This window comes from Streptomyces sp. NPDC051109 (assembly GCF_044455885.1).
In the GTDB taxonomy this organism is placed as follows: Bacteria; Actinomycetota; Actinomycetes; order Streptomycetales; family Streptomycetaceae; genus Streptomyces.
The window spans coordinates 1-54,804 of the sequence record NZ_JBITFF010000012.1; the positions used below are offsets into that span (position 1 = coordinate 1).

A 54,804-nucleotide genomic window follows, 5' to 3' on the forward strand; every position below is an offset into this window, starting at 1 on the left:
ACTGCAGGGGGGACCCTGTGGGAGAGTAGGACGCCGCCGAACAATCATTGTAGAAAGCCCCGTACCGGGTATCCGGTACGGGGCTTTTCTGCGTTTACGGTCATGCCGGCCTGTGATTGGATCCGGGGCATGAGTGAATACGTGATGCGCGCGGTGCGGGCGGACGAGTGGGAGAAGGTCAAGGAGCTGCGGATCACCGCGCTCAAGGACCCGGCGGCGCCGGTGGCCTTCCTGGAGACCCTGGACCAGGCCGAGGCCAGGACGGACGAGTTCTGGCAGGACCGGGCGAGCGGGGCTTCGCACGGGCGCCGTGCACGGCAGTTCGTGGCCGAGGCACCGGACGGGCAGTGGGCCGGGTCCGTGACCGTCCTCGTCGAGGAGGGTGGGACCACCGACTTCTTCGAGCGCGCCGTCGAGCAGACCCAAGGGCACCTGGTGGGTGTGTTCGTACGTCCCGAGCAGAGGGGTACCGGGCTGACCGAGGCGCTCTTCGCGACCGCGCTGGACTGGGCCTGGTCGCTGGAGGGGCCGGCGCTGGAGCGGGTACGGCTCTTCGTTCACGAGGACAACCCGCGAGCCGCGGCCTTTTACCGGCGGTTCGGTTTCCGTCCGACGGGCGAGGTCCTCCCGGTGCCGGCTGATCCGGGGGCCAAGGAGTTCGAATACGTCCTGCCGCGCCCCTAGGGAGCGCTCCAGCCAGACGGGACTTCGAACGACAGCCCCTAGTGCTGGAGCGCGGCTGCCTCCGGCCAGCGGGCGCGGGCCTGTTCACGGCTGCGGCACAGGGCGAGCAGGGGGAGGGACCCCTCCTGGAGGAGCTCGGGGAGCTGGGGGATCGGCGCCACGGCCGCGACGTCCTCCAGGACCAGGGTGAGTGGTGGGTCGAGCCGGCCGTGGGATGACCGTGCGGCCATGCGGCGGCCGTGCTCGACCACGCTCGCGGCGAGTGCGGTGATCAGCGGCATCGCACCCGGGTGGGTACGGGGATCCTCCAGCGGTTCCCCCACCAAGTAGAGGGTGCCCCCTTCGGCCACGAACGATGCGAGGGTCAGTGCGTCTGTTCGGTTCGGGTTGCAGGCCTCGCGGATGTGGATCGACGTGAGGCAGGAGAGGGCACGGGCCGTCAGGTGCTGGGCCTGCTCACGGCGTTCGGGATGGGCGGTGAGCGCGCTCTCCAGCTCGCCGGCGGCGCCGGGGGCGGCCTGGGGGTGGGTACGGAGGATGCGGACCGGGTCCTGGGCGCTGTTGCCCTGGGCCCAGCGGTGCAGCTGCTTGAACGGGCGGCCGTCGAGGGCCGCCGCTTGCAGCCAGCTGCGCAGGAGCGTTTCCGCCGTGTCGGCGATGGCCGCGTCCATGCGGGCCTGGGGGCGTACGGGGGCCAGGAGCGCGATCGCGCGGGCGGCGGCGGTGTCGCGGTCGGCGCAGGCTTCGGCGGGGTTCCAGTGCATGCGGGCCGGGGTGTCGCAGAGGTGGGAGGGGTCGTAGAGGAGGACCGGGCCGAGTTTGGCGCGGGCGTCCTTGGTCTCCGCCCAGAGGGCGGGGGAGGAGGTGACGACGAGGGCGGAGCCCTCCGCTGCCGCCAGGGCCTCGAGGGCCAAGGGGTGGCGCTGGGCCGGCGAGCCGTAGGCCATGCCGCTCCCGCTCCCGCTGCTGTCGTTGCCGCCGCCGGCGGCGCCGCCCCCGGGTCCCCGCGCCTCGAACGCCGGCGGGACTGGATGTGCCGCCGGCGCCGGAATGGGCAGCGGGGGTGCGTGGTGCGGCGCGGTAGGGGTCGGGATCGTGAGGTCGGCGCCGCCGGCGGCTCTGCCCCCGGACCCCGGCGCCCCGAAGGACGGCGGGGCCGGCTTGGCCGCCGCCGCCGCCGCGGTCGGGACGGGCGGCGTGGAGGGGTGGTGCGGCCCGGCCACCGGGAGCGGATCGGCTGGGACGGGCGGCGGGGTCTGCTTGGTTCGGCGGGACTTCGTGCGGGCGATCACGCCCATCACGAAGATCGTCAGTACGAACAGGACCAGGAGTTGGCTGATGAAGAGGCCCCAGAAGAGGCCCCAGCCCGAGAGGGCCGAAGGGGCCGTGTCCGGCCAGGCCCCCGGGATGTCGTGCGGTTGAGCTATCAGGGCGCGTACCGCGCCGGGGGTGCGCGTGAACGTGACCGTGGACGGCCAGGCGCCCTTCGCGAAGAGCGCGGCAAGGCCCGTGGACGTCCAGACCAGGGCCGTCAGGCCCAGGAGGAACGCCAGGAGGGCGAGGAGGACGGCGTCCGGGATGCCGCCCGGTTCTTTTCCCGTGCGTTCGCGCATTTACGCCACCGTGGTCGCCGAGCCCGGGCCGCCGTTGCGGTGGCGTTCCATCAGGAGGGCTCTTTCCTCCGCCTCCAGTTCGGCTGCCAGCAGGTCGTCGGGGAGCTGGGGCCCGGACGAGGACTCCGTCATGGCGCGGTCCGTGTAGACGAGGGGGCGCTCCGCCTCCGTGATCAGGTGTTTGACCACCTGGACGTTGCCGTTGACGTCCCAGACCGCGATACCGGGGGTGAGGGTGGGGATGATCTCCACCGCCCAGCGGGGGAGGCCCAGGACTCGGCCCGTCGCCCGGGCCTCGTCCGCTTTCTGGGCGTAGATCGTGCGGGTCGAGGCCATCTTGAGGATGGCCGCGGCCTCGCGGGCGGCCGCGCCGTCGACGACGTCCGAGAGGTGGTGGACGACGGCGACGAAGGACAGGCCGAGGCGGCGGCCGAACTTGAGGAGGCGCTGGAACAGCTGGGCCACGAAGGGGCTGTTGATGATGTGCCAGGCCTCTTCGACCAGGAAGATGCGTTTCTTGCGGTCCGGGCGGATCCAGGTGTGTTCCAGCCAGACGCCCACGATCGCCATCAGGATCGGCATGGCGATCGAGTTGCGGTCGATGTGGGAGAGGTCGAAGACGATGAGGGGGGCGTCCAGGTCGATGCCCACCGTGGTGGGGCCGTCGAACATGCCGCGGAGGTCGCCGTCGACCAGGCGGTCGAGGACGAGCGCGACGTCGAGGCCCCAGGCGCGGACATCGTCTATGTCGACGTTCATGGCTTCCGCGGACTCGGCCTCCGGGTGGCGGAGCTGTTCCACGATGTCCGTGAGGACCGGCTGGCGGTCGCGGATCATGTCGACGACGTACGCGTGCGCGACCTTGAGCGCGAAGCCGGAGCGTTCGTCGAGGCCGTGGCCCATGGCGACTTCGATGATGGTCCGGAGCAGCGCGAGCTGGCCGGTCGTCGTGATCGCCGGGTCGAGGGGGTTGAGGCGGATCCCGTCGTCGTTGGCGGCGATGGGGTCCAGGCGGATGGGGGTTATCCCCAGCTGCTGCGCGATGAGGTTCCACTCGCCGACGCCGTCCTCGCCCTGGGCGTCCAGTACGACGACCTGGCGGTCCCGGAAGCGGAGCTGGCGCAGGACGTACGTCTTCTCCAGGGCGGACTTGCCGTTGCCGGACTCGCCGAGGACCAGCCAGTGCGGGGCCGGGAGCTGCTGGCCGTACAGCTGGAACGGGTCGTAGATGTAGCCCTTGCCGCTGTAGACCTCGCGGCCGATGATGACGCCGGAGTCGCCGAGTCCGGGGGCGGCGGTGGGCAGGTAGACGGCCTGCGCCTGCCCGGTGGAGGTGCGTACGGGCAGGCGCGTGGTCTCGACCTTGCCGAACAGGAAGCTGGTGAAGGCGTCCGTCAGAGCGGACATGGGATCTCGCATGGGCGGCACTTCCCTCCAGCTAGCGTCGGATGCCGGTGGCGAACGGCAAGGTGTTGACGAAGGCGCGGTGGTGCTCGCGGTCGCACCACTCCAGCTTCAGGTAGGACTTGCCCGCGGAGGCGCGGATGGTGCGCTTGTCGCGGGCGAGGGCCTCCGGGGATCGGGAGGACACCGTGATGTACCCGACCAGGTTGACTCCTGCCGCACCGCTGGCCAGATCTTCACCCCTCTGGTCCAGTCGGCCGTGGGCGGCGATGTCGCGGGGGTCGACGGTGCGGTTCATCTTGGCGGCGCGGCTGGCGTCGGCCTCGTCGTTGGTCTTCTCGGTGAGCATGCGCTCGATGGCCACCTCGGTGGGCTCCAGATCCATGGTGACGGCGACGGTGCGGATCACGTCCGGGGTGTGGACGAGGAGGGGGGCGAGGAAGTTGACGCCGACCGGGGTCATCGGCCACTCCTTCACCCAGGCCGTGGCGTGGCACCAGGGGGCGCGGGTGGAGGACTCGCGGGTCTTGGCCTGGAGGTAGGTGGGTTCCACCGCGTCGAGTTCGGCGGGCCAGGCGTTGCGCTTGGTCATGGCCTGGATGTGGTCGATGGGGTGGTCCGGGTCGTACATGGAGTGCACGAGGGAGGCGAGGCGGCCCTGGCCGAGGGGCTGGCGGACCCGGATGTCGGCCTCGGCGAGGCGGGCGCAGATGTCGGTGAGCTCGCGGGCCATGACGATGGCGAGGCCGGCGTCGCGGTCGAGTTTGCGGCCCTTGTGGGGGGTGCCGGCGCGGGCGATGGTGTGGGCCTCGGCGGCGAGTTCGCGCGTGTAGTGCATGCAGGCGACGAGGTACGCGCGGTGCTGCTCGGAGGAGGTGGAGACCATCGACTGGAGCTGGTCGTACGAGTCGCGCAGCCAGACGGGGGCGTTGATGTCGCCGCGCTGGGCGACGTCCTTGGCGTGGGCGTCCGGGTCGGCGGGGAGCGTACGGGCGAGCATCTGGAGGCGGGTGACGAAGCCGTCGCCGTTGGCCACGTGCTTGAGGAGGGTGCCGAAGCGGTCGACGAGGGCTTCCTGGTCCTCGCTGTCACGCAGGCCGACGCCGGGGCCTTCGATCTCGATGGCGGCGGTGACGGTTCTGCGGTCGGCGTGGAGGAGGACGGCGATCTCGTCGGGGCCGAAGGGGGCGGCGAGCCAGTTGATCCGGCCGATGCCGGGGGGCGGGCCGACCTCGACCTCGCGGCCGTCGGCGGCGCGGACGCCGGCCTCCATGGCGGAGGAGCGGTACGTGGTCCCGCGGCGCAGGGTGCGCTTGTAGCTGCGGTTGATCTCGAACCACTTGTAGAAGGTGCGGCCCTTGTACGGGACGTACACGGCGGCGAGCGCGAGCATGGGGAACCCGGCGAGGCTGACGATGCGCAGGGTGAGGTCGGGGACGAGCAGGCCGCTCATCATGCCGAGGAACGCGCCGACGATGATCAGGGCGATCTCGCCGCTCTCGCGGTTCTTGCCGACGATCGCGTTCGGCCGGGCCCGGCCGATGAGATACGTGCGGCGGGGCGCGATCGGGTGCAGCTGGTGTGACTGGGTCGTCAACGCCCGTCACCTCCTGTGTTCCTCGTACTCGAACTCGTGCGGGGCGGGGGTGTGGCGGAGGGGATGGATCCGCCGCCGGCCCCGCCGCCGGAGCTGGGGCGGCTGCTGTGGGCGGCCACGCCTCCGGAGAGGGGGTTGGCGGGGCGGGGGGCGCTGGAGCCGCCGCCGTCGCCACCGCCGCGGTGGGCGCCGCGGCTGCTGTGCGTCTTGATGCCCTGGGATACGAGGGAGGCAGGGGAGCTGATGACGGCGGCGGCCTGGGCGCCGTCGGTGGCCTTGCTGCGGTTGGAGCGGGCGGAGGCGATCTCGTCGCCGAAGCCGGGGACGAAGCGGTAGATCATCGCGGAGGCGAAGATCGCCAGGAGGATGATCGCGAGGCCGGAGACGACGGCGGAGAAGGCGTTGGGGCCCTTCTCGCCGGCGAGGGCTCCGGCGAGGCCGAGGACGATGACGATGACCGGCTTCACGAGGATGACGGCGATCATGATGCCGGCCCAGCGGCGGACGTGGCCCCAGAGGTTGCGGTCGACGAGTCCGGCGTAGACGACGACGCCGAGGAGGGCGCCGACGTAGAGGAGGGCGGCCCGGATGAAGAGTTCGAGGAAGAGGACGCCGGCGGCGAGGACGGTGACGAGGGAGACGACGATCAGCATGATCGGGCCGCCGCCGATGGAGTCGCCCTTCTTGAGGGCCTCGATGAAGGAGCCGAAGAAGACGTCGGTCTGGCCGCCGCTCGCCGAGGCGATGACTTCTGTGACGCCGTCGGTGGCGGAGACGACGGTGTAGAGGATCAGGGGGGTGAAGGCGGAGGCGAGGACGGTGAGCCAGAGGAAGCCGACGGCTTCGGAGATGGCGGTGGTGAGGGGGACGCCGCGGATGGCGCGCTTGGCGACGGCGAAGAGCCAGAGCACGAGCGTGAGGATGGTGGAGGCGGCGAAGACGACGGCGTACTGCTTGAGGAAGGCGCCGTTGGTGAAGTCGACGTTGGCCGTGCCGTTGATCGCTTTGCTGAGCTCGGTGACGATCCAGGCGGCGGCGTCGGCGCAGCCCTTGGCCAGGGAGGCGAGGGGGTTGAGGGCGTCGGCCGGGTCGCTGGGGGCCAGGCCGGTGCGGGGGGCGCCGCCGGCGCCGCTGCCGCGCTCGCAGTAGTCCTTGGCGGGGCCCCGGATCAGGTCGCAGGGGTCGTTGCTCGCCTGCGGGCCGGGGGTCGCGGTCGGATCGGGCGTGGGAGCTGCGACCGCGCGGGTGGCCAGGAGGACCGCAGTGGTCTGCAAGGCGGCTGCGACGGCTGCGAAGGACAAGCCCCGACGGCTAGCGTGCATAGGTGAGCCCCCCGAACTGCGACACGGCTGCGGCCATCTCCTCGGCGGAGGCAGCCCTCTGGTCACGGCCGACCGGGGCCGGGCCGTCCTTCTGCGTGAAGTCGGCGACGCGCCAGTCGCCGTTGACCCAGCGAAGCTCGAACGTGTTGGTGTACCAGCTCTCCGCGACCGGGTTCTTCGAGCCCTCGCCCGCGAGACCGAACAAGGTCGAGTGCCAGACGGAGACGGTCGCGGTGTCGGGGGAGAACTTCTCCACCTTGGTCCCGACGGGGCTCGTACGCGAGATGAACTGGAGGCCCTTCGGCGCCTTGCCGGTGGCATCGAGGCCGATGCGCGACAAGAACTGCCCGTCCGTGTAGACGCGGTCGAGGTCGCCCTGGCGTGCGGCGGCCACGTTCGGCACGTACACGGCTTGGACGATGGCCTTTCTACGGGCGCTGTCGAACATGCCGTCAGAGCCCAGCGCGACAGCGAAGTTGGCGGCGGCCGACTGGGCGCCCTGCTCGGTCTGCGCGAAGCCGGAGGGGATTCCGCCGTTCTTGCCGTCGACCGGGCGGGTGCCTGTTGCCGCGGTGGAGGCGGGGGTCGGGGGGGTGTTCGACGCGGGGGTGGTGGGGGTGTCTCCGGATTGGTTGGCGAAGGCGATCGCGGCGATCAGGAGGACCACCACGCCGACCACCGTGACCAGGCCGCGCGAGGCGCGCGGGGTGCGGCGGGGCGGGGCGCCGTCCGAGGCGGGCTCCGGGAGACGGGTGCGCGTCTGGCCCGTGCCGCCGATCTCGCCGTAGCCGCTGCCTCCGGCGCCGCCGCCGTACTGGTCGTCGTTGCTCATTCCGTGTCCGCCCCCTCCGCCTCGTACGACGGTAGCGCTGGTTTTCATCAGGTCCGGCAGCCGGTGGGCGGCCCGGCTAGACGGCCATTCCGTAGACGATCGTGAAGAGGGTGCCGAGGGAGCCGATGATGAACACGCCGGTGAGGCCGGCGACGATCAGGCCCTTGCCCTGCTCCGCGCTGAACGTGTCGCGCAGTGCGGTCGCGCCGATGCGCTGCTTGGCCGCGCCCCAGATGGCGATGCCGAGGCAGAGGAGGATCGCGACGGCCATGACCACCTCGATCATGACCTTCGCTTCATTGCCGAGACTGCCGAACGGCCCCCAGTTCGGGGCGATTCCGCCGATGATGGTGGTGATGTCGCCCTTTTCGGCTGCCAGGATCATGTAACTCACCGCCCCTGTATGGGTAGTTCCGGTAGCCCGTGCCCGACGGCAGGGGTCACGCACTATCTTCGCTGATGAAACCGCCGCCGTACGTCGACTTGACGGCTCTCTTTACCCGATCTCCCGCCCTTGGACCCGCCCGCGCGCTCTGACCTGGGCACGGGCGGCGGGTACGCGGGAGAACATATGGTCACTCTGTGTATCACGGAGGGTGACCCCGGGCAATGATTGCCCTCTCGCCGTGCGGGGGGCCGCTGGGGTGGCCGCCGTTCGGCGCAGTGTGCGGGCGTGTCGTTGGGCCGAGTCGCTGACGTTCGTCCGACATTCCGTCAGTCATTCCATACCGATGGCGGGTTGCGGGAGATGCTCCAGGCCGTTCGGTAGGACGACGCAAGGAGTAGACGGATGGGTTCCGCAGTAAAGGCAGGTCGGCGGGCGTGGTGTGTCGGTGCTCTCGCAGTTCCGCTGGCTCTCGCGTTCGCGGGCGCCTCGGTTCCGGCGATGGCGGCCACTGAGGGGACGGGCGCGACGATCGCACCCGGCTGGAGCAGCAGGTGTCCGGAGCCGGACGCGAGGACGCTGCCGGCCAAGGCCCCCGGCAAGGCCGCCAAGGCCGCCAAGGTCAGGAAGGCGGCCAAGCCTGCGAACCCGTGCGCCGGGCCGAAGGGCGACCGGGGTCCCCAGGGGCCCAAGGGCGACAAGGGACCGCAGGGGCCGAAGGGTGAGCGCGGGCCCCAGGGGCCGAAGGGGCCGAAGGGCGACCGGGGTCCCAACGGTCCGCACGGGCCGTGCGAGGACATCGACACGGCCCTGGGGGCGAGTGACACGGAGTTCAGCGCCGTGCTCCACCGGGGGAGGACCTCCCTGGGCGTACGGGAGACGGCGCCGATCGGCTCGTACACCTGGAGGGACCTCACGACGCAGCTCAATCCGGGGCACCCCCGGAACGCGTGCGGGGTGTCGGTCGCCACCGTGGGCTTCACGGTGTACGTGAAGGTGCTGACGACCACGGGGGACGTCTTCGAGAACCAGTGCACCTACACGCCGGCGGCCGTGCTCACCTGCCCGTCGGGCTGGACGGCCATCATCAGGCCGTGACGGCTGCCGTGCCGGTCTACGCGGACCAGTGGGCGGGACGGGCCAAGGTCGACGGGATCTTGGTCGCCGCGTCGCCCCGGGCAGCGCCCAGCTGGGGCTGGGTCAGGAAGAGGGCATCGCGCAGGTCCGCCCCGCGCAGGTCGGCGTCGCGGAAGTCGGCGCCGATGAGGTCCGCGAGGCGCAGGTCGGCTCCGCTGAGGTTCGCGGCGATCAGGTAGGCGCCGCGCAGGTTGGCGCCGCGCAGGTCCGCGCCGGCGAGGCGGGCGCCCATCAGGTCGGCTCCGCGGTGGTTCTTCTTGCGGGCCGGGGCCTTGGCGCGGGCCAGTTCGCTGGCGCGCAGGAGGAGCGTGTTGACGCGCTGCCTGAGGGCGCCGACGTCCAGGGTGGTGAGGGCGTCCGCGTCGGCCGCGGTCCACTGGGCGGTCTCGGCCTGCGCGCGGCGCAGGTCCGCGTGGACCGGGGCGGCCGCCGGGAGGGCGAGTGCCTCGGTGACGTAGAAGAGCAGCTCGTGCAGTTGCCGCAGCACCGGGAAGACCTCGTACATGGCGGCGGCCGTGCCGGGGTGCGTACGCCAGTCCCGGCCTCCGAAGGTCACCTGGGAGGCCTGCTGGCCCGCGCCGAAGCAGTCGAAGACGGTGCAGCCCTGGAAGCCCTTGTCGCGCAGCCGGGTGTGGATGCCGCAGCGGAAGTCCTCCTGGAGGTTCCTGCAGGGCGTTCCGGCGGCCTTGTTCACGGCGAAGTCGTTGGACTTGGCGAAGGGCAGGGCGACGCAGCAGAGCGCGAAGCATTTCGAGCAGTCTGCTTGCAGCACGGGGAGGGCGGGGACTGCGGGGGTGCCGGGTATGGCGGGTTTGGCGGACACCCCTCCATTGTGACGGGTCGGGCGCGCGGGGCCGGGTGAGGGGTTGATCGGGGGCGCGGGGGCGGCGAGCATCCCGTACATGACAGAAGTGATCGCAGTTGCCGTCATCACCCTCCTCGCCGTGATCAGTCCCGGCGCCGACTTCGCCATGGTCGTACGGAACAGCTATCTGTACGGGCGCCCCACCGGGCTGTTCGCGGCGGCCGGGGTCGCGGCCGGGGTACTGGTGCACGTCTCGTACACGATGCTCGGGGTCGGTCTGCTCATCGCCTCCTCCACGGCCCTGTTCACGGCGATCAAGCTGGCGGGCGCCGCGTACCTGGTGTGGATCGGGATACGGACCTTCCGGGCGCGGGCCGAGGTGAGCGTCGACCTGGAGTCCAAGCCGGAGCTGACGCGGCTGGGCGCGCTGCGCTCCGGGTTCCTGACCAACGTGCTCAATCCGAAGACCACGCTGTTCGTCGTGTCGACGTTCACGCAGGTCGTCGATCCGCAGACCCCGCTGTGGCAGCAGGCCGGGTACGGGCTGTTCATGTCGGCGGCGCACCTGGGCTGGTTCGGTGCGGTGGCGCTGTTCTTCTCGAACTCGCGGCTGCGTGACCGGATGCTGAAGGCCCAGAAGGCGTTGAACCGGGCGATCGGGTCGGTGCTGGTGGGGCTGGGCGTCGGGCTGGGCTTCGCCCGCTGAGCCCGCTGAGCCCGCGTAGGAGACCGCGGGGTCCGGATCCTCCCGCGAGGGTCCGACCCGCGAGGTTCGGACCCGCCGGGCTGCCGGGAGGGCCTGGCGGGACGGGTTACCTGTCGGTAGCGTGCCGGCCATGGCGATCTCCGAGGCGTTCTACGAGCGGGTCGATGCCGGCCGGTTCCTGGCCACCGAGTACACGCGCGGGCCGTGGGACCCGGGCTCGCAGCACGCCGGGCCGCCGGCCGCGCTGCTCGGGCGGGCCGTGGAGGAGCGGGAGGGCGCCCGCGCGGACATGCGGATAGCGAGGATCACGTACGAGATCCTGCGGCCGGTGCCGATCGGCGCGCTGGAGGTCACCACCTCCGTGCTCCGGGCCGGACGCAGCACCCAGGTGGTCGAGGCCTGCCTCGCGCCGGCCGGGGGTGCGCCGGTGATGCTCGCGCGGGCGCTGCGGATCCGGGTGGCCGGGGAGGCCGTACCGGGCGTGGCGCCGGGGCCGCAGCTGCCGCCGCCCGGGGAGGTGGGGCCGACTCCGTTCTTCCCGGTGCCGTGGGAGACCGGCTACCACTCGGCGATGGAGACCCGGTTCACCGAGGGCGCGTTCGTCGAGCCGGGGCCGGGTACCTGCTGGATGCGGATGAAGGTGCCGCTCGTCGCCGGGGAGGAGCCCAGGCCCCTGGACCGGGTGCTGGTGGCCGCCGACTCGGGCAACGGGATCAGCTCGGTGATGGACTTCGGCCGGTACGTGTTCCTCAACAGCGACCTGACCGTGCACCTGCACCGTCACCCGGTGGGGGAGTGGGCCTGCGTGGAGGCCCGTACGAGCGTGGACGCGGGCGGGATCGGGCTGGCCGACGCCCGGCTGCACGACGAGAAGGGGCCCATCGGCCGCAGCGCGCAGAGCCTGTTCGTCGCACCGCGTTCCTGACGCCGGGAGAGGGGCCAACCCGCCTGCCGGGGACGGGAGTCGGTGTGGCAGGCTCGTGCCGGTGGAGGCCCTGAGAGACGTCGACCCCGCCCGCATCGGGGCACACGCGCTGCTGGCCCGGCTCGGTGCCGGAGGGATGGGCCAGGTGTACCTCGGGCGCTCGCCCGGCGGCCGCCTGGTGGCGGTGAAGGTGATCCGGGACGAGATCACCGGGCACCCGGAGGCACTCGCCCGCTTCCGGCGCGAGGCCGAGACCGTACGGGCGGTGCGGTCGGCGTACACGGCGAACCTGATCGACGCCTCGCTGGCGGCGCCGCCGTTCTGGCTGGCGACGGAGTACGTGGCGGGGCCGACGCTCGGTCATGCCGTGGCGGAGCGCGGCGGTTTGCCCGCGGACACCTGCCGGCGGCTGTTCGCGGCCCTCGCGGAGGGGCTGGCGAGCGTCCACGCGTACGGGGTGACCCACCGGGACCTCAAGCCGCAGAACGTCATCCTGGGCGCGCAGGGTCCGCAGCTCATCGACTTCGGCATCGCGCGCGGGGTCGGCGAGACGGCCCTCACGCAGGACGGCCAGGCGCCCGGGACCCCGGGGTACACGGCGCCCGAGGTGCTGCTCGGCGCCGGGGCGGGGGCCGCCGCGGACGTCTTCGCGCTGGGCGCCACGCTCGCGTACGCGGCGACCGGGCGGCCGCCGTTCGGTACGGGCGTGGCGGCGACGGTGGGATACCGGGCGGTGCACGAGCCGATCGACGTGGCCGGGGTGGAGCCGGGGCTGGCGGCGCTGATCGAGGCGTGCGTGGCGAAGGACCCGGCGGCCCGGCCCGGGCCGGCGGAGGTGATCGCCCGGTGCGGCGTACGGGACGCGCTGATCGACGATCCGGTGTACGTGGGGCTGGGGGCGCTGGGCGAGGCCGTGCCGGTGCACGAGATGCGGACGCAGGGGCCGGGCCTCCCGCCGTCCCACCCCCCGACCCGGCGCGCGGCAACGGGAGCGGAGCGGCGCCGTGGGAGGGCGGGCGTGTGGGTGGCGGCCGGGGCCGCCCTGGCCCTGGTGGGGGCCGTGGCGGTGTGGAAGTTGCCGCTGGGCGGAGGGGGCGGCGGGGGCGACCGGGCCGGCGGACACGGCCCGAGTCCGAGCCGAAGCCAGAGCGAGAACGTGAGCCCGGGCCCGAGCCCCGCGGGCCGGCTCAGCGGCAGTCCCGCCGCGCAGGCCCCGGCCGGCCCGCCCGTGTACATCCGGCAGACCGTGCCCGACCTGGACGACTACGACCCCGTCCGGAGGGCCTGCACCCGGCCCGTGGAGGAAGGCGAGATCCTCGACTTCCAGAGCGCGCTGCCCAGGACCGCCGACGACCCTCAGCTGAAGTCGGGCAAGGTGCAGATCGGCTTCCGGGTCAAGAACGCGCTCCCGGACGCACCGCCGTACTACGTGGCCGTCGTCGTGAAGCCGCAGCACGAAGTCGACGAGAACGGCCGGTCCACGTCGGTGGCCGACAACCGCCAGCTCGGCTTCGTTGCCAAGGCCCAGGACCTGTACGAAGGTGACGAGTTGAAGTGGAAGTACGCCGTCTACCCGGACGACTTCTCCATGCAGCTCAACGGCAAGACCGTCAAGGCGCCTCCGCTCGCGCAGGATCCCGGTGGGTGGACGGTGGTGTTCCGGCATGCCACATCGGATACGGATCACAAGAGCTTCAGCTGCGACGGATTCGACAGTGGGCCGCAAAAGGGATGAATCCGACACGTCGCAGGGAATCCCGGTGAAAGACCGGGTGATGGGGGAGGGTTGACGGGTGCGCAGATTCTGGGTGATCGGCGGGATCGGCTTCGGGGCGTGTCTGTGCTTCGTGGCTCTCCTCGTGGTCGGCACGTACTCCGCCGCCGCGGGCATCGCGACCGGTGGCGGCCGCGCCGTCGGCCTCGCCAAGGGCGCCGTTCCCGGGAAGTACCAGGCATTGGTGCAGAAGTGGGGCCTCCTCTGTCCGACCCTGTCACCGGCCGTCCTCGCCGCCCAGCTGTACTCGGAGAGCGGCTGGGACCCGGACATCGTCAGTCCGGCGGACGCGCGCGGCATCGCCCAGTTCATCCCCGGTACGTGGGCCACTCACGGAATCGACGGGGACGGCGACGGCGACCGCGACATCTGGGACCCCAATGACGCGATCCCTTCGGCGGCTTCGTACGACTGCGAGCTCGCCGGATCGGTGCGCAACGTCCCGGGAGATGCCGTCAGCAACATGCTCGCGGCCTACAACGCCGGTCCGGGCGCGGTGATCAAGCACCAGGGCGTGCCGCCGTACAACGAGACCCAGGGGTACGTGAAGGCCATCACGACCCTCGCGAAGAGCTTCGAGCGGCCCATCGGGCGGGTCGCGCCCTCGCAGCAGGCGGCCGGGGCCATCTACTTCGCGCAGAAGCAGTTGGGGACCCCGTACCTGTGGGGCGGGAACGGGACGGCGGACCAGGACGGGCGGTTCGACTGCTCGGGGCTGACCAAGGCCGCGTACGAGTCCGTGGGGATCGAGCTGCCGCGCGTCGCCAACGACCAGTACAACGCCGGATCGCATCCGTCGCGCGATCAACTGCTCCCCGGCGACCTGGTGTTCTTCTCCGATGATCTGACGAACTCCCGGGCGATCCACCACGTCGGCCTCTACGTCGGCGGCGGATACATGATCAACGCCCCGTACACCGGCGCCGTGATCCGGTTCGACAAGATCGACACCCCGGACTACTTCGGGGCGACGCGCGTCACCAAGGACGGGGCCGCGGCCCTTCCCGGCCGGAGCGCCGACGCCAAGTCTTCCTAGTTGCGGCGCCCTTGCCCACGCTGCGTTAACCCAAGGCCCTGAGCTGCGACGACGAGTCTCTCTTCGATAACGTTGCCGTGATCATTCGGTGGAGAGTGGAACGCGGTGTTCAGAACGGGCGTTCCATGGACGCAGGCTTGATCAACGGGGGGGTTCAGGGGCGCACACCGGCGTGCGCCCGAGGGGAACCGAGCAAGGGCTAAGGGGCTGCATCGCCATGGCTGGACTCACAACCGGTGGGCCGAACGTGGACGTAAGCCTGCTGTACGACATCAACGGACTGGCGCGGCACGCCCCGGCCGCGGTCGACCGGGCCGTCGGCCTCGCCGGCTCGTACGGGATCCCGCTGGCGCTGGTGCTCCTCTTCCTGTGGTGCTGGCACGGTACGCGCCGCCAGGACGAGGCCACGGCCGCCGAGTCGTTCGCCGCCCTCGTGTGGGCTCCGCTCGCCGCCGCGCTCGTCCTCCTCGTGAACGTCCCGCTGCGCGCGCTCGTCGCCCGGCCGCGGCCGTTCGTCGCACACGGCGGACTGGACGTGCTCGCCCCCTACTCCGGCCCCGGCGACTTCTCCTTCGTCAGCGGCCACGCCGGGCTCGCGATGGCCCTGGGCGTCGGCTTGTTCATCGCCAACCGGAAGCTGGGACTCATCGGGATCGGGCTGGCCCTCGCCGAGGGCCTCTGCCGCGTGTACCTCGGCGTCCACTACCCCACCGACGTCATCGGCGGCTTCGCGCTCGGCACCGCCGTCGTCCTGCTGCTCGCCCCGCTCGCGATGGCGCTGCTGACCCCGGTGGTGCGGATGGTGGCCCGCTCGCCGCGGGCCGGCCGGCTGGTCCGCGCCAAGCGGTGCGCCCTGCCACGCCCGGTGGACCTCGCGCAGCCGCAGGCCGCGCACGAGAGCGACCTCGCCGCGTAGCAGGGGCGGTTCCGGCTCACGGCCGCCCGTACGCGTCCCCTACGAAGACCAGGACCGCCGCCGGCAGGCACAGGCCCGCGCCGCCGAAGCACAGGCGGACCACAGTCGGCCGGGGGCGCGGGCTCACGGGTCGCCGCTCTCCGCGCCGTGGCCCTCCGAGTCCCCCTCCTCGCGGCGGTACCGGGAGCGCAGCCACAAGCCGGTGGCCACGGCCGCCACGGTGGTCGCCCCGATGGCCAGGGCCACGTCGGCCGGGCCGTCCGCCGAACCCGTCGGGCGCGCCGAGGCCGCGGCGGCGGGCGTGAGCGTGATGAGCAGGGCCCAGAGGAGGGCGGCGACGCGGGGTGCGGGTCCTGGCATGCCTCCAGGGCATCCGCTCCCGGGGGCCCCGGCCAGCGGGGCCGTCCGAACGGGCGATCCGACAGCGGTCTAGGGAGAGGTGTGCCGGGCCGCGTCCTTGCGGGCCAGGTCTCTTGAGCGCCGGGCCGGGCCCTTCCAACCGCAGGTGCAGAGCGCCAGGCAGAAAGCCCCGCGTTCGGTGGTGCTCGTGATGTGCCCAGTGGGTTCGGTGGGTCCGGTGGGTCCGGTGGGTGGCCGCTCCGTGGGGCGGGGGTGCGGCACGACGTCAAGCGGAGGGACAAGCGACGCTTTGCTGTGCGAATCCACACCACCACGGTACCCGGAGCCGCCGCGCCCAGGGACCGCGGCGGCCCGTGACGGGAAACCCCGGACCTCGTTAACCGGAGCGGGTGGGGGCCTCGGGCAAGCAGCGGTCATGCGTTGGGGGTTGGCAGGCGATGGTGGTGCACCAGCACAGGCGGCGGCGCGGGCGTGCGGGTGGGGCGGTGCTCGCCCTCGGCATGGCCGCGGCCGTGGCCGCGATGAGCGGGTGCGCGGGCGCGGCCAAGGACGACGGCCGGCCCCCCGCCGACGCCGCCGCGACCGTACGGGGAGCCGCCGACCGGCTGGCGGAGACCGGCAGCGCGCAGGCCCGTACGGCCATGGAGATGGCCACGGGCGGGACCCGGGTCACGATCCGCGGCGAGGGCGGGGTCGACTTCAAGAACCGGATGGGCCAGCTCCTGGTGATGCTCCCGGCGGACGCGGCCGGGAAGGACGAGCACCGGCCCATCACCGAGCTGCTCGTCCCCGGGGCCCTCTACATGAAGAACCGGGGCGCGGGCGTCCCCGACGACAAGTGGGTGCGGGTCGACACGACGGCCCTGGCCGACGGGAACCTCGTCACGGGCGGGGCCACCGACCCGCTGGCCGCCGCCGAGCTGCTGCGCGGCGTACAGGAGGCCACGTACGTGGGGGAGACCGAGGTGGCGGGCACGAAGGTGCGGCACTACCGCGGGACCACCGACATCGGCCAGGCCGCGAAGAACGCCTCACCGGCGGTCAAGGGGGCCCTGGAGGCTGCGGCGAAAGGGTTCAGTGAGGACGCCGTCCCGTTCGACGTCTACCTCGACGAGGAGGGCCGGGTGCGGAAGGTGCGACACCGCTTCAGCTACGTCAACAATGGCGTGATCGATGTCTCCTCGACCACGCTGCTCTACGGGTTCGGGACGCCGGTGAAGGTCGTATTGCCCGCAAGCGAGGACATTTACGCCGGGAAGATCGCCGGATAGCCGGCCGGGCGGTGCGGGGGCGGCGCGATCGGGCCATGGCCCGGTATCCGGAAATGGTCCATCCGTGTCATGCGCACAGCGCCCCGCCCTCCCTACGCTGAGACGGCCCCTGACCGATGACGGCAGATCGAGGTGACACGCGTGACTCCCGCAGGCGGTACGACGGTGCAGGACCACGTGGCGCTCGCCGAGATCGAACTGTGCGGCGAACTGATCATCGCGGCCTCCGCGGCGGACGAGGAGCGGCTCAGCCAGGACCGGATCGACGAGGTCCTGATGGGGCTCGGGCTGTAGCCGCCGCCGTACCGGCCACCGCTGCTCCACCGGCCGCTGCCGTAGCGGCCGCCGCCGTACCGGTCAGGTGCGCAGCAGGCGGGCGATCGCCTTCGTCGCCTCCTCGACCTTGGCGTCGATCTCGTCCCCGCCCTTGACGGCCGCGTCGGCGACGCAGTGCCGAAGGTGCTCTTCGAGCAGCTGGAGCGCGAAGGATTGGAGGGCCTTCGTACTCGCCGAGACCTGGGTGAGTATGTCGATGCAGTAGACGTCCTCGTCGACGAGTCGCTGCAGGCCGCGGATCTGGCCCTCGATCCGGCGAAGCCGCTTGAGGTGCTCGTCCTTCTGGTGGTGGTAGCCGTGCACCGCGCCGGTGCCGGTCGCCGGTCCCGTACCGGTGGTGACGTCGGCTCCGGAGCCCTCCGCCTCGATGGCAGTCATGCGTCCTCCCGTGGTCCGGATCGAGGGGTGCATGGGGTGCATACCCCTCATGGGTATAGGTTACCGGGCACCGGACAGAGCGGCAGGGGCCCGTGGTCCTCACTCTGCCCGATGGAGGACACTGGGTAATCGCCCGGAACCGCCGGTTAGCCCTGGCCGGGGGTTGCGCCTAGCATCAGCCTGACCGAATCCAATGCACCCCGAGGACCTCACGTGCGATTTCGTCTGACCCCCAGGGAGACGAGCTTCTACGACATGTTCGCCGCATCCGCGGACAACATCGTCACGGGCTCCAAGCTCCTGATGGAACTGCTCGGAGCGGACTCCTCCGCCCGGGCCGAGATCGCGGAGCGGATGCGGGCAGCCGAGCACGCGGGGGACGACGCCACCCACGCGATCTTCCACCAGCTGAACTCCTCCTTCATCACGCCGTTCGACCGCGAGGACATCTACAACCTGGCCTCGTCGCTCGACGACATCATGGACTTCATGGAGGAGGCCGTCGACCTGGTCGTCCTGTACCAGGTGGAGGAGCTCCCCAAGGGTGTCGAGCAGCAGATCGAGGTGCTGGCGCGGGCGGCCGAGCTGACCGCCGAGGCCATGCCGCACCTGCGGACGATGGACAACCTGACCGAGTACTGGATCGAGGTCAACCGCCTTGAGAACCAGGCCGACCAGATCCACCGCAAGCTGCTGGCCCAGCTCTTCAACGGCAAGTACGACGCCATCGAGGTGCTGAAGCTCAAGCAGATCGTCGACGTGCTCGAAGAGGCGGCCGACGCGTTCGAGCACGTCGCGAACACGGTGGAGACCATCGCGGTCAAGGAGTCCTGAACCTCGTGGACACCTTCGCTCTGATCGTGACCATCGGTGTCGCGCTCGGTTTCACGTACACCAACGGTTTCCACGACTCGGCGAACGCGATCGCGACCTCGGTCTCGACCCGCGCGCTGACCCCGCGCGCCGCCCTCGCGATGGCCGCGGTGATGAACCTCGCCGGTGCCTTCCTGGGCAGCGGCGTCGCCAAGACGGTCAGCGACGGCCTGATCGAGACGCCCCAGGGCAACCGGGGCATGTGGATCCTCTTCGCGGCGCTGGTCGGCGCGATCGTCTGGAACCTGATCACCTGGTACTTCGGGCTGCCCTCGTCCTCCTCGCACGCGCTGTTCGGCGGCATGGTCGGCGCGGCGCTGGCCGGCGGCACCGAGGTCATCTGGTCGGGCGTGGTCGACAAGGTCGTCATCCCGATGTTCGTCTCGCCGGTCGTCGGTCTGCTCGTCGGCTACCTCGTGATGGTCGTCATCCTGTGGATGTTCCGCAGGTCCAACCCGCACAAGGCCAAGCGCGGCTTCCGCATCGCGCAGACGGTGTCCGCGGCCGGCATGGCCCTCGGCCACGGCCTCCAGGACGCGCAGAAGACGATGGGCATCGTGATGATGGCCCTGACCATCGCGGAGCTGCAGACCGAAGGCGCCGAGATCCCGGTCTGGGTCAAGATCGTGTGTGCCGTGATGCTCTCGCTCGGTACGTACGCGGGCGGCTGGCGCATCATGCGGACCCTCGGCCGCAAGATCATCGAGCTGGACCCGCCGCAGGGCTTCGCCGCCGAGACCACCGGCGCCTCGATCATGTTCGGCTCGGCGTTCCTGTTCCACGCCCCGATCTCCACCACCCACGTGATCACCTCGGCGATCATGGGCGTGGGCGCGACCAAGCGCGTGAACGCGGTCCGCTGGGGTGTCGCCAAGAACATCGTGATGGGCTGGTTCATCACCATGCCGGCCGCGGCCCTGGTCGCCGCGCTCAGCTTCTGGATCGTGGACCTGGCCTTCGTCGGCTAGCCGACGGCGATCGGACGACGAAAGCGGGCCGGCTCCCCCCACCCAGGGGGAGCCGGCCCTTTTCTTTCGCCTTGCGGTGGCACCGCCATGCAGCACCGCAGGACGTTGTTCACATCCGGGGCTGCGGCTTAGCCGAAGCGGCCCGAGATGTAGTCCTCGGTCGCCTGCACGGACGGGTTCGAGAAGATCCGGTCGGTGTCGTCGATCTCGATGAGCTTGCCGGGCTGGCCGACAGCCGAGAGGTTGAAGAACGCGGTGCGGTCGGAGACGCGGGCGGCCTGCTGCATGTTGTGCGTCACGATGACGATCGTGAAGCGCTCCTTGAGCTCGCCGATCAGGTCCTCGATCGCGAGGGTGGAGATCGGGTCCAGGGCCGAGCAGGGCTCGTCCATCAGCAGGACCTGCGGCTCGACCGCGATGGCGCGGGCGATGCACAGACGCTGCTGCTGGCCGCCGGAGAGGCCGGAGCCCGGCTTGTTCAGGCGGTCCTTGACCTCGTTCCAGAGGTTCGCGCCCTTCAGGGACCGCTCCACGATGTCCGTGAGCTCGGACTTCTTGAAGCTGCCGTTCAGGCGCAGGCCCGCCGCCACGTTGTCGAAGATCGACATGGTGGGGAAGGGGTTCGGACGCTGGAAGACCATGCCGACGGTGCGGCGGACCGCGACCGGGTCGACGCCGGCGCCGTACAGGTTCTCGTCGTCCAGGAGCACCTTGCCCTCGACGCGGCCACCGGGGGTGACCTCGTGCATGCGGTTCAAGGTGCGCAGGAAGGTGGACTTGCCACAGCCGGACGGGCCGATGAAGGCGGTTACGGAGCGCGGCTCCACGGTCATCGAGATGTCATCGATGGCCTTGTGGCTGCCGTAGAAGGCGGACAGTCCGCTGACGTCGATTCGCTTCGCCATGAGGGGTCACTTCGCTTTCATACAGTCGCGTCAGCGACCGGTCTTCGGGGCCTTCCAGCGGGCGATGCCGCGGGCCACCAGATTGAGGATCATGACGAAGGCGATCAGGACGAGCGCTGCGGCCCATGCCCGGTCGTAGGAGGCGTCACTGCCGACCTTGTACTGCTCCCAGATGTACAGCGGGAGCGAGGACTGAGCACCTTCGAAGGGGTTGCCGTTGATCAGCTGGGTACCGAAGACCAGCAGCATGATCGGCGCGGTCTCACCGGCGATGCGGGCGACGGCCAGCATGACGCCGGTCGCGATGCCGCCGATGGCGGTGGGGAGCACGACCTTGAGGATCATGCGCCACTTCGGCACGCCGAGGGCGAGGGCGGCCTCGCGCAGCTCGTTCGGGACGAGCTTCAGCATCTCCTCGGTGGAGCGGACCACGACGGGCATCATCAGGATCGACAGGGCCATCGAGCCGGCGAAGCCGGAGGGGCCGAAGCCGAGCGCCAGGTTCCAGGTCGTGAGGATGAACAGGCCCGCGACGATGGAGGGGATGCCGGTCATGACGTCGACGAAGAAGGTCACGGCCCTGGCGAGCGAGCCCTTGCCGTACTCGACCAGGTAGACGGCGGTCAGCAGGCCGATCGGCGCGGCGATCAGGGCGGCGAGGGCGACCTGCTCGATGGTGCCGAGCAGCGCGTGGTAGACGCCGCCGCCCTGCTCGAAGCTGGTGACGCCGTTCATCGAGTGGCTGAGGAAGTCGCCGTCCAGGGCCTTCATGCCGCGGCTGACGGTGGTCCAGATCAGCGAGAGCAGCGGGATGACCGCAAGGACGAAGCAGACCCACACGAGGGAGGTCGCGACGCGGTCCTTGGCCTGGCGGCGGTTCTCGACGATCGCGCTGGAGGTGTACGTGATCACCACGAACAGGATCGAGGCGATCAGGCCCCACTGGACCTTGCTGTGCAGGTCGGCGGCGATGCCGATGCCGCAGCCGAGGGCGATCGAGAGGACCGCGGTGGCGGCCGGGGCCCAGCGGGGGAGGCCGCCTCGGGTGAGGCCGGCGGGAGCGGGGGACTTGCGGGCCGGGGCGGGCCGCCGGTCCTGGATTGCGTTGCTCATCAGGCGTTCGCCCCCGAGAAGTCCTTGCGGCGAGCGATGATCAGGCGGGCTGCACCGTTGACCAGCAGGGTGAGCAGGAAGAGGACCAGACCGGAGGCGATCAGCGCGTCGCGGCCGAACTCGTTGGCCTCGTCGAACTTCGCGGCGATGTTCTGCGCGAACGTGCCGCCGCCCGGGTCCAGGATGTGCCCGTTGATCAGGAAGCTCGGGGAGAGGACCGTCGCGACGGCCATGGTCTCGCCGAGGGCGCGGCCGAGGCCGAGCATCGAGGCGGAGATGACGCCGGAGCGGCCGAAGGGCAGCACCGACATCCGGATGACCTCCCAGCGGGTCGCGCCGAGGGCCAGGGCGGCCTCCTCGTTCATGCGCGGGACCTGCAGGAAGACCTCGCGGCTGACGCTGGTCACGATCGGCAGGATCATGATCGCGAGGAGGATGCCGACGGTGAAGAGCGAGCGGGCGACGCCGACCTGGGTCTTGTCGAAGACGTAGGTCCAGCCCATGTACTCGTCGAGCCAGAGGTTGAGGCCTCCGAGCTGCGGGACGAGGAAGAGAGCGCCCCAGATGCCGTAGATGATCGACGGCACGGCGGCCAGCAGGTCGACCACGTACGCGAGGGGCGCGGCCAGCTTGCGCGGCGCGTAGTGCGAGATGAAGAGGGCGATGCCGACAGCGATCGGAACCGCGATGGCCATCGCGATGATCGAGCTGACGACGGTGCCGAAGAGCAGGACGGCGATGCCGAAGACGGGCGGGTTGGCCGACGCGTTCCAGTCGAAGGTGGTGAGGAAGTTCCCCTCGTTCTTCGACAGTGCGATCGAGGCGCGGTAGGTGAGGAAGATGGCGATCGACGCCATGATCACCAGGAGCAGGATGCCGGAGCCCTTGGAGAGCCCGGCGAAGATCTTGTCACCGGCTCGGCCGGTGGACCTCGCGCTCTTGGAGACAGGCGGAGCCTGGTCTATCTGGGTGGGTGTGGTGGAAGCCATGATCTTTCCGGTCTGGGTGGGGGGAAGGCCCCCTGGCGGCGGTGCACCGGATCCCCTGGGTGGAGGGGAGGGTCCCCGGGCGCCGGGCAGTTCGGACGGGAACTGCCCGGCACCCGGGGCTCTGTGATTAGGACAGCGAGTTGATGACTTCGCGGACCTTGGTGTTGATCTCGGCCGGGATCGGCGCGTAACCGTTCTCGGAGAGGACCTTCTGGCCCGCGTCCGAGGCGGTGTAGTTCAGGAAGGACTTGACGGTCGGGAGCGTCTCGGCCTTGTTGCCCTTGTCGCAGACGACCTCGTACGTCACCAGGACGATCGGGTACGCACCCTCGGCCTTGGTGGTGTAGTCGAGCTTCAGCGCCAGGTCGGAGCCGGTGCCGGCGATCTTGGCGGCGGCGATGGCCTTGGAGGCGCTCTCGGAGGAGGCCTTGACCGGGGCGGAGGCGCCGGTGTTCACGTCGACCGTCTTGATGCTCTGCGAGGAGGCGTAGGACAGCTCGAAGTAGCCGATCGCGCCGTCAACGGCCTTCACCTGGGAGGCGACACCGGCGGAGCCGGTCGCGGCCTGGCCACCGGGGGCCGGCCACTTCTTGGCGGCCTCGTACGTCCAGGCCTCGGGAGCGGCGGCCTTGAGGTACTTGCCCAGGTTCTCGGTGGTGCCCGAGTCCTCGGAGCGGTGGAAGGCCTGGATGGCGGTGGAGGGGAGCGTGACGCCGGGGTTCAGCTTCTTGATCGCCTCGTCGTCCCACTTCTTGATCTTGTCGTTGAAGATGTTGGCGAGGGTGGGGGCGTCCAGCGTCAGCTTGTCCACGCCGGCGACGTTGAAGCCGATGGCGATGGGGCCGCCGACCATGGGCAGGTTGATGCCCTGGCCACCGGTGCAGATCTTCTTCGACTCTTCGACGGCGTCGGGCTTCAGCGCCGAGTCCGAGCCGGCGAAACCGACGGTGCCCTGGTTGAAGGCGACGATGCCCTCACCGGAGGAGGAGGACTTGTAGTTGACCTCGACGCCGGAGCAGGCGGCCATGTAGTTCTTGACCCACAGGTCCACGGCGTTCTTCTGGGCGGAGGAGCCGGAGGCCAGGAGCTTGCCCTTGGCGCCGTCGCACTTGATGTCGCCGGCGGCGGCGGCCGACGGCTTGCCACTGGCGGCGCCGCCATCCTTCGTGTTGTTGTCCGAGCCGCACGCCGTGAGGACCAGGGCGCCGGACACGACAAGCGCCCCGAGGGCGGAGGCACGAAGCATGTTCTTGCGCTGAAGCTTCACTTTCGGGTGTTCCTTCCAGAAGCCGCCGGCCGCTTTCTCGTTCGGGGCGGCGTGCGAAGAGGACTACGTCGGATGCACGGCGTGTCACTCGATCTGGTGCGACGCGCTCCGTGCACCACTGAAATTAGGCAGAACAGGTGAAGTGGCCGACCGGGGCAAGTGAACGGACGGTGAACCGTGGCGGACGGCCTGGTGTGGATGGTCGGGTTTGCTCCGGAGTGTCATCCGCCGTTGTCCTGTCGTTACCGTTATGTGACCGCGGTCTGGGGTGCTTCCCCGGGACCGCCGCGGACCCGGGTTGGCTGAAACCTTTCGGTCGCCGCCCGTCAGGTGGCGGCGGCCGTCACGGGCTGCCACAGGCCCTGGAAGGTGGACCGGGCCGCCTCCACCTCGTGCCGCTGGTCGGCGTGGAGCACGCCCAGCGCGTACGCGGTCGCAGGGGCGATCCGGGGGGTGCGGGCCGCCGTCGCCGAGGCGGCCGCGGCCTCGGCGGCGTCGCGGTGGCGGTCCAGGGCCTCGCCGGCCGCCGCCAGCCGGGCCACGTCCTCGCCCAGGACCTCCCGGGCGTATCGGTGGACCCGCAGCAGTCGGCGCACCTCGTGCCAGGAGCCGTCGTGGTCGGCGTTGTACGGCTGGGACTCGGACGCGTGCGGCAGTGCCGAGACGGCCGCCGCGAGCCGGGTGTGGGCCACCTCCGCCAGCGGGATCAGGACCTCGTCCACCCGCCCGCGGGCCGCGACGGGCTCCAGCGGCACCTCGGAGGCCAGGACGGCCACGGCGTCCGCGACCGCGTGGAACCGGGACGAGCCCAGCGCCTGCAGGGTCGCCGAGTGGGCGCGGGTCCGGGCCAGCGTGAGCTGCCGCTCCAGCAGGGCCCCGGCGCGCGCCGAGCCCACCGTCAGAGCGCCCGCGGCGCCCCGGGGTGCCGGCACCTCCGGGGAGCCCGACAGCCGGTGCAGCGCGTCCAGCAGCCGGGTCAGCCGGGCGGCGTACGCGTGCTCGTCCGCCAGGGTCGAGGACAGCCACACCAGCTCGGTGCGCAGCCCGTCGGCCCAGGAGGACTCGGCCACCACCCGGAAGGTGGACAGGGACCCGCTGATCCGGCGCGCAGCCCCCCGCAGGCCGCGCGCCGCATCGCTGCCCTCCGCGGCGCCGGCCCCTCCCCCGGACTCCGTCCGGGGGGACCCCCACTCCTCGTGGAGGCGGAGGGCGCGCAGGAAGGCGGTGGCCTGGGCCCGCAGGTACGTGCCGAGCACGTCGCCCGCGGAGCCCTCTCCACGCGTTGTCAGGTCATGGTTTGGCAGAGCCACGCCGGCGCCTCCGGGCGTCTATGAGCATCTCCTGAACGTGCCGCAGCGGCTGGCCTTCGTGGTCGGTGCTGTGCCGGGTCCATTCGCCGTCCGGGCCCAGGTGCCAGGAGGAGGTGGCGTCGGACATACCGGTCTCCAGCATCCGGTCCAGAGCCGCGCGGTGGGCCGGGTCGGCGACCCTGACCAGTGCCTCGATGCGGCGGTCGAGGTTGCGGTGCATCATGTCGGCGCTGCCGATCCACACCTCGGGCTCGCCGCCGTTGCCGAAGGCGAAGACCCGGGAGTGTTCCAGGAAGCGGCCGAGGATCGAACGGACCCGGATGTTGTCCGAGAGTCCGGGGACCCCGGGGCGCACGGCGCAGATGCCGCGGACCCATATGTCGACGGGTACTCCCGCCTGGGAGGCCCGGTAGAGCGAGTCGATGAGCGCTTCGTCGACGATCGAGTTCATCTTGAGGCGCACGTAGGCGGGTCGGCCGGCCCGGTGGTGGGCGGCCTCCTTGTCGATCCGCGCGATCAGGCCGTCGCGCAGCGAGCGCGGGGCGACGATGAGGCGGCGGTAGGTCTCGCGGCGCGAGTAGCCGGACAGCCGGTTGAAGAGGTCGGAGAGGTCCGCGCCGACCTGCGGGTCGGCGGTGAGCAGGCCGAGGTCCTCGTACAGGCGGGCGGTCTTGGGGTGGTAGTTGCCGGTGCCGACGTGGGAGTAGCGGCGCAGCGTGTCGCCCTCCTGGCGGACCACGAGCGAGAGCTTGCAGTGGGTCTTGAGGCCCACCAGGCCGTACACCACGTGGCAGCCGGACTCCTCCAGCTTGCGGGCCCATTTGATGTTGGCCTGCTCGTCGAAGCGGGCCTTGATCTCGACGAGTACGAGGACCTGCTTGCCGGATTCCGCGGCGTCGATCAGGGCGTCCACGATCGGGGAGTCGCCGGAGGTCCGGTACAGCGTCTGCTTGATCGCGAGGACGTCCGGGTCGGCGGCGGCCTGCTCCAGGAAGGCCTGCACCGAGGTGGAGAAGGAGTCGTACGGGTGGTGCAGCAGCACGTCCCGCTCGCGCAGCGCCGCGAAGATGTCGGGCGCGGACGCGGACTCGACCTCGGCGAGGTCGCGGTGGGTGCCGGCGACGAACTTGGGGTACTTCAGCTCGGGCCGGTCCAGGGAGGCGATGCCGAAGAGGCCGGTCAGGTCCAGCGGGCCGGGCAGCGGGTAGACCTCGGCGGCGGAGACGTTCAGCTCCTGTACGAGGAGGTCCAGGACGGCGGGGTCGATGGACTCCTCGACCTCCAGGCGCACCGGCGGGCCGAAGCGGCGCCGCATGAGCTCCTTCTCCAGGGCCTGGAGCAGGTTCTCCGCGTCGTCCTCCTCGACCTCCAGGTCCTCGTTGCGGGTCACCCGGAACATGTGGTGGTCGAGGACCTCCATGCCGGGGAAGAGCTCCTCCAGGTGTGCGGCGATGACGTCCTCAAGGGGGACGTAACGCTGCGGGGAGGCCTCCAGGAAGCGCGAGAGCAGCGGCGGGACCTTGACGCGCGCGAAGTGGCGGTGGCCGCTGACGGGGTTGCGGACGACGACGGCGAGGTTCAGCGAGAGCCCGGAGATGTACGGGAAGGGGTGCGCGGGGTCCACGGCCAGCGGGGTGAGCACCGGGAAGATCTGGTTCCGGAACAGTGTGAAGAGGCGCGCCTGCTCCTTCTCGGTCAGGTCCGGCCAGCGGATGAGGTGGATGCCCTCCTCGGCGAGCTGCGGGGAGATGTCCTGCTGGAAGCAGGCGGCGTGCCGGGCCATGAGCTCGCGCGAGCGGGTCCAGATCAGGTCCAGCACTTCGCGGGGCTGGAGGCCTGAGGCCGAACGGGTGGCGACGCCGGTCGCGATGCGCCGCTTGAGGCCGGCGACGCGGACCATGAAGAACTCGTCGAGGTTGCTCGCGAAGATCGCCAGGAAGTTGGCGCGCTCCAGGAGCGGGGTCGCCGGGTCCTCGGCCAGTTCCAGGACCCGCTCGTTGAAGGCCAGCCAGCTGCGCTCGCGGTCGAGGAAGCGCCCGGCGGGGAGCTCGTCGCCGTCCTTGTCGTCGTAGGCGTCCAGGTCGGCGTCGAGATCGGGCGCGAGGCCGGGCTGCAGGCCGGAGTGCGGGCGGTGCGCGGCTATGGAGCCGATCCGCGCGGGCTTGGCCGCCTGGCCGGGGGTGGCCGGGGCGGCGTCGGCAGAGGTACGAGACGGGTGCTGGGCGGGGACCTCGGTGGGGCCTGCGCTGGGCTGGGGGCTCATGACTCCATTGTTCCGCGCAGGGGGCAGGACAGGCGCGTCGGACGGGTTCGCCGTCAGTCGGAGTCGGGGCTGCATGCGGGGAGAGTCGCAAGCGCGCATGAAGGTCCGGTGAATGGCGCATGGCTTCCAGGCTCCGGGTGGTGCACCAGTCCGTCTTTTACGTCGTTTCCGCGCCCGGAATGCTCCGGCGCGTCCCCTGTGTCCCCGGCGTGCGCCCCCGGTGCGGGGCCTGTCCGTGGACAGGCCCTCGCTCTCCGTGCCCTGCGGCCGGCCCTCCGCCCGCCCTCCGTCAGCTCTCCGTGCGGTACATCAGGTCGACCTCGTGGGTGCTGAAACCGAGGCCCTCGTACACGGCCAGGGCCGCCGGATTGTCGGCGTCCACGTACAGCATCGCGGTGGGCAGGCCCGCCCCCGCGATGTGGTGCAGGCCGATCGCGGTGAGGGCCTTGCCGAGGCCGCCGCCCTGGGCGCCGGGGCGGACGCCGAGCACGTAGACCTCCCCGAGCCGCTCCTCGGCGTGCACTTTCGTCCAGTGGAAGCCGATCAGCTCCCCGTCCCGCTCGGCGAGGAAGAAGCCCTTGGGGTCGAACCAGGGCTGCGCGATCCGGTCGTTCAGGTCCCGCTGGGTCAGCGCGCCCTGCTCGGGGTGGTGGGCGAAGGCGGCCGAGTTGACCGCGAGCCAGGCCGCGTCGTCCTGGCCGGGCACGAAGGTCCGTACGGTCACCCCGGCGGGCAGTACCACCTCGGGCAGCGGGGGCCCGTCCGGTCCCAGCGGGCGGCGCAGCTGGCGCAGCTCCCGGAACAGGGTCAGGCCGAGCACCTGCGCGAGGTGGCGGGCGGCCGACTTGCCTCCGTGCGCCCACACCCGGATCCGCTTGCCCGAGGCGGCCAGCAGGGCCGAGCCCAGGGCCCGCCCGTGCCCGCGCCCGCGCAGCGCCGGGTGGACGACGAGCTCGGCGGCGGGGGCCTCCACCGGATCGGTGTCCTCCAGTTGTCCGTATCCGGCGAGCCGGCCCTTCTCGGTGAGCAGGAAGTGCCGGATCCCCTCGCGGCGCCCGCCGCGCAGCTGGAGGCGGCCCTGCTCGGACACGGCGGTGGTGCCGTCCGTGCGCGCCGCTTCCTCGATGAGGGCGAGCACGGACTCGGCCTGTTCCTCCGTCAGCTCGTCGAGGGTCTCAATCTGGCGTCCCGGCTCCAGGGCCGCTGCTGCGTCGTCAGTCATGCGTCGAGCCTACGACCGCGGAAGGCGGCCGCGCTGGTGTGCGTGCAGCGGACCGACGGTGATCCGTCTTCTGCGTGTAACCAGTCCGACACCCGTACCCCCTGTCGTGCTACGCGCGTTGACCATAGGCTGCCGCCGACCTCCCGAGTTTTACCGCTGTCCAAAAGGGGACTAAATGTCAGCGACGCCACAACGGCACCGCCGAAACCGCCGGTTGACCTTCGCCGCCATCGCCGTCACGGCCGGTGCCGGAGCGATGGTCGCGGCCGCACTGCCGGCCGGTGCCGCGAGTGGTGGCGGTGCCGGCAAGAGCCGCACCGTCGACGTGCAGATGCTGTCGTTCAACGACTTCCACGGCACGCTGGAGCCCCCGCAGGGCTCCTCCGGCACCGTGACCCAGCGTCAGGCGGACGGCACCACGAAGGCGATACCCGCCGGTGGTGTCGAGTACCTGGCGACCGGTCTGCGCGAGGCCCGCAAGGGCCACGAGTACTCCGTCACGGCCGCGGCCGGCGACATGATCGGCGGCAGCCCGATGCTGTCCGGCCTCTTCCACGACGAGCCCACCGTCGAGGCGCTGAACAAGCTGAAGCTGGACGTCAGCAGTGTCGGCAACCACGAGTTCGACGAGGGCAAGACCGAGCTGCGCCGCATGGCGTACGGAGGCTGCCACCCCGTCGACGGCTGCTTCGAGTCCGGCAAGGAATACACGGGTGCCGAGTTCAAGTACCTCGCGGCGAACGTCACGGACGAGAAGACCAAGCGTCCGCTGATGAACCCGACCTTCATCTGGCAGAAGGGGGACGTGAAGATCGGCTTCATCGGCGTCACCCTGGAGGGCACGCCGGACGTCGTCACCGCCGACGGGGTCAAGGGCCTGAAGTTCGGCGACGAGGTCGAGACGATCAACAAGTACGCCGCCGAGCTGAACAAGCAGGGCGTCAAGTCGATCGTCGCGCTCATCCACGAGGGCGGGCTGCCCGCGAACGGCGCCTACAACTACGACTGCGACGTCCCGGGCGCCGGCGCCGGCATCTCGGGTGCGATCGTGGACATCGCCAAGAACGTGGACCCGAAGGTCGACGCGCTGGTGACCGGCCACACGCACCAGGCGTACGCCTGCAACATCCCGGACCCGGCGGGCAACCCGCGCATGGTGACCTCGGCCGCCTCCTACGGGCGCCTGTTCACGGACACCACGCTCACGTACGACCGCCAGACCAAGGACATCGTCCGCACGGCGGCCCTCGCGCCGAAGCCGGTCAACAAGGTCGTCACCCGGGACCAGCCCAAGGCCCCGGACATGACCGAGCTGATCACCCGCTGGAACGCGCTCGCCGCCCCGGTCGCGAGCGCCCCCCAGGGCTACATCTCGGCGGACATCGTGGGCCGCGGCTCCGAGGCGCCCGAGAAGCCGCTCGGCGACATGATCGCCGACGCGCAGCTGGAGGCCACGGCCCCGGCCGCCAAGGGCGGCGCGCAGCTGGCCCTCATGAACCCGGGCGGCATCCGTGCCGACCTGGCCTACAAGGCCGCGGGCGGCGAGGGCGACGGCGTCGTGACGTACGGCGAGTCCTACACGGTCCAGCCGTTCAACAACCTGATGAACGTGGTCGACCTGACGGGCGCGCAGCTGATCACGGCGCTCCAGCAGCAGGTCAGCGGCCCGGTCAACGGCGCGAACCCGAAGATCCTGCAGGTCTCGAAGGGCTTCACGTACACCCTGGACATGACGAAGACGGGCGCGGACCGCATCGTCGTGGACTCGGTGAGGCTGAACGGCGCGGCGATCGACCCCGCCAAGACCTACCGGGTCGCGATGAACGAGTTCCTCGCGGGCGGCGGTGACGGTTTCACCGTCCTGAAGGACCACAAGAACAAGCTGGTCGGCGTGCCCGACCTGGAGGCGTTCAACGCCTACCTCGCGAAGTCGACGGAGGCGGCCCCGCTCGCCCCGCCGGCGGCGGACCGCATCACGGTCGTCAAGTAACACCTGCGCGCAGAACGCCCGAAGGGGCGGCGGGCCTTCCGGCCCGCCGCCCCTTCGGCGTGTCCGTCCCGGGCCCCGGCCCCTGGGACCCGGGTGCCGGAGCGGGGCGGTCAGAGGTCCGCGAGGAACTTCCGCACGGCCTCGTGGAACTCCACCGGGTGGGTGAACGGCAGGAAGTGCTCGGCGTCCACCGGTGCGTACGAGGTCCGGGGCCGGCGCGCGACCATCGCGTCGGCCGTCTCCTGCCCGAGCGTCTGGCTGCGCGTGCCGTGGATCAGCAGGGCGGGGCAGCGGCTCCCGAGCCAGGTGTCCCAGTGGTCGCCGCGGCAGGCCTCGGCGGAGTCGATCATGTCCTGCGGATGGAACGGCAGCCGCCAGCCCCCGTCGGGGAGCGGGCGCAGCGCCTGCTCGACGAACTGAGAGCCCACCGGTCCGGCCGCGGCGAGGAGTTCCTCGCGGGTGGGGGCGGTGTAGCGCATGTCGTGCAGGAAGCCGAAGAGCGCTCCCGCCGTGTCGGGATCGACCGCCACGGTGGCGTCCACGTTGACGAGGGCCGCGATCCGGTCGGGGTGGGCGGCAGCCAGGTGGTAGGCGTTGAACCCGCCGAGGGAGTAGCCGAGGAGGGCCACGGGGGCGTCCAGGCCGAGGTGGTCGAGGAGTGCGACGGTGTCCGAGAGGTAGCCCTCGCGGCCGTAGTCGGCGGCCCGGTCGGAGTCGCCGTGGCCGCGCTGGTCGGGGGCGATGACCCGCCATTCGTCGCCCAGGGCGTCGGCGAGGCCGGCGAAGGCGAGGCCTTCGGACATGCCCCCGTGGAGGGCGAGCAGCGGGCGGCCCGGGCCGCCGAAGTCCAGGTACGACAGCGTGCGGCCGTCGATCGTCAGCGTGTGGCGCATGGCTTGGCTCTCCCCTGTGAGTCATGCGGTGACGGTGCGGTACGTGCACGAGCCTGCCAGGATTTGGGCAAGCGCGCAATACGAATGTCTTGCGCGCTTGCCCAAATTCTCTCGCGGATACGATCCCGCCATGGGAAATCGCGAGGACCTGCTGGCCGGAGCGCGCCGCTGCCTGGAGGAGAAGGGCTACCTGCGCACGACCGTGCGCGACATCGCCTCGGCGTCGCGGGTGAGCATGGCCGCGATCGGCTACCACTTCGGCTCGCGCGAGGCCCTGCTCAACCTCGCCCTCTTCGCCGCCATGGACGAGTGGGCGGCCGGGTCCGGCCGGCTCGCCGGCCAGGGCGCCACCGCCGCCGAGCGGTACGCCGACACCTGGGACCGCAAGATCCGCGACTTCGGCGACATGCGATGGCTCTGGACCGCCTCCGTCGAGGCCTTCGTCCACGCCCAGTCCTCGCCCGAGCTGCTCGCCATCCTCGCCGAGAACCAGCGCCAGGCCCGCCGCATGGTGGCCGCGCAGCTGCGCGGGGTCCCCGTGGACGCGGTCGCCGAGGAGGACGTACGGGCCCTCGGGTCGGTGCACATCGCGCTGCTGAGCGGGGTGATGGTGCAGGCGCTGACCGACCCGGAGCAGGCGCCGACGGGCCGGGAGCTCGCCCAAGGCCTGCGCGCCATGGCCGAGTTGCTCGAAAGCTGAGGGCTACCGAAGGGTAGTAAAGCCGCGTCCCACACGCCAGAATCCCCGGGGCACCAGCCGACGGCGGCTGGGAGCCGTCACCGGGTCGGCAAAGGGGCGGGCATGGCACTGGATCGACGGGCATTTCTGGTCGGGGCGATGGCGGCGGGCGCGGGCGCGGCCGCGGGGCTCGCAGCGGCGGGGCCGGCCTCGGCCCGTACGCTCGGCACGCAGGACTGGATGGCCGGGCTCGGGGACTCCACCGCCCTCCAGCGGATGACCATCCCCGGCACCCACGACTCCGGCGCCCGCCAGGGCGGGCTGTTCGTCGCCTGCCAGAACACCTCGATCGCCGAACAGCTCGACTCGGGCATCCGGTTCCTCGACGTCCGGTGCAGAGTCACCGGAGGATCGTTCGCGATCCACCACGGCTCCTTCTACCAGGGCCTGATGTTCGGGGACGTCCTCGTCGCCTGCTGGAACTTCCTCGCCGCGCACCCCTCCGAGACCGTTCTGATGCGGCTCAAGCAGGAGTACTCGGAGGACGGCGACGCCACCTTCCGCGCCGTCTTCGACGACTACCTCGACAACCGGGGCTGGCGGCCGCTGTTCCGGATCGCGGACTCGCTGCCCGCCCTCGGCCAGGCCCGCGGCAAGGTGGTCCTGCTCGCCGACAACGGCGGTCTGCCCGGACTGCGCTACGGCGACGGCAACGTCTTCGACATCCAGGACGACTGGAACGCCGAGCCGTTCGCCAAGCGCGGCAAGATCGAGAACCAGTTCCGCCGGGCCGTCCAGCAGCCCGGCAAGCTCTTCGTCAACTACGTGAGCACGTCCGCCTACATGCCGCCGCGCTGGAACTCCGACCGGCTCAACCCGCAGGTGCACTCGTTCGTCGACGGCGGGGAGCTGGCCGGCCGGACCGGGCTGGGGATCGTCCCGATGGACTTCCCCAACACCCGCTCCGGGCTGGTCGCCTCACTGATCCGGCACAACTGACGGCTGCTCCGGCGGCGGCGCCGGAGCGCCCGGGATGCGGAGCACCGCCTCCGTGCCCGGGCCGCCCGCCGGCGCCCGCAGCTCGACGCTGCCGCCCGCGCGGCGCACCGTACGGTCCACGATCGACAGGCCCAGCCCGCTGCCGGGCAGGGCGCGGGCCGAGGAGGAGCGCCAGAACCGCTCGAACACGTGCGGCAGGTCCTCCGCCGGGATGCCGGGCCCGTGGTCGCGCACCGTCAGCTCGCCCGCCCGCAGCGAGACCTCGACCGTGCCGCCCGGCGGGCTGAACTTCACCGCGTTGTCCAGGACGTTGACCACCGCCCGCTCCAGCGCCGCCGCCTCGCCCCGGACGTACCAGGGCGCCACCTCGTCGGTGAAGCGCAGCTCGGGGCCGCGCAGCCGGGCACGGGACAGCGCGCTCTGCGCGATCTCGTGCAGGGCCACCACCTCCAGCTTGGCGGGCGGAGCGGCGTCCGGGCGGGACAGCTCCTGGAGGTCCCCGATCAGCGCGGCCAACTCCGTCATCTGCGCCTTGACCGAGGCCAGCAGCTCCCTGCGGTCCTCGGGCGGAATGGCCCGGCCCGTCTCCTCGCTGCGCGCGAGCAGCTCGATGTTGGTGCGCAGGGAGGTCAGCGGGGTGCGCAGCTCGTGCCCGGCGTCCGCGATCAGCTGGGCCTGCCGCTCCTGGGAGGAGGCGAGGGCGGCCGTCATCGAGTTGAAGGACCGCGACAGGCGGGCGATCTCGTCGTCGCCCTCGTCGGGGATCCGTACGGTCAGGTCCTCGGTCCGGGCGATGTGCTCGACGGCGCCCGTCAGCTCGTCGACCGGCCGCAGCCCCGTACGGGCCACCCACAGGCCGGCGAGGCCCGCGCCGGCCACCCCGACGCCGGACACCAGGATCAGCACCCAGGCCAGGGTGGACAGCGGTTTGTCGATGTCGGCCAGCGGCCGGGCCACCGAGACCGCGAAGACCGGGGCGCCGGGCTGGGTCCGCGCCGCGAAGGTGTAGACGCGCATCCCCACGCCGTTGTCGGTCGTCGCGTCGTGCAGCGCCTTGGCCTTGCGGCCCGCCGCGACCTGCTCGTCCGTGGTGGTCACCGGCAGGTCGCTCTGCCCGCTCACCCAGCAGTGGCTGCCGTCCGCGGTGACGATCTGGACCGTTGCGTTCAGGTTCTCGGCGATGTCCTGCTGGGCCTGCGTCGGCGGGCGGGCCGGGCAGCCCTGGCGCAGCCGTTCCAGCACCTGCGCGGTCGGGTTGGTGGCCATGAGGGACTGGTTCAGCTGGTTGTCCAGCTGGGCCCGCACCATCACCCACGACACCGCGGACACGGTGGCCACCGCCAGGGCCACGGCGGTGGCCACCAGCAGGGCGATCCGGGAGCGCAGGGGGAGCGCGCGGAATCTGGCCGCCGGGCTCACTCGGGCCCCCCGGAGTCGCCGGCCCCGGCGGTGCGCAGGACGTAGCCCACTCCGCGGACGGTGTGCACCAGGCGGGGCTCGCCCCCGGCCTCGGTCTTGCGGCGCAGGTACATGACGTACACGTCCAGGGAGTTGGAGCTGGGCTCGAAGTCGAAGCCCCAGACGGTCTTGAGGATCTGCTCGCGGGTCAGCACCTGGCGCGGGTGCGCCAGGAACATCTCCAGCAGCGTGAACTCGGTGCGGGTCAGCTCCACCTGGCGCCCCGAGCGGGTGACCTCGCGGGTGGCGAGGTCCATGCGCAGGTCGCCGAAGGCGAGCGTGTCCGTCTCCTCGTGGTCGCCGGTGCCCGGACGCGCGTTCGCGTAGCCGCTGCGCCGCAGCAGGGCGCGGACGCGGGCGAAGAGCTCGTCGAGCTCGAAGGGCTTGACGAGGTAGTCGTCGGCGCCCGCGTCGAGGCCGGTGACGCGGTCGCCGACGGTGTCGCGGGCGGTGAGCATCAGGATCGGGGTGGTGCTTCCGGAGGCGCGCAGCCGGCGTGCCGCCGTGAGGCCGTCCATCCGCGGCATCTGGATGTCGAGGACGATCAGGCCGGGGTCGTACGAGGCCGCCTTGTCGAGGGCGTCGAGCCCGTCGACGGCGGTCTGCACGGCGTACCCCTCGAAGGCGAGGCTGCGGCGCACGGCCTCCCGCACGGCCGGCTCGTCGTCGACGACGAGGATGCGGTGCGGGTCGCCTTCGGCCGGATTCATCTTCGGTCCCCCAGGGGTGGTCGTGGTCGGTCGTACCAGGCTCGCACGGGCGGCCTAGTACGAGGTCCCGAAGCCGTTGGCGCCGGTGCCGCTGCTGTTGCCGTTGTTGCCGCCGCCGTTGTTTCCGGATCCGGCGGTGCCTCCCTTGCGGAGGGAGTCGAGGTCGGCCTTGACCGTGTTCACCGGGATGGCGAAGCCGAGGCCGACGCTGCCGGCCGAGGAGCTGTCGTCGGAGGGGGAGTAGATCGCCGAGGGCATGCCCACGATCTCGCCGTTCATGTTGACGAGGGCGCCGCCGGAGTTGCCCGGGTTGAGGGAGGCGTCCGTCTGGATGGCCTTGTACGAGGTGGTGTCCGATCCGGTGTTCCCGTTGAACTGCCGACCGTCGTACGAGAACGGCCAGCTGCCGCCGCCGCGCTGGCGCTGGGGCGCCTGCTGCTCGGACTTGGGTACGTTGACCTCGCGGTTCAGGGCGGAGACGATGCCGCTGGTGACCGTGCCGGTGAGGCGGTCGGGGGAGCCGATGGCGACGACCTGGTCGCCGACCTTGAGGTTGTCGGAGTTGCCGAGCTTGGCCGGCCTGAGGCCGCTCGCGCCCTGCAGCTTGATGAGGGCGAGGTCCTTGTCGGGGTCGGTGCCGACGGTCTTGGCGGTGTACTTCTTGCCGTCGCTCATCGTGACCTGGATCTCGGTGGCGCCGTCGACGACGTGGTTGTTGGTGACGATCTCGCCGTCCGCGGTGACCACGACGCCGGAGCCGGTGCCCTGGCCGGAGCCGGTACGGGTGTCGATCCGCACGACGGAGGGACTGACCTGCTCGGCTACGCCGGACACGGTGCCGGTGCTGGACTGCGAGACGTTGGTGCCGCTGATGCCGCCGCCGGTCCGGTCCTGGCCGGCGAGCAGCTGCTGCACGCCGGCGGCGGTGCCTCCCCCGATCACGGCTGCGGCCAGCGCCACGGCTGCGAGCAGCGCGCCCGGCCGCTTGGCCCGGGCCGCGTGCGCGGGCCCCTCGGAGGGCGTCGGCGCCATCGGCGGCCGGTGTGCTTCGTGCCACCCGGGCGCGGCCGGCGCATGCGCCGCCGGCGGCGGGTACGCGGGCGGCGGCGGGTAGTCCCCGTGGCCGGCGCTCGGGGTCGGGCGGTTCTCCTGCGGGTACTCGCCGTCGCGGCGGAAGCTCTCGGTCATGGCAACGACTCTGTCCCCGGATCATGAGAGCTTCCTGAGTCCACCCTGAGAAGCCCGACAGAACCGCGTATGCCCGATATAAGCCCGCCCGGGGAAAGGGGTCGGCCGGACAGCCCTCAGTGGCAGCCGCAGGAGCGGCGGATCACCAGGGCCGACGGGAACTGCTTCAGGCGCTCGCGGCGGGAGCCGGCCACACGCAGCGCGTCGTCCAGGACGAGGTCCACCGCCGCGCGGGCCATCGCCGGGCGGTCCGAGGCGATCGTCGTCAGCGGCGGGTCCGTCAGGGCCGCCTCCTTGACGTCGTCGAAGCCGGCCACCGCCAGCTCCCCCGGTACGTCGATCCGCAGCTCCCGCGCCGCCCGCAGCACGCCGATCGCCTGGTCGTCCGTGGCGCAGAAGATGGCCGGCGGCCGGTCCGGCCCGGACAGCACCTCCAGCGCCACCCGGTACGCGTCGTAGCGGTTGTACGGGGCCTCGAAGAGGCGCCCTTCCGTCGAGCGGCCCGACTCCTGCATCGCCCGGCGCCAGCCCTCCACGTGGTCGGCGACCGGGTCGCCGACCGACGGGGTGTTCTCCACCCCGCCGATGCAGGCGACGTACTCGTGCCCGTGCTCCAGCAGGTGCCGGGTGGCGAGCTGCGCGCCGCCGATGTCGTCCGTGACGACCGCGACGTCGTCGATGGCCTCCGGCCGCTCGTGCAGCAGCACCACGCGCGCGTCCCAGGCCTCGATCTCCGAGGCGGCGCGCTCGCTCATGCCCTGGCTGACCAGGATCAGGCCCGAGACCCGCATCCCGAGGAAGGCCCGCAGGTAGTGCACCTCGCGCTCGTCCCGGTAGTCGGAGTTCCCGACCAGGACCATCTTTCCGCGCTCGGCGGCGGCCTGCTCGACCGCGTGCGCCATCTCCGCGAAGAACGGCTGCCGCGCATCGGGGACGATCATGCCTATGAGGTCGGTGCGCCGCGACGCCATCGCCTGCGCGACCCGGTCCGGGCGGTAGCCCAGCTCCTTGATCGCGGCGAGTACACGCTCGCGCGTGGCCGGGGCGACCGGCCGGGGTCCGTTGTTGATGACGTAGCTCACGACGGCGGTAGACGTACCCGCAAGTCGTGCAACGTCATCCCGCGTCACCTTGGCCACGCTGGGGAGTCTACGCGGGGTGACCTACCTCTGGGCAGGCCGTCCTGCCGACTGGGCGATCACAGGAGGTTCCTCCATACGGGGGACGCCGGACGAGGACTGGGCCGCCGCCTGCGCCGCGGCCTTGGCGGCCGCCTGGGCCGCCGCTTCCGCCGCCGCCCGCTCGACCTTCTCCGGCGTGACGAAGCGGTAGCCGACGTTGCGGACCGTACCGATCAGCGACTCGTGCTCGGGGCCGAGCTTCGCGCGCAGCCGCCGCACGTGGACGTCCACCGTCCGGGTGCCGCCGAAGTAGTCGTACCCCCACACCTCCTGGAGCAGCTGGGCGCGCGTGAAGACCCGGCCCGGGTGCTGGGCCAGGTACTTGAGCAGCTCGAACTCCTTGAAGGTGAGGTCGAGGACCCGCCCCTTCAGCTTCGCCGAGTACGTCGCCTCGTCGACCGACAGGTCGCCGTTGCGGATCTCCATGGGGGAGTCGTCGGAGCCGAGCTGCTGGCGGCCGGTGGCGAGGCGCAGCCGGGCCTCGACCTCGGCCGGGCCCGCGGTGTCGAGGAGGACGTCGTCGATGCCCCAGTCGGCGGTGACGGCCGCGAGGCCGCCCTCCGTGACGACGAGGATCAGCGGGCAGCCGGGGCCGGTGGAGCGCAGCAGCTGGCAGAGCGAGCGCACCTGCGGCAGGTCGCGGCGGCCGTCGACGAGGATGACGTCCGCGCCGGGGGTGTCCACGAGGGCCGGGCCCTCGGCGGGGGCCACCCGGACGCTGTGCAGCAGCAGGCCGAGGGCCGGCAGCACCTCGGTGGACGGCTGGAGGGCGTTGGTCAGCAGCAGGAGAGAGCTCATGCCCGACCACCTGCCCAGGTCGGGCGTTCGTGCACGGTTCGCTGGTCCATCACGTCGGTTCCTCCTCGGTCCCGTCGAGGACTTTCGCGGTACTGCTTCGTACGTGGTGCGTGGTGCTGGTGCGGTGTGGTGGTTCGCCGGGCCCCGCGCCCTGAGGCCCGGACGGCCACCACTGTTCGTTCTCGGTCCGTTCAACGTGCTGAAAGCACAAAAGGACCCGGGGGCAACGTTGCCCGGATCCTCTCGCCAGCAGAATAGCCCACCCGTCGCTGCGCGGCCGAGGCCCGGCACCCTCGCTTCTGTGGTCCCTGCCACCTTCAGGACCAGCGTATGCCCCGGTTTCACCGGATCGGTGGATGTACGGGAGGCCGCCCGGGCGCATGCGGGGCGTGCGGAGGCACAACGGATCCGGGGGCCGGAGGGTTCATCATGGAGGCCGACGGTAGAGAGCCGACGATAGGAGCTGCAGTGGCAACCGGAACCATCCGCTACTGGGCGGCGGCCAAGGCCGCGGCCAAGACGGCGGAGGAGCCGTACTCGGCGCGGACACTGGCCGAGGCGCTCGACGCCGTGCGGGAGCGCCACCCCGGTGAGCTGACCCGGGTCCTGCAGCGCTGCTCCTTCCTCGTGAACGAAGAGCCCGTGGGCAAGCGCCCGCACGATGCCGTTCCGCTGACCGAGGGGGGCACCGTCGAGGTGCTCCCGCCGTTCGCGGGCGGGTGAGCGGAAACGATGAGCACTCCCGAGGAACAACAGCAGCAGCGCCCGCAGGAGGACCCGTACGGGACCCAGACCTGGCAGGCGGACACCTGGGAAACCGGCTACCAGCCGGTGCAGCCGCCGCTCGGCCCGCTGCCGGGCGGTCCGGTGGCGCCGGAGGGCTGGTTCCGCGACGAGGCCGCGGCCCAGCCGCCGGCCGCTGCGCCGTGGCCGGAGGACGCCTCCGGCGCCGCGCCCGGGCAGCCCGCGTACCAGCCGCCGGCCCCGCAGCCGGTCGCCCCGGAGGGCTGGTTCCGCGACGATGCCCCCGCCGCGCCCGACTGGCAGTCGAGCGGCGTACGGGAAGAGGCGCCCGCGGCGGGCTGGGCGGCGGGCGGTGGGTCGTGGAGCGAGGGATCCGCCGCGGAGCAGACGGCCTACCTCCCGCCCCAGTCCGCGGCCCCGGCGGCCGGTGCCGCCGAGCAGACGGCATACCTCCCGCCGTACCCGGGCCGGTCCGCGCCCCGGCCGGCCGCCGGTGCGCCGTACGAGGGTTCCGGGGCGGGCGACCGCCTGACCTCCGGTGCGCCGTACCCGGCTTCCGCCGCGGGCGGCGGGCCCGCCTCCGCGGCCGCCGAGACCGCCTACCTGCCGCCCTATCCCGGCCCCGGCGCGGCCGAGGCGCAGGCGCAGTCCGCGGCCCCCGAGGGGTGGTTCCGGGACGAGGCACCCGCCGCCCAGGCCCCGGCCCCCGCCGCCGACTGGGCGCAGGGCGGCTCCGGAGCGGCCTGGGCCGAGGGGTCCGCAGCCGAACAGACCGCCTACCTCCCGCCGCAGGCCGCGGCCCCGGCGGGCGCCGCAGCCGAGCAGACCGCCTACCTCCCGCCCTACCCGGGCCCGGCCGCGGCCGACCCCCAGGGGGCCGCAGGCGCGGCGCAGACCCCGTACCTGCCGCCGTACCCCGGCCCCGGCCCGCAGGAGCCGGCCGCCGCCCCGGCCGCCCCTCCTGCGGCTACCGACGGCGCCGAGGGCGAGGACCCCGAGTACTCCCCGCCCACGCTCGGGGGGAACACCCTGCGTGCAGTCGATCCGGCCCAGGCGCGCGCCGAGGGCAGGTCGCCGATCATCGATCCCGGTCCGCAGCCGGCCATACTGACCGCGGCGCTCGGGCTGCTGCTGGCCGGTGCCGCCGCCGTCGGGCACCTCGGCCTCCTCGCGCCGCTGATCGTCCTGCAGGGGCTCACCGCGGCCGGCTGGTTCCGGCTCAACGGCATGTGGCCCGCCCGCCAGGGCATCGCCCTCGCCTTCCTCGGAGCCCTCGTCGCCGACGCGGCCGTGCTCGCCGTGGACGACACGTACGGCCCCGGCGCGATCATCGGGACCCTCGGTGCCTGGGTGCTGCTCACGCTGGTCCTCCAGCTGCGCAGCCACGCCGACCCTGACGAGCGGATGTACGGGCTGATGGCGTCCGTGGCCTCCGCCGCGCTCGCGATCGTCTGCGCCGGCTATCTGGCCGCCGACACCGCCGCCGTCAGCGTCGGAGCCGTGGCGGTGGCCGTGGCCGTCTTCACCCGCGCGCTGCCGCTGCCGACCCCGGCCTCCGTCGGCGTTTCGCTGGCCGCCGCCGCCGGAGCCGGCATCGCCGTCGGAGGGCTGACCTCCGTCGGCGTCGGCGGGGCGCTGCTCGGCCTGGCCGCCGGGGTGTGCGCGCTGATCGGGCTGCGGGTGGCCGCGTACGACTACCCGTCCAAGTTCGTCCACATGACGGCGGGTGTCGCGCTGCCGCTGGCGGCCGCCGCTCCCGCGGTCTACCTGATCGGCCGGGTCGTCGGCTGAGGCGGGCCCTCCGTCAGCCCCTCCGTCAGGCCCGGCTCCGGGCCTGACGGCCTCCGTACGGCCGGTCATGGTCCACTAGAACGCACGTACCGGTCGACAGGGGGAGGGCACGTGCGGTTCCTGCGCGTCGTTGTGATCATCGGAGTGGTGCTGGGGGCGCTGTTCGTCGGCGCCGACCGCTGGGCGGTGAACTACGCCGAGAACCGGCTGGCCGACCGCATCCAGGCCCGCCAGGGGCTGGCGGGGTCCACGGAGGTGGACATCCACGGGTTCCCGTTCCTGACCCAGGCGCTCAGCCACGACCTCGACCGCGTCGATGTGAAGCTCAAGGGCGTGGAGGCCGTGTCGGACGGCCGCAAGACGCGTCTGTCGGAGCTCGACGCCAGCTTCCGCAGCGTGAAGCTGAACGGCGACTACAGCGGGGGCACCGCGCAGCAGGCCGAGGGCACGGCCCTCGTCACGTACCGGGACCTGACCGAGGCCTCGCAGACCGGCGTGACGGTCACGTACGGCGGGGCGCCCGGCAAGGTGAAGGTGACGGCGGCCGTGGAGGTCCTCGGCAAGAGGCTCGCCCCCAGCGTGGTGTCGACGGTCACGCTCGTGGACGCCCCCGGCGGCGGCAAGATGGTCCGCGTCCGCGCCGACGAGGTACCGGGCGGGGGCCTGCCCGGCATCGAGGGCGCGGTCCGCAAGAAGACCGACTTCGACCGCCGGATCGACAGCGGCCTGCCGTCCGGGCTCAAGCCGGCCACGCTGACCTCGGACGAGTCCGGCGTACACCTCACGCTGAGCGGCTCGGACGTGGTGCTGGCCGGATCGTGAGACGGTACGGTCCGATCCTCAGAAGGCCGGGCCGTACGAAGGCCCCCGGAGGCGGTGCGGCAGCCGCCCGGGGGCGTATGCATCCCAATATCCGGACGATCCTGTCTCGGAATATGACACACCGGTGACAGGGCGGCCGATTCGTCCCTACGATCCATGGCTATGAAGCATCAGCAGGCGGACCTCACGAAGCGACGGGCAGTCGACCTGTGTCGCGTCGCCGCCATGCTCTGTCGATCCATGTGACCTGTGAGCGCTTCCGCTCCATCAGCCGGACGACCGTCCTTCCCGCGTGACCCGCAGCCGCCCCCTCCTGCCCGCTGACGCCTCCCCGCGCAGTGCCCGAGGAAGCCGCCCGCAGCGGTACGCACCCGCAGAACCCGCAGAACCTGCAGAACCCGCAGACCGCCACGCGCCCCCTGCACCTGCACAGCACGCCCCGCCGCACACTGCCCCGGAGGAGATCACCATGAGCCGCAGCGACGTCCTCGTAGACGCCGACTGGGTCGAGGCCCACCTGAACGACGCGAACGTCGTCATCGTCGAGGTGGACGAGGACACGTCCGCGTACGACAAGAACCACATCACCAACGCCGTCCGGATCGACTGGAAGAAGGACCTCCAGGACCCGGTCCGCCGCGACTTCGTGGACCAGGAGGGCTTCGAGAAGCTCCTCTCCGCCAAGGGCATCTCCAACGAGGACACGGTCGTCCTCTACGGCGGCAACAACAACTGGTTCGCGTCGTACGCCTACTGGTACTTCAAGCTCTACGGCCACCAGGACGTCCGCCTCCTCGACGGCGGCCGCAAGAAGTGGGAGCTCGACTCCCGCGACCTGGTCGACGGCACCGACGTCCCGAACCGCCCGGCCACCCAGTACAAGGCCCAGCCGCAGGACGCCTCGATCCGCGCCTTCCGCGACGACGTCGTGGCCGCGATCGGCGTCCAGAACCTGGTCGACGTCCGCTCGCCCGACGAGTTCTCCGGCAAGCTGCTCGCCCCGGCGCACCTCCCGCAGGAGCAGTCGCAGCGCCCCGGCCACGTGCCGAGCGCCCGCAACATCCCGTGGTCGAAGAACGCCAACGACGACGGCACGTTCAAGTCCGACGAGGAGCTCACCGCCCTCTACCAGGCCGAGCAGGTCGACCTGGCGAAGGACACCATCGCGTACTGCCGCATCGGTGAGCGCTCCGCGCTGACCTGGTTCGTGCTGCACGAGCTCCTGGGCCAGGAGAACGTCAAGAACTACGACGGCTCCTGGACCGAGTACGGCTCCCTGGTCGGCGTGCCGATCGAGCTCGGCGCCAACAAGTAACCACCACGGCCGGGTACGCGACGCCCTCCGTAGGTACGACCCCTCCAGGACAGGACAGAGAACATGTGTGGAGCACAGATCGGCGGGCCCGACCTCGCCACGCTCAAGCCCGGTGAGACCGCCATCCAGGGCCAGGTGACCAAGAACGGCGAGCCCGTCAGCGGGTACGTGCGCCTGCTCGACTCGACCGGCGAGTTCACCGCCGAGGTCCCGACCTCGGCGACCGGCCAGTTCCGCTTCTACGCGGCGACCGGCACGTGGACGCTGCGCGCGCTGGTTCCCGGCGCCCAGGCGGACCGCGCCGTGGTCGTGGCCGAGGCCGGCGGCGTGACGGACGTGGCGATCGCGGTCTGAGCACCGCACGCCTGAATGACCGGCCGAAGGGCCGCACCCCAGGGGGTTGGACGCCACTGGAACGGGGTGCGGCCCTTCGCGCCGTCCGCCTCCCGGCTCTACGCTGGAGGCATGTACGCCCGGCGCCGCCGCGTCTACTTCGTCCTCATGGGCGGATGCATCTTCCTCTTCGTATCCGCCTGGACCTTCGTACGGCTGTTCTCGGTCGAGGCGGCCGTGGCCCTCTGCGTGGTCGCCATGGTCATACCGCCGGTCGCCGCGATGATCGCGAACCGGCGCGGCCCGGAGGACCGCTGGTGGGACGACCCCTCGGGCGACCCGAAGTCCGACGAGTGGTGGGACGAACTGGACGGAAAACGGTCCCACGAGGACTGAAACCCCGCGAGATAAGAATGTAATAAGCACGCGTACAACCGGCCGCCTCCTCTACAGGTCATGGCTGTGCACGGGTGATCGCCCGTTGCCCCATGTCCTGCGGGGGGACCTCCTTGGAACACGCACAGACCATCCCTGACCGGCCGGAAGGGGAGGAGACCGGAACGCGCAGCCGGCGCGGCGGCCGCCGTACGGTCCTCCTGATCGCCGGCGCCGTCGTGCTCGGCGTGCTCGCGGGCACGGTCACCGGCTACGCGATCCAGTACGACCGCGAGCCCACGCCCCTGCCGCCGCTGGCGCAGCAGAGGATCGCCCAGCCGAAGCCGCAGGCTCCGAACGAGTCGACGAGCACACGCTCCGTCAACGCCAACCGCTGGCACAAGACGGACGACGACCTGGCCAAGATGCTGATCGAGGCCCCGTCCGGGGCGAAGGGCGCCTTCTCGGGCTACGAGTCCCCGGACGAGTTCTCGGCGCGCTACTACGAGCACCCCAACCAGGGCCTCGGCTTCCAGCTCCGCAACGGCATCCGGCGGATCGCCGCCCGCCGGTGGTTCGAGAACGACACGAACTACGTCTCGGTCGAGCTGTTCCAGTTCGCCGACCGCTCGGGGGCCCACGCCTACCAGGACGACACCGGCTACCTCGGGACCGAGGAGTACGCGGGCAACCCGGGCAAGGACCTGCCGGGTGTGGCGGCGGCCTACGGGCACCTCTGGATCGACTCCCGGACCCACGAGAAGCCCGGCTACTACCCGACCCGCTCGGCCCGGGTCGTCGCCCGCCGCGGCGACGTCGTCATGGAGATCGAGTACACGAACAACCAAGGCACCATCGACGAGGGCACGGTCGTCGAGCTGGCCAAGCGGCAGTGGGAGCGCCTGTGAACGACCAGCAGAGCAACCAGCCCGACGACGATGCGGCCGGGCCGACCGCCACGACCGGGCCGACCGCGCCGCCGGCGCGCCCGGTGAACCGCCGCAAGGCCGTGGCCCTGGCCGCGGGGGCCGTGGCCTCGGCCGTCCTGGCCGGGGGCGCGCTCTGGGCGTCCGCCGCGATCTCCGACGCCGAACGAAGCGCCCCGACGCGGTACTGGATCGCCGCGGGCCCCACGCCCGGCTCTTCGCCGGAGCCGGTCCCGTCCGTCCCGTCGAACGAGCTCACCGGAAAGCTGATGCCGCTGCCGGTGAACTACAGCCTCGGCCCGGACATCGCCGTCGACGGCAACGACTTCTACGTCTCCGGCGAGCGGGCGATCGAAGCCCTCAGGGAAGGCCGGTCCGGTCTCTCCGGCCCTCAGCAGGAGCAGCGGGACAAGGCCCTCGCCGACCTGAAGCTCAAGGGCATGGCCGGCCGCAGCTACAGCAAGGACCATTTGGGGCTGGTCGCGGAGGTCCGCCTCACGCAGGCCGACCCCTCCGCGCTCGCCAAGTTCTCCGAGGTCGGCAAGAAGGTCCTCGACCAGCTCGGCGACGACCGCGAGGCGCCGAAGGTGGACGGTTTTCCCGATGCCAAATGCGCCCTGCTGAAGATCGGCGACCCGGACGCGAAGGACAAGGAGAAGATCGACACGATCGACTGCGTCGCCGTCCAGGGCGACGTCCTCGTGGACTTCCGGGCGTACGGGATCCCGCAGTTCTCCGTGACCGAGGTCGCGGACCTGTTCAAGCAGCAGCTGAACCACCTGAAGGCCCCCGGGGAGTCCGTGTGACCGAGCAGAACACCGCCGGAACCGCTCCGGTGGCCGAGCCCGCCGCAGTGGCCGGGACCGTCCCCGCGCCGGAGACCGCGCCCGGGGCCGTACCGGAGACCGTCGACGCCGGGACGCCGGCGTCGGCCCCGGCCGTCCCCAGTGATCGCCGCAAGCTGTTCGCCGCGCTGCGCTGGACGGCCGCCGTCCTCGTTTTCGCCGCCGTCGGCACCGGGGTCACGTACGGGATCAGCCGGGTTGAGCGCACCCGCGTCCCCGGCCTGTCCACGCTCGGCGACGGCCGCTGGACGTACCCGACGCTGTCCAAGCCCGCCCTGCCCGCCGGCGCCCCCCTGGCCAAGGGCCCGGACAACCGCCCCGGCACGCACTACGCGCCGCTGACCGGGCTGCTGCTGCCGGCCCCCGAGGGCGCCGGGCCGGACGACGCGGTCAAGCCGGACAAGGACGGGACGGTGTCGGTCGACGCCTTCCTGGCGGAGTACGCGCCCGACCGCCGGGCCAAGCTGAAGGAGTACCTGGAGTACGAGGGACTGCGCCAGGTCACCGGTCGCGGCTGGACCACCGCGGACGGCACGCGCACACACGCCTACCTGCTGCGTTTCCATTCCGAGGGCTTCGTCGACGCCTTCGCCGGATGCAGCACCAACATGCAGCTGGCCGGGGCGCCGGTCCTGGAGATGGAGCTGTCCTGGCGGGACGTCGTGAGCAAGCAGGAACAGGGTGCGAAGCGCCCCGAGGGCGTCAGCCTGTTCAAGGAGCCCGAGCCCGCCAACGGCGACGAGCAGACCAGGCTCGGCTGCATCGAGGCGGGTGACGTCCTGAGCGTGATCATCCAGACCCGCAAGGGTGCGGTGGCCACCGTCCCCTTCCACCAGACGGTGATCCTGCAGAGCCAGCTGCTCGGCTGACACCTGACGGGAAAAGCCGTGCGGCCTACCTCACGGAGTGCGCCGGTCCCCGGGCCAGTAGGCTTGGGGACCGGCCCCGTACACGCCCACATCACTTCGAGGAGCACCCCGTGCTTGAGGCAATCTTCACCTCCCTGCTGGTCCTGGTCTGCGTCGGCGTGCTCGCCTTCAGCGGCCTCGCAGTGAAGAAGCTGTACCAGGGCCAGCGCTGATCATCCGATCGGCCGCCGTCCCGGACCCGGAACCCCTCCCCACAGATCGCCTGAGCAGCCACACATGATCCAGATCCCGTCCGACCTGAACCCGGGCCTCGTCCCCCTCGCCTTCCTCCTCGGTACGTGGGAGGGCGCGGGCGTCTTCGACTTCCCCGGTGAAGAGAAGTGCAACTTCGGCCAGGAAGTCGTCTTCAGCCACGACGGCCGGGACTTCCTGGAATACACCTCCCGCAGCTGGGTCCTCGACGCCGAGGGCAACAAGGTGCGGCCGCTGGAGTCCGAGTCCGGTTACTGGCGCATCGACAAGGACCGCAAGGTCGAGATCGTCATGGTCCGCGACCAGGGCGTCGTCGAGGTCTGGTACGGCGAGCTCGCCGACCAGAAGCCCCAGATCGACCTGGCCACGGACGCCGTCGCCCGGACCGCCGCCTCCGGCCCGTACAGCGGCGGCAAGCGGCTCTACGGCTACGTGAAGAGCGACCTGATGTGGGTCGGCGAGAAGGCCACCCCCGAGGTCGAGCTGCGCCCGTACATGTCGGCCCAGCTCAAGAAGGTCGTCACCCCGGAGGAGGTCGCCGAGATGGCGCGCAACCTCCCGGACATGCCGGACGACGGCATCGCCTTCTTCCGCTGACGGACCGAGCACGAACGGGGACCGCGGGCTCGGCCCGCGGTCCCCTTCGCGCGCTTACACTGGCCGGGTGGGGAGCATCGGAGACACCGAGAGTGCCGACTGGAAGAGCGACCTGCGGCAGCGCGGATACCGGCTGACCCCGCAGCGCCAGCTCGTGCTGGAAGCCGTCGACAGCCTGGAGCACGCGACGCCGGACGAGATCCTCGTCCAGGTGCGCAAGACCGCCTCCGGGGTGAACATCTCCACCGTCTACCGCACGCTGGAGCTCCTGGAGGAGCTGAAGCTGGTCTCGCACGCCCACCTCGGGCACGGGGCGCCCACGTACCACCTCGCCGACCGGCACCACCACATCCACCTGGTCTGCCGCGAGTGCACCGACGTGATCGAGGCGGACGTCGACATCGCCGCCGAGTTCACCGCGAAGCTGCGCGCCACCTTCGGCTTCGAGACCGACATGAAGCACTTCGCGATCTTCGGGCTCTGCAAGAAGTGCGCCGCCAAGCAGCAGGACGCCCCGTCGTAGGCTAGGTGGCATGACCAGCAGCCCCTTGCTCCATCTCCCCGGCGCCGTACCGGCCGAAGGCCGCGACGAGGGCGTCGCCGCCCACTACGGAGAGCTGTACGGCGAACAGCGCGCGCTCGCCGACGGCCGCGGTTTCGTCGACCTCTCGCACCGCGGAGTCGTCACCGTCACCGGACCGGAGCGGCTGAGCTGGCTGCACCTGCTGCTCACCCAGCACCTGACGCAACTCCCGCCCGGGCAGGCCACCGAGGCGCTGATCCTCTCCGCCAACGGCCACATCGAGCACGCGCTCTACCTCGTCGACGACGGCGAGACCGTGTGGGCGCACGTGGAGCCCGGCACCCAGGAGGCGCTGATCGCCTACCTGGAGTCGATGAAGTTCTTCTACCGCGTCGAAGTCGCCGACCGGACCGCCGACTTCGCCGTCGTCCACCTGCCGGCCGGTTCCATCGCCGAGCTCGCCAAGGAGCACCCCGTACGGGAGACCCCGTACGGCCGCGACGTCTTCCTGCCCCGCGCCGAGCTGGAGGCCTTCTCCGCCGCGCACGGGCCTGCCGCCGGGCTCCTGGCGTACGAGGCCCTGCGCGTGGAGGCGCACCGGCCGCGGCTCGGCCTGGAGACCGACCACCGCACCATCCCGCACGAGCTGGGCTGGATCGGCACCGCGGTGCACCTCCAGAAGGGCTGCTACCGCGGCCAGGAGACGGTGGCCCGCGTCCACAACCTGGGGAAGCCGCCCCGCCGGCTGGTCTTCCTGCACCTGGACGGCTCCGAGGTGCTCCTCCCGGCGCACGGCACGCCGATCCGGCTCGCCGCCGACGGGGAGGAGGGCCGCCAGCTCGGCTTCGTGACCACCGCGGTCCGCCACCACGAGCTCGGCCCGATCGCGCTGGCGCTGGTCAAGCGGAACGTGCCGGTCGACGCCCCGCTGCTGGCCGGGAAGACGGCCGCGGCGCAGGAGGTCGTCGTGGCGCCGTGACGGCGCCCCGGTGGTTCAGACGTCGATGACGATGGTGAACGGGCCGTGGTTGGTGAGCGAGACCCGCATGTCCGCGCCGAACCGGCCCGTCTCCACCGTCGCCCCCAGCGCGCGCAGCTGCGCGACGACCTCGTCGACGAGCGGCTCGGCTACCTCGCCCGGCGCCGCCGCGTTCCAGGTGGGGCGCCGGCCCTTGCGGGCGTCCCCGTAGAGCGTGAATTGTGAGATCACCAGCAGCGGCGCGTCCACGTCGCTGCAAGACTTCTCCGCCTCCAGGATCCGCACGGACCACAGCTTGCGCGCCAGCTGCGCCGCCTTCTCCGGGGTGTCCTCGTGGGTGACCCCCACCAGCACGCACAGCCCCTCGCCGACGATCTCGCCCACGGTCTCGCCGGCCACGACGACGCGCGCGCCGTCCACCCTCTGCACCACTGCTCGCATACCACCTGTGTATCAGGCGTGCACCCATCAGGGGCCGATCGGGTGGCGTGGGACTGCACCTGCACCACGGAGAGTGGCACGATGCACGCAGGCGGTGCTTCCCCCCGGTCCCACGGGCCGGGGGAGACCCCATGCACCGGTCGAGGGGACGGACACGTTCACATGAATACTTCTGGTACCTCCGTACCTGCATCACCCGTACCTGCATCACCCGCGGCCACTTCGACAAGCGCGGTCAGACCACCCGCGCAGCGCACGGGCGGGGAGCAGGCGCCGACCACGCCCGCGACCGCGCTCGGGCTGCCGGAGCTGCGCACGCTGCGCCGCGACGCGCAGCGCGACGAGGCCGACCTGAGCTACGTACGCAGACTTCTCCAGGGCCGGATCGACATCCTGCGGGCCGAACTGGCCCGGCGCAGCGACCCGGAGGCCCCGGTGACCCCGGAGCCGCCGGTCGTCGACCGGCTCTCGGAGATCCTCGCGGACGCGCCGTCCAGCCGCAGCGCCTCCGCCCGGCACGTCACGCTCTGCACCCCGCACAGCGAGGAGTTCCGGCTGCTGGCCGCGGAGATGCTGTCCGATGTGGAGCTGTCGGACCTGGTGGCCCGCACCGATGGCGAACTGCACGAAGCGATGGGCCGGTTGGTGCGGTACGAGCAGCAGGTCTCGCGGCGCCGGCACCAGCTCCAGCGCACGGCGGACGACTGCAGCGCGGAGATCACCCGGCGCTACCGGGAGGGTGAGGCACAGGTGGACGACCTGCTGGTGTAGCCGGTCGGCCGCCGGCCGCCCCGTGGACCCGGCAGGCCGGGGCCGGGGCGCGGTCCGGCGCGGGAAATTCCGGCGACGGGGGTCGCAGCGGCGGTTAGCGTGGCCGGTTATGAGTGCTGACGTGCGGCCGATCGCCGAATCCGAACTCCCCGAGTGGCTGCGAACCGTGAACACCGGTTTCCTGCGCCCCGACCGCGTCACCGAGTCCGACGTCGCCCAGCGGGCCAAGCACGGCGACCTGGGCCGAACGCTGGGCGCCTTCGACGCCTCCACCGGCCGCTGCGTGGCCACCTTCCGCTCCTTCGCCCAGGAGCTGACCGTCCCGGGCGGGGCGAGCGTGGCCGCGAGCGCCGTCACGAACGTCGCCGTGCTGCCCACGCACCGCCGGCGCGGCTTGCTGACCCGGATGATGGCCACCGAGCTGGCGGCCGCGCGGGCGCGCGGCGACGTCGTGTCCACCCTGATCGCCGCCGAGTACCCGATCTACGGGCGGTACGGGTACGGGCCCGCCGCCTCGATCGCCGAGTGGGAGATCGACGTGAGCCGCACTGGGCTCGACCCCCGCTGGTCCGGGCCCGCGGACGGCGGCCGGATCGAGCTGGTGGACGCGGCCGGGGCGCGCACGATCGGCCCCGGGCTGCACGAGCGGCTGCGGGCGGTCTCGCCCGGCACGGTCGACCGCAACGCGCGCTGGTGGAGCCTGGCCACCGGGCTGGAGGAGGTGTCCTCGCGCCCCTACAAGGACAAGTTCCACGCCGTGTACCGGACGGCGGAGGGCGAGCCGGCCGGACTCGCCGTGTACACGGCCGACGCGCACTGGACGGACGGGAAGGTCCCCCGCAACACCGTGCAGGTCAAGGACCTGATCGCGGTCACCCCGGACGCGGAGCGCGCGCTGTGGCACTTCCTCTGCTCGATCGACTGGGTGATGAAGGTCCGTACGGGCTACCGCGCCCCCGACGACCTCGTCGCGCAGCTGCTGCCCGACCCGCGTGCGGCCGGGATCGTGACCGCCTCGGACTTCCTGTGGGTGCGCGTGCTGGACGTCGTACGGGCGCTGGGCGCCCGGACGTACGCCGTGCCCGGGGTGCTCGTCCTGGAGGTGGCGGATCCGGGCGGTCCGGCCGCGGGGCGCTACCGTCTGGACGCGGGCACGGGGGAGTGCACGGCCACCGGGGAACCGGCGGACCTGCGGCTCGACGCGTCGGCACTGGGTTCCCTGTACCTCGGCGGCGAGTCGGCGGTACGCCTCGGTGCGCTCGGGCGGATCGCGGAGGTGCGGCCCGGGGCGCTGGCGCTCGCGGACGCCGTGTTCCGCACGGCGCGCCGCCCGTGGTGCCCGGACATCTTCTGAGAGCGATGGATTCAGTGACTTCGATTGTGGAAACCCTGCGGGCGGCGGGCTGCGTCTTCGCGGAGGAGGAGGCGGAGCTGCTGACGGCCGCCGCCGAGGACGACGGGCACCTGGCGGACCTGGTGGCCCGCCGGGCCGGCGGCGAACCGCTGGAACACGTCGTCGGCTGGGCGGAGTTCTGCGGGCTGCGCATGCGCGTGGGCGAGGGGGCCTTCGTACCGCGCCGGCGCACCGAGTTCCTGGTGCAGGAGGCCGTGGCCCTGGGCCGGCCGGACGCCGTCGTACTGGACCTGTGCTGCGGGGTCGGCGCGCTGGGCGCGGCGGTGGCGGCGCACCTGGGCCCCCGGGTGGAACTGCACGCGGCGGACATCGACCCGGCGGCTCTGGCGTACGCGCGGCTGAACGTGGCCCCGTACGGCGGGCGGGTCCACGAGGGCGACCTGTACGCGGCGCTGCCGGACTCGCTGCGCGGGCGGGTGGACCTGCTGCTGGTCAACGCCCCGTACGTGCCGACGGAGGAGATCGGGCTGCTCCCGGCGGAGGCCCGCGACCACGAGCCGCTGACGTCCCTGGACGGCGGCCCGGACGGCTTGGACGTCCACCGCCGGGTCGCGGCGGGCGCCCTGCCGTGGCTGGCCCCGGGCGGCAGGCTGCTGATCGAGACGAGCGCCCGCCAGTCCCCGCGCACGGCATCGGCCCTCGCGGCGGCGGGCCTGGCGGTCCGCGCCACCACGTCGCAGGACCTGCACGCGACGCTGGCGATCGGCACCCGCGCGGCCTGAGGGGCGGGGACTTCGCGGACATCCCCGGGGGGTGGGGGGTGGTCAGGGCCTGCGCCAGGGGCTGCCCGGTCCTGCGGGCCGGCAGCGCGCCGACCACGCGCCGGCGCCCGACGTCGCTCGACCGGTGATCGTAGGGACAACGCCGCCGCGGGGAGAACGGGTTGACGGGACCCGGCCCGCGGGCGGCGCGGTCACGGGCTCCCGCCGGCCCCGGCGTCCCCGTACGCTGGCAGGGTGACGCTAGAGGACCTCGTACGGCTGCGCCGGGCCCGGGACATGATGGACCGCGAGTACGCGCGCCCCCTCGACGTGGCCGAGCTGGCGCGCGTGGCCCTGATGTCGCCCGGGCACTTCTCCCGCAGCTTCCGGGCCGCCTTCGGGGAGACCCCGTACAGCTACCTGATGACGCGCCGCGTCGAGCGGGCCAAGGCGCTGCTGCGGCGGGGCGACCTGAGCGTGACCGAGGTCTGCTTCGAGGTCGGCTGTACCTCGCTGGGGTCGTTCAGCTCCCGCTTCACCGAGCTGGTCGGCGAGAGCCCGAGCGCGTACCGGGCCCGCAGCCATGAGCCGGGCGCGGCCATTCCGGCGTGCATCGCCAAGATCCTCACGCGGCCGGTCAGGAACGGCCCGGCCGAGAGCGGCCCGCAAGCGGAATCCACCGCCCGCGCTTAGCGTCGGTGGCATGGAAATCAAGCTGTCCCAGTGCTTCATCGCGGTCGACGACCACGACAGGGCACTCGCCTTCTACCGCGACGCCCTCGGCCTCGAGGTGCGCAACGACGTGGCGTTCGAGGGGATGCGCTGGGTGACCGTCGGCTCACCCGCGCAGCCGGACGTGGAGATCGTCCTCGAACCGCCTGCGGCCGACCCGAACGCCGCGCCCGCGGACCGGCAGGCGATGGCCGAACTGCTGGCCAAGGGAATGCTGCGCGGCGTGATCTTCTCCACCGACGACGTCGACGCCGCCTTCGAGCGCATCCGGGCGGCCGGCGGCGAGGTCCTCCAGGAGCCGGCCGACCAGCCGTACGGCGTCCGCGACTGCGCCTTCCGCGACCCGGCCGGCAACATGCTGCGCCTCAATCAGCCCCGCACCCGTGGGTGATTTTGCAAGCAGGTGCTTGCAATAGTTAGCGGAGTCCGGCAGGATCGGGGCATGGCATCGCTCAACGTCGGAAATCTCGGCGAATACCTCCGCGAGCAGCGGCGGCAGGCCCAGCTTTCGCTGCGGCAGCTGGCCGACGCTGCGGGGGTGTCGAATCCGTACCTGAGCCAGATCGAGCGCGGGCTGCGCAAGCCGAGCGCGGACATCCTCCAGCAGCTGGCCAAGGCGCTGCGGATCTCCGCGGAGACGCTGTACGTGCAGGCCGGGATCCTCGACGAGCGCGATCGCGACGAGGTCGAGACGCGGGCCGTCATACTCGGCGACCCGTCCATCAACGAGCGGCAGAAGCAGGTGCTGCTCCAGATCTACGACTCCTTCCGCAAGGAGAACGCTGCCGAGGCCGACCCGGCCGATCCGTCCGACCCGTCCGGCGGGGACGACGCGATGCACCCAACGAACTGAACTGTGATCCGGGAGGACCAGCCACCATGGCCATCGCCGATGACCTGAAGAAGACCCTCACCGACCCGACGCCGCTCTACTTCGCCGCCGGCACCGCCGACCTCGCGGTGCAGCAGGCCAAGAAGGTGCCCGGGCTCATCGAGCAGCTGCGCGCCGAAGCCCCCGCGCGCATCGAGGCCGTGAAGAACACCGACCCGAAGATCGTGCAGGAGAAGGCGCGCGAGGCGCAGGAGGCGGTCGCCGCCAAGTTCGCCGAGGTGCTGACCGCGATCGACCCGAAGAAGATCGGGGAGAGCGCGCAGGACCTGGCGCTGCGCGGGGTCGGTGTGGCCGCCGAGTACGCGGTGCGCGCCAAGGAGACGTACGACAAGGTCGCCGAGCACGGCGAGCAGGCCGTACGGACGTGGCGCGGCGAGGTCTCCGAGGAGATCGTCGACATCGCGGTCGCCGTCGAGCCCAAGTCGGAGCAGGAGCGGGAGGCCGCGGCGGAGCCCGCCGCCGACTCCTCGGCCGACGAGAAGCCCGCCGCCCGGCGGGGCACGGCGCGCAAGAACAACGTGAAGAAGGCTGCGGTCGCCGTCGGCGACGAGAGCTGATTACGTGACGGCGGGCCGGGCACCAGTGCGGTGTCCGGCCCGTTGTGGTTTGCGGGGGCCGCACTGCCGGTAGCGTGGGGGCAGGCGGCATCAGGCGTGCAAGCGTGAGAAGGCGGTCAGGCGATGTTGATGAACGGGTTCGATAACGGAGTGCTTCCGTTGCTCGGGTTCGCCATGCTGGCACTCGCCGTCGTGGCCTTCGTCTTCGCGCTGCTGGCGCGCGAGGACGCGTACCGCGCCGCCGACAAGCAGACCAAGACGTTCTGGCTGGTCATCCTCGGGGTCACCGTCCTGGTGGACTTCTTCCTGGGAATGCTGTTCCTGGAGATCGCAGGCCTCGTGGCCACCATCGTGTTCTTCGTCGACGTGCGCCCGGCCCTCAAGCAGGTCTCGGGCGGCGGCCGGGGCGGCCGGCGCAGCGGCGGGAGCAGCAGCGACGGTCCGTACGGCCCGTACAACGGCGGGCGCTGACGACGGCGGGCCCTGAGCGGCGGACACCGACAGCGGCGGGTGCGCCGGCCGTCGCCGGACCCGTCAGGATTCGTTGCGCGAGAGCAGCACCACGGCCACGTCGTCGGTGAGCTCGCCGCCGTTGAGGCGTCTGGCCTCGGTGACAGCGGCCTCCAGCAGGCCCTCGC

Annotated in this window: 59 protein-coding genes (1 of these 59 only partly in view); 35 read left to right on the forward strand and 24 right to left on the reverse strand. The window is 71.8% G+C overall.

Annotated elements, in window-relative coordinates:
- The first annotated feature begins 129 nt into the window (after positions 1–129).
- Positions 130–684, forward strand: coding sequence for a GNAT family N-acetyltransferase (locus tag ACIBAD_RS22025; protein ID WP_398908110.1), 555 nt, complete (start codon positions 130–132; stop codon positions 682–684).
- 38 nt (positions 685–722) lie between these two features.
- Here the strand turns inward: ACIBAD_RS22025 and ACIBAD_RS22030 are convergent, their stop codons facing one another.
- The 6 genes from ACIBAD_RS22030 to ACIBAD_RS22055 form a co-directional block, all read right to left on the reverse strand.
- Complete coding sequence (locus tag ACIBAD_RS22030; RefSeq protein WP_398908111.1) at positions 723–2,297, reverse strand: type VI secretion protein; 1,575 nt, start codon at positions 2,295–2,297, stop codon at positions 723–725.
- Complete coding sequence (locus tag ACIBAD_RS22035; protein WP_134073176.1) at positions 2,298–3,716, reverse strand: ATP-binding protein; 1,419 nt, start codon at positions 3,714–3,716, stop codon at positions 2,298–2,300.
- A 19-nt stretch (positions 3,717–3,735) separates the two neighbouring features.
- Complete coding sequence (locus ACIBAD_RS22040; protein WP_134073178.1) at positions 3,736–5,298, reverse strand: SCO6880 family protein; 1,563 nt, start codon at positions 5,296–5,298, stop codon at positions 3,736–3,738.
- Positions 5,295–6,620 carry a hypothetical protein gene (locus ACIBAD_RS22045; RefSeq protein ID WP_398908112.1) on the reverse strand — a complete coding sequence of 442 codons (1,326 nt, stop codon included), beginning with the start codon at positions 6,618–6,620 and terminating at the stop codon, positions 5,295–5,297. Before ACIBAD_RS22045 ends, ACIBAD_RS22040 begins: the two co-directional genes overlap by 4 nt.
- A complete protein-coding gene (locus tag ACIBAD_RS22050; protein ID WP_398908113.1) occupies positions 6,610–7,452 on the reverse strand; it encodes a hypothetical protein in 843 nt (280 codons plus the stop codon). The genes ACIBAD_RS22045 and ACIBAD_RS22050 overlap by 11 nt, the downstream gene beginning before the upstream one ends.
- Positions 7,453–7,528: 76 nt before the next feature.
- Positions 7,529–7,837, reverse strand: coding sequence for a hypothetical protein (locus tag ACIBAD_RS22055; RefSeq protein WP_008742356.1), 309 nt, complete (start codon positions 7,835–7,837; stop codon positions 7,529–7,531).
- 501 nt (positions 7,838–8,338) lie between these two features.
- Between ACIBAD_RS22055 and ACIBAD_RS22060 the strand changes: the two genes are divergently transcribed.
- On the forward strand, positions 8,339–8,935 hold the full coding sequence (locus ACIBAD_RS22060; protein WP_398908114.1) for a hypothetical protein: 597 nt from the start codon (positions 8,339–8,341) through the stop codon (positions 8,933–8,935).
- 16 nt (positions 8,936–8,951) lie between these two features.
- On the opposite strand, the gene ACIBAD_RS22065 is transcribed toward ACIBAD_RS22060, so the two are convergent.
- Positions 8,952–9,797 carry a pentapeptide repeat-containing protein gene (locus ACIBAD_RS22065; protein ID WP_398908115.1) on the reverse strand — a complete coding sequence of 282 codons (846 nt, stop codon included), beginning with the start codon at positions 9,795–9,797 and terminating at the stop codon, positions 8,952–8,954.
- 79 nt (positions 9,798–9,876) lie between these two features.
- Here ACIBAD_RS22065 and ACIBAD_RS22070 point away from each other — a divergent pair, with 79 nt between their 5' ends.
- The 5 genes from ACIBAD_RS22070 to ACIBAD_RS22090 all read left to right on the forward strand — a co-directional run bounded on the left by ACIBAD_RS22070 (position 9,877) and on the right by ACIBAD_RS22090 (position 15,136).
- Complete coding sequence (locus ACIBAD_RS22070; protein WP_398908116.1) at positions 9,877–10,485, forward strand: LysE family translocator; 609 nt, start codon at positions 9,877–9,879, stop codon at positions 10,483–10,485.
- A 130-nt stretch (positions 10,486–10,615) separates the two neighbouring features.
- The gene (locus ACIBAD_RS22075) at positions 10,616–11,410 is read left to right on the forward strand and encodes a thioesterase family protein (RefSeq protein ID WP_134073193.1); all 795 of its coding nucleotides are present in this window, start codon (positions 10,616–10,618) and stop codon (positions 11,408–11,410) included.
- A 61-nt stretch (positions 11,411–11,471) separates the two neighbouring features.
- On the forward strand, positions 11,472–13,145 hold the full coding sequence (locus ACIBAD_RS22080; protein WP_398908117.1) for a serine/threonine-protein kinase: 1,674 nt from the start codon (positions 11,472–11,474) through the stop codon (positions 13,143–13,145).
- A gap of 58 nt (positions 13,146–13,203) precedes the next feature.
- Positions 13,204–14,220 carry an NlpC/P60 family protein gene (locus tag ACIBAD_RS22085; RefSeq protein WP_398908118.1) on the forward strand — a complete coding sequence of 339 codons (1,017 nt, stop codon included), beginning with the start codon at positions 13,204–13,206 and terminating at the stop codon, positions 14,218–14,220.
- A gap of 217 nt (positions 14,221–14,437) precedes the next feature.
- Positions 14,438–15,136, forward strand: coding sequence for a phosphatase PAP2 family protein (locus ACIBAD_RS22090; RefSeq protein ID WP_398908119.1), 699 nt, complete (start codon positions 14,438–14,440; stop codon positions 15,134–15,136).
- A gap of 123 nt (positions 15,137–15,259) precedes the next feature.
- Here ACIBAD_RS22090 and ACIBAD_RS22095 read toward each other — a convergent pair whose 3' ends face one another.
- A complete protein-coding gene (locus ACIBAD_RS22095) occupies positions 15,260–15,496 on the reverse strand; it encodes a hypothetical protein (RefSeq protein WP_134073199.1) in 237 nt (78 codons plus the stop codon).
- A gap of 437 nt (positions 15,497–15,933) precedes the next feature.
- On the opposite strand from ACIBAD_RS22095, the gene ACIBAD_RS22100 reads away from it, so the two are divergent.
- Together ACIBAD_RS22100 and ACIBAD_RS22105 are read left to right on the forward strand one after the other, a co-directional pair.
- Positions 15,934–16,767 carry a hypothetical protein gene (locus ACIBAD_RS22100; protein ID WP_398908120.1) on the forward strand — a complete coding sequence of 278 codons (834 nt, stop codon included), beginning with the start codon at positions 15,934–15,936 and terminating at the stop codon, positions 16,765–16,767.
- 141 nt (positions 16,768–16,908) lie between these two features.
- The gene (locus ACIBAD_RS22105; RefSeq protein WP_165937309.1) at positions 16,909–17,061 is read left to right on the forward strand and encodes a hypothetical protein; all 153 of its coding nucleotides are present in this window, start codon (positions 16,909–16,911) and stop codon (positions 17,059–17,061) included.
- A gap of 63 nt (positions 17,062–17,124) precedes the next feature.
- On the opposite strand, the gene ACIBAD_RS22110 is transcribed toward ACIBAD_RS22105, so the two are convergent.
- Positions 17,125–17,481, reverse strand: coding sequence for a metal-sensitive transcriptional regulator (locus ACIBAD_RS22110; protein ID WP_398908121.1), 357 nt, complete (start codon positions 17,479–17,481; stop codon positions 17,125–17,127).
- Between the two features lie 213 nt (positions 17,482–17,694).
- Here ACIBAD_RS22110 and ACIBAD_RS22115 point away from each other — a divergent pair, with 213 nt between their 5' ends.
- Together ACIBAD_RS22115 and ACIBAD_RS22120 are read left to right on the forward strand one after the other, a co-directional pair.
- Positions 17,695–18,315, forward strand: coding sequence for a DUF47 domain-containing protein (locus ACIBAD_RS22115; protein ID WP_030157116.1), 621 nt, complete (start codon positions 17,695–17,697; stop codon positions 18,313–18,315).
- 5 nt (positions 18,316–18,320) lie between these two features.
- On the forward strand, positions 18,321–19,322 hold the full coding sequence (locus ACIBAD_RS22120; RefSeq protein WP_134073205.1) for an inorganic phosphate transporter: 1,002 nt from the start codon (positions 18,321–18,323) through the stop codon (positions 19,320–19,322).
- A gap of 128 nt (positions 19,323–19,450) precedes the next feature.
- Here the strand turns inward: ACIBAD_RS22120 and pstB are convergent, their stop codons facing one another.
- The 7 genes from pstB to mshD form a co-directional block, all read right to left on the reverse strand.
- Entirely contained in the window at positions 19,451–20,227 is a 777-nt protein-coding gene (gene pstB, locus ACIBAD_RS22125) for a phosphate ABC transporter ATP-binding protein PstB (RefSeq protein ID WP_134073207.1), read from the reverse strand.
- 30 nt (positions 20,228–20,257) lie between these two features.
- A complete protein-coding gene (gene pstA, locus ACIBAD_RS22130) occupies positions 20,258–21,340 on the reverse strand; it encodes a phosphate ABC transporter permease PstA (protein WP_134073209.1) in 1,083 nt (360 codons plus the stop codon).
- Positions 21,340–22,329, reverse strand: a complete 990-nt coding sequence (gene pstC, locus ACIBAD_RS22135) for a phosphate ABC transporter permease subunit PstC (RefSeq protein ID WP_136225790.1) — start codon at positions 22,327–22,329, stop codon at positions 21,340–21,342. The genes pstA and pstC overlap by 1 nt, the downstream gene beginning before the upstream one ends.
- Positions 22,330–22,456: 127 nt before the next feature.
- The gene (gene pstS / locus ACIBAD_RS22140) at positions 22,457–23,596 is read right to left on the reverse strand and encodes a phosphate ABC transporter substrate-binding protein PstS (RefSeq protein WP_398908122.1); all 1,140 of its coding nucleotides are present in this window, start codon (positions 23,594–23,596) and stop codon (positions 22,457–22,459) included.
- A gap of 326 nt (positions 23,597–23,922) precedes the next feature.
- On the reverse strand, positions 23,923–24,906 hold the full coding sequence (locus ACIBAD_RS22145; protein WP_134073215.1) for a CHAD domain-containing protein: 984 nt from the start codon (positions 24,904–24,906) through the stop codon (positions 23,923–23,925).
- The gene (locus tag ACIBAD_RS22150; protein WP_208329018.1) at positions 24,887–27,169 is read right to left on the reverse strand and encodes an RNA degradosome polyphosphate kinase; all 2,283 of its coding nucleotides are present in this window, start codon (positions 27,167–27,169) and stop codon (positions 24,887–24,889) included. The genes ACIBAD_RS22145 and ACIBAD_RS22150 overlap by 20 nt, the downstream gene beginning before the upstream one ends.
- Before the next feature lie 289 nt (positions 27,170–27,458).
- On the reverse strand, positions 27,459–28,391 hold the full coding sequence (mshD, locus tag ACIBAD_RS22155) for a mycothiol synthase (RefSeq protein WP_134073217.1): 933 nt from the start codon (positions 28,389–28,391) through the stop codon (positions 27,459–27,461).
- A gap of 175 nt (positions 28,392–28,566) precedes the next feature.
- Here mshD and ACIBAD_RS22160 point away from each other — a divergent pair, with 175 nt between their 5' ends.
- Positions 28,567–30,381, forward strand: coding sequence for a bifunctional metallophosphatase/5'-nucleotidase (locus ACIBAD_RS22160; protein ID WP_134073219.1), 1,815 nt, complete (start codon positions 28,567–28,569; stop codon positions 30,379–30,381).
- Positions 30,382–30,491: 110 nt separating this feature from the next.
- Here ACIBAD_RS22160 and ACIBAD_RS22165 read toward each other — a convergent pair whose 3' ends face one another.
- On the reverse strand, positions 30,492–31,274 hold the full coding sequence (locus ACIBAD_RS22165) for an alpha/beta fold hydrolase (protein ID WP_134073221.1): 783 nt from the start codon (positions 31,272–31,274) through the stop codon (positions 30,492–30,494).
- Positions 31,275–31,404: 130 nt separating this feature from the next.
- On the opposite strand from ACIBAD_RS22165, the gene ACIBAD_RS22170 reads away from it, so the two are divergent.
- Together ACIBAD_RS22170 and ACIBAD_RS22175 are read left to right on the forward strand one after the other, a co-directional pair.
- Positions 31,405–31,974, forward strand: a complete 570-nt coding sequence (locus ACIBAD_RS22170; protein WP_398908123.1) for a TetR family transcriptional regulator — start codon at positions 31,405–31,407, stop codon at positions 31,972–31,974.
- A gap of 102 nt (positions 31,975–32,076) precedes the next feature.
- A complete protein-coding gene (locus tag ACIBAD_RS22175) occupies positions 32,077–32,952 on the forward strand; it encodes a phosphatidylinositol-specific phospholipase C (protein ID WP_134073226.1) in 876 nt (291 codons plus the stop codon).
- Here ACIBAD_RS22175 and ACIBAD_RS22180 read toward each other — a convergent pair.
- From ACIBAD_RS22180 to ACIBAD_RS22200, 5 genes are all read right to left on the reverse strand, one after another.
- Positions 32,932–34,371 (reverse strand): HAMP domain-containing sensor histidine kinase, encoded by a 1,440-nt coding sequence (locus ACIBAD_RS22180; RefSeq protein WP_134073228.1) that lies wholly within the window; start codon positions 34,369–34,371, stop codon positions 32,932–32,934. The genes ACIBAD_RS22175 and ACIBAD_RS22180 overlap by 21 nt on opposite strands.
- Positions 34,368–35,120: a response regulator transcription factor gene (locus ACIBAD_RS22185; protein ID WP_134073230.1), complete on the reverse strand. Its 753-nt coding sequence runs from the start codon at positions 35,118–35,120 to the stop codon at positions 34,368–34,370. The genes ACIBAD_RS22180 and ACIBAD_RS22185 overlap by 4 nt, the downstream gene beginning before the upstream one ends.
- Before the next feature lie 54 nt (positions 35,121–35,174).
- On the reverse strand, positions 35,175–36,308 hold the full coding sequence (locus ACIBAD_RS22190; RefSeq protein ID WP_398908124.1) for a S1C family serine protease: 1,134 nt from the start codon (positions 36,306–36,308) through the stop codon (positions 35,175–35,177).
- 116 nt (positions 36,309–36,424) lie between these two features.
- Positions 36,425–37,447 (reverse strand): LacI family DNA-binding transcriptional regulator, encoded by a 1,023-nt coding sequence (locus tag ACIBAD_RS22195; protein ID WP_030300863.1) that lies wholly within the window; start codon positions 37,445–37,447, stop codon positions 36,425–36,427.
- Positions 37,448–37,471: 24 nt separating this feature from the next.
- A complete protein-coding gene (locus ACIBAD_RS22200; RefSeq protein ID WP_134073234.1) occupies positions 37,472–38,287 on the reverse strand; it encodes a response regulator transcription factor in 816 nt (271 codons plus the stop codon).
- A 468-nt stretch (positions 38,288–38,755) separates the two neighbouring features.
- Here ACIBAD_RS22200 and ACIBAD_RS22205 point away from each other — a divergent pair, with 468 nt between their 5' ends.
- From ACIBAD_RS22205 to ACIBAD_RS22265, 13 genes are all read left to right on the forward strand, one after another.
- Positions 38,756–39,010, forward strand: coding sequence for a MoaD/ThiS family protein (locus ACIBAD_RS22205; RefSeq protein WP_030157092.1), 255 nt, complete (start codon positions 38,756–38,758; stop codon positions 39,008–39,010).
- A 9-nt stretch (positions 39,011–39,019) separates the two neighbouring features.
- Complete coding sequence (locus tag ACIBAD_RS22210) at positions 39,020–40,822, forward strand: hypothetical protein (RefSeq protein ID WP_398908126.1); 1,803 nt, start codon at positions 39,020–39,022, stop codon at positions 40,820–40,822.
- Positions 40,823–40,933: 111 nt separating this feature from the next.
- Positions 40,934–41,644 (forward strand): DUF2993 domain-containing protein, encoded by a 711-nt coding sequence (locus ACIBAD_RS22215; RefSeq protein ID WP_398908127.1) that lies wholly within the window; start codon positions 40,934–40,936, stop codon positions 41,642–41,644.
- A 162-nt stretch (positions 41,645–41,806) separates the two neighbouring features.
- The gene (locus tag ACIBAD_RS22220; RefSeq protein WP_350206375.1) at positions 41,807–41,890 is read left to right on the forward strand and encodes a putative leader peptide; all 84 of its coding nucleotides are present in this window, start codon (positions 41,807–41,809) and stop codon (positions 41,888–41,890) included.
- Between the two features lie 223 nt (positions 41,891–42,113).
- Positions 42,114–42,959: a sulfurtransferase gene (locus ACIBAD_RS22225; RefSeq protein ID WP_134073241.1), complete on the forward strand. Its 846-nt coding sequence runs from the start codon at positions 42,114–42,116 to the stop codon at positions 42,957–42,959.
- A 63-nt stretch (positions 42,960–43,022) separates the two neighbouring features.
- The gene (locus ACIBAD_RS22230) at positions 43,023–43,313 is read left to right on the forward strand and encodes a DUF1416 domain-containing protein (RefSeq protein WP_134073243.1); all 291 of its coding nucleotides are present in this window, start codon (positions 43,023–43,025) and stop codon (positions 43,311–43,313) included.
- 111 nt (positions 43,314–43,424) lie between these two features.
- Positions 43,425–43,688, forward strand: coding sequence for a DUF3099 domain-containing protein (locus ACIBAD_RS22235; protein WP_134073245.1), 264 nt, complete (start codon positions 43,425–43,427; stop codon positions 43,686–43,688).
- Positions 43,689–43,801: 113 nt separating this feature from the next.
- Positions 43,802–44,575 carry a hypothetical protein gene (locus ACIBAD_RS22240; protein WP_134073247.1) on the forward strand — a complete coding sequence of 258 codons (774 nt, stop codon included), beginning with the start codon at positions 43,802–43,804 and terminating at the stop codon, positions 44,573–44,575.
- Positions 44,572–45,399 (forward strand): hypothetical protein, encoded by an 828-nt coding sequence (locus ACIBAD_RS22245; protein ID WP_398908128.1) that lies wholly within the window; start codon positions 44,572–44,574, stop codon positions 45,397–45,399. The genes ACIBAD_RS22240 and ACIBAD_RS22245 overlap by 4 nt, the downstream gene beginning before the upstream one ends.
- Positions 45,396–46,307 carry a hypothetical protein gene (locus tag ACIBAD_RS22250; RefSeq protein WP_398908129.1) on the forward strand — a complete coding sequence of 304 codons (912 nt, stop codon included), beginning with the start codon at positions 45,396–45,398 and terminating at the stop codon, positions 46,305–46,307. The genes ACIBAD_RS22245 and ACIBAD_RS22250 overlap by 4 nt, the downstream gene beginning before the upstream one ends.
- A 276-nt stretch (positions 46,308–46,583) precedes the next feature.
- Positions 46,584–47,156, forward strand: a complete 573-nt coding sequence (locus ACIBAD_RS22255) for an FABP family protein (RefSeq protein WP_134073249.1) — start codon at positions 46,584–46,586, stop codon at positions 47,154–47,156.
- Between the two features lie 67 nt (positions 47,157–47,223).
- On the forward strand, positions 47,224–47,679 hold the full coding sequence (locus ACIBAD_RS22260; RefSeq protein WP_398908130.1) for a Fur family transcriptional regulator: 456 nt from the start codon (positions 47,224–47,226) through the stop codon (positions 47,677–47,679).
- 10 nt (positions 47,680–47,689) lie between these two features.
- On the forward strand, positions 47,690–48,658 hold the full coding sequence (locus ACIBAD_RS22265; protein ID WP_134073251.1) for a glycine cleavage T C-terminal barrel domain-containing protein: 969 nt from the start codon (positions 47,690–47,692) through the stop codon (positions 48,656–48,658).
- A 15-nt stretch (positions 48,659–48,673) separates the two neighbouring features.
- On the opposite strand, the gene dtd is transcribed toward ACIBAD_RS22265, so the two are convergent.
- Positions 48,674–49,099 (reverse strand): D-aminoacyl-tRNA deacylase, encoded by a 426-nt coding sequence (dtd, locus tag ACIBAD_RS22270; protein WP_134073253.1) that lies wholly within the window; start codon positions 49,097–49,099, stop codon positions 48,674–48,676.
- Between the two features lie 162 nt (positions 49,100–49,261).
- Between dtd and ACIBAD_RS22275 the strand changes: the two genes are divergently transcribed.
- From ACIBAD_RS22275 to ACIBAD_RS22310, 8 genes are all read left to right on the forward strand, one after another.
- A complete protein-coding gene (locus ACIBAD_RS22275; RefSeq protein WP_134073255.1) occupies positions 49,262–49,870 on the forward strand; it encodes an AmfC protein in 609 nt (202 codons plus the stop codon).
- 109 nt (positions 49,871–49,979) lie between these two features.
- The gene (locus tag ACIBAD_RS22280; RefSeq protein ID WP_398908131.1) at positions 49,980–51,224 is read left to right on the forward strand and encodes a GNAT family N-acetyltransferase; all 1,245 of its coding nucleotides are present in this window, start codon (positions 49,980–49,982) and stop codon (positions 51,222–51,224) included.
- A 5-nt stretch (positions 51,225–51,229) separates the two neighbouring features.
- Complete coding sequence (locus ACIBAD_RS22285) at positions 51,230–52,006, forward strand: putative protein N(5)-glutamine methyltransferase (RefSeq protein WP_398908132.1); 777 nt, start codon at positions 51,230–51,232, stop codon at positions 52,004–52,006.
- A 234-nt stretch (positions 52,007–52,240) separates the two neighbouring features.
- Entirely contained in the window at positions 52,241–52,678 is a 438-nt protein-coding gene (locus ACIBAD_RS22290) for a helix-turn-helix transcriptional regulator (protein WP_134073261.1), read from the forward strand.
- 10 nt (positions 52,679–52,688) lie between these two features.
- Entirely contained in the window at positions 52,689–53,108 is a 420-nt protein-coding gene (locus ACIBAD_RS22295) for a VOC family protein (protein WP_398908133.1), read from the forward strand.
- Between the two features lie 51 nt (positions 53,109–53,159).
- Positions 53,160–53,570, forward strand: a complete 411-nt coding sequence (locus ACIBAD_RS22300; protein ID WP_037836293.1) for a helix-turn-helix domain-containing protein — start codon at positions 53,160–53,162, stop codon at positions 53,568–53,570.
- Between the two features lie 26 nt (positions 53,571–53,596).
- Entirely contained in the window at positions 53,597–54,166 is a 570-nt protein-coding gene (locus tag ACIBAD_RS22305) for a hypothetical protein (protein ID WP_134073266.1), read from the forward strand.
- 123 nt (positions 54,167–54,289) lie between these two features.
- Positions 54,290–54,637 carry a DUF2516 family protein gene (locus tag ACIBAD_RS22310; protein WP_030157060.1) on the forward strand — a complete coding sequence of 116 codons (348 nt, stop codon included), beginning with the start codon at positions 54,290–54,292 and terminating at the stop codon, positions 54,635–54,637.
- 63 nt (positions 54,638–54,700) lie between these two features.
- Here the strand turns inward: ACIBAD_RS22310 and ACIBAD_RS22315 are convergent, their stop codons facing one another.
- Positions 54,701–54,804, reverse strand: partial view of a PP2C family protein-serine/threonine phosphatase gene (locus ACIBAD_RS22315; protein ID WP_398908134.1) — the 3' end only. The gene runs 1,183 nt beyond the window's last position; only the last 104 of its 1,287 coding nucleotides appear in the window; the start codon falls outside the window, past its right edge — the gene reads right to left on this strand; it ends in the stop codon at positions 54,701–54,703.

What these genes read in the sequence shown, in the direction of transcription:
- ACIBAD_RS22025 (WP_398908110.1), top strand. Translation starts at nt 130, where the DNA reads ATGAGTGAATACGTGATGCGCGCGGTGCGGGCGGACGAGTGGGAGAAG.
- ACIBAD_RS22030 (WP_398908111.1), bottom strand. Translation starts at nt 2,297, where the DNA reads ATGCGCGAACGCACGGGAAAAGAACCGGGCGGCATCCCGGACGCCGTC.
- ACIBAD_RS22035 (WP_134073176.1), bottom strand. Translation starts at nt 3,716, where the DNA reads ATGCGAGATCCCATGTCCGCTCTGACGGACGCCTTCACCAGCTTCCTG.
- ACIBAD_RS22045 (WP_398908112.1), bottom strand. Translation starts at nt 6,620, where the DNA reads ATGCACGCTAGCCGTCGGGGCTTGTCCTTCGCAGCCGTCGCAGCCGCC.
- ACIBAD_RS22050 (WP_398908113.1), bottom strand. Translation starts at nt 7,452, where the DNA reads ATGAGCAACGACGACCAGTACGGCGGCGGCGCCGGAGGCAGCGGCTAC.
- ACIBAD_RS22055 (WP_008742356.1), bottom strand. Translation starts at nt 7,837, where the DNA reads ATGATCCTGGCAGCCGAAAAGGGCGACATCACCACCATCATCGGCGGA.
- ACIBAD_RS22060 (WP_398908114.1), top strand. Translation starts at nt 8,339, where the DNA reads ATGGCGGCCACTGAGGGGACGGGCGCGACGATCGCACCCGGCTGGAGC.
- ACIBAD_RS22070 (WP_398908116.1), top strand. Translation starts at nt 9,877, where the DNA reads ATGACAGAAGTGATCGCAGTTGCCGTCATCACCCTCCTCGCCGTGATC.
- ACIBAD_RS22075 (WP_134073193.1), top strand. Translation starts at nt 10,616, where the DNA reads ATGGCGATCTCCGAGGCGTTCTACGAGCGGGTCGATGCCGGCCGGTTC.
- ACIBAD_RS22090 (WP_398908119.1), top strand. Translation starts at nt 14,438, where the DNA reads ATGGCTGGACTCACAACCGGTGGGCCGAACGTGGACGTAAGCCTGCTG.
- ACIBAD_RS22095 (WP_134073199.1), bottom strand. Translation starts at nt 15,496, where the DNA reads ATGCCAGGACCCGCACCCCGCGTCGCCGCCCTCCTCTGGGCCCTGCTC.
- ACIBAD_RS22100 (WP_398908120.1), top strand. Translation starts at nt 15,934, where the DNA reads ATGGTGGTGCACCAGCACAGGCGGCGGCGCGGGCGTGCGGGTGGGGCG.
- ACIBAD_RS22110 (WP_398908121.1), bottom strand. Translation starts at nt 17,481, where the DNA reads ATGACTGCCATCGAGGCGGAGGGCTCCGGAGCCGACGTCACCACCGGT.
- pstB (WP_134073207.1), bottom strand. Translation starts at nt 20,227, where the DNA reads ATGGCGAAGCGAATCGACGTCAGCGGACTGTCCGCCTTCTACGGCAGC.
- pstA (WP_134073209.1), bottom strand. Translation starts at nt 21,340, where the DNA reads ATGAGCAACGCAATCCAGGACCGGCGGCCCGCCCCGGCCCGCAAGTCC.
- pstC (WP_136225790.1), bottom strand. Translation starts at nt 22,329, where the DNA reads ATGGCTTCCACCACACCCACCCAGATAGACCAGGCTCCGCCTGTCTCC.
- ACIBAD_RS22150 (WP_208329018.1), bottom strand. Translation starts at nt 27,169, where the DNA reads ATGAGCCCCCAGCCCAGCGCAGGCCCCACCGAGGTCCCCGCCCAGCAC.
- mshD (WP_134073217.1), bottom strand. Translation starts at nt 28,391, where the DNA reads ATGACTGACGACGCAGCAGCGGCCCTGGAGCCGGGACGCCAGATTGAG.
- ACIBAD_RS22160 (WP_134073219.1), top strand. Translation starts at nt 28,567, where the DNA reads ATGTCAGCGACGCCACAACGGCACCGCCGAAACCGCCGGTTGACCTTC.
- ACIBAD_RS22165 (WP_134073221.1), bottom strand. Translation starts at nt 31,274, where the DNA reads ATGCGCCACACGCTGACGATCGACGGCCGCACGCTGTCGTACCTGGAC.
- ACIBAD_RS22170 (WP_398908123.1), top strand. Translation starts at nt 31,405, where the DNA reads ATGGGAAATCGCGAGGACCTGCTGGCCGGAGCGCGCCGCTGCCTGGAG.
- ACIBAD_RS22175 (WP_134073226.1), top strand. Translation starts at nt 32,077, where the DNA reads ATGGCACTGGATCGACGGGCATTTCTGGTCGGGGCGATGGCGGCGGGC.
- ACIBAD_RS22185 (WP_134073230.1), bottom strand. Translation starts at nt 35,120, where the DNA reads ATGAATCCGGCCGAAGGCGACCCGCACCGCATCCTCGTCGTCGACGAC.
- ACIBAD_RS22190 (WP_398908124.1), bottom strand. Translation starts at nt 36,308, where the DNA reads ATGACCGAGAGCTTCCGCCGCGACGGCGAGTACCCGCAGGAGAACCGC.
- ACIBAD_RS22200 (WP_134073234.1), bottom strand. Translation starts at nt 38,287, where the DNA reads ATGAGCTCTCTCCTGCTGCTGACCAACGCCCTCCAGCCGTCCACCGAG.
- ACIBAD_RS22210 (WP_398908126.1), top strand. Translation starts at nt 39,020, where the DNA reads ATGAGCACTCCCGAGGAACAACAGCAGCAGCGCCCGCAGGAGGACCCG.
- ACIBAD_RS22220 (WP_350206375.1), top strand. Translation starts at nt 41,807, where the DNA reads ATGAAGCATCAGCAGGCGGACCTCACGAAGCGACGGGCAGTCGACCTG.
- ACIBAD_RS22225 (WP_134073241.1), top strand. Translation starts at nt 42,114, where the DNA reads ATGAGCCGCAGCGACGTCCTCGTAGACGCCGACTGGGTCGAGGCCCAC.
- ACIBAD_RS22230 (WP_134073243.1), top strand. Translation starts at nt 43,023, where the DNA reads ATGTGTGGAGCACAGATCGGCGGGCCCGACCTCGCCACGCTCAAGCCC.
- ACIBAD_RS22235 (WP_134073245.1), top strand. Translation starts at nt 43,425, where the DNA reads ATGTACGCCCGGCGCCGCCGCGTCTACTTCGTCCTCATGGGCGGATGC.
- ACIBAD_RS22255 (WP_134073249.1), top strand. Translation starts at nt 46,584, where the DNA reads ATGATCCAGATCCCGTCCGACCTGAACCCGGGCCTCGTCCCCCTCGCC.
- ACIBAD_RS22265 (WP_134073251.1), top strand. Translation starts at nt 47,690, where the DNA reads ATGACCAGCAGCCCCTTGCTCCATCTCCCCGGCGCCGTACCGGCCGAA.
- dtd (WP_134073253.1), bottom strand. Translation starts at nt 49,099, where the DNA reads ATGCGAGCAGTGGTGCAGAGGGTGGACGGCGCGCGCGTCGTCGTGGCC.
- ACIBAD_RS22275 (WP_134073255.1), top strand. Translation starts at nt 49,262, where the DNA reads ATGAATACTTCTGGTACCTCCGTACCTGCATCACCCGTACCTGCATCA.
- ACIBAD_RS22280 (WP_398908131.1), top strand. Translation starts at nt 49,980, where the DNA reads ATGAGTGCTGACGTGCGGCCGATCGCCGAATCCGAACTCCCCGAGTGG.
- ACIBAD_RS22285 (WP_398908132.1), top strand. Translation starts at nt 51,230, where the DNA reads ATGGATTCAGTGACTTCGATTGTGGAAACCCTGCGGGCGGCGGGCTGC.
- ACIBAD_RS22295 (WP_398908133.1), top strand. Translation starts at nt 52,689, where the DNA reads ATGGAAATCAAGCTGTCCCAGTGCTTCATCGCGGTCGACGACCACGAC.
- ACIBAD_RS22300 (WP_037836293.1), top strand. Translation starts at nt 53,160, where the DNA reads ATGGCATCGCTCAACGTCGGAAATCTCGGCGAATACCTCCGCGAGCAG.
- ACIBAD_RS22305 (WP_134073266.1), top strand. Translation starts at nt 53,597, where the DNA reads ATGGCCATCGCCGATGACCTGAAGAAGACCCTCACCGACCCGACGCCG.
- ACIBAD_RS22310 (WP_030157060.1), top strand. Translation starts at nt 54,290, where the DNA reads ATGTTGATGAACGGGTTCGATAACGGAGTGCTTCCGTTGCTCGGGTTC.